General features: G+C 71.5%; 52 protein-coding genes and 3 pseudogenes (1 of these 55 only partly in view). 32 read left to right on the top strand and 23 right to left on the bottom strand.

Annotation, left to right across the window (positions count from 1 at the left end):
* Nucleotides 1–37 precede the first annotated feature (37 nt).
* The gene (locus ACN6LM_RS06530; RefSeq protein WP_445064298.1) at nt 38–211 is read right to left on the bottom strand and encodes a hypothetical protein; all 174 of its coding nucleotides are present in this window, start codon (nt 209–211) and stop codon (nt 38–40) included.
* Between the two features lie 186 nt (nt 212–397).
* On the opposite strand from ACN6LM_RS06530, the gene ACN6LM_RS06535 reads away from it, so the two are divergent.
* From ACN6LM_RS06535 to ACN6LM_RS06550, 4 genes are all read left to right on the top strand, one after another.
* The gene (locus tag ACN6LM_RS06535) at nt 398–1,231 is read left to right on the top strand and encodes an IclR family transcriptional regulator (RefSeq protein WP_445064299.1); all 834 of its coding nucleotides are present in this window, start codon (nt 398–400) and stop codon (nt 1,229–1,231) included.
* 139 nt (nt 1,232–1,370) lie between these two features.
* A complete protein-coding gene (locus ACN6LM_RS06540; RefSeq protein ID WP_445064300.1) occupies nt 1,371–3,038 on the top strand; it encodes an OPT/YSL family transporter in 1,668 nt (555 codons plus the stop codon).
* Between the two features lie 49 nt (nt 3,039–3,087).
* Nucleotides 3,088–4,155 carry a hypothetical protein gene (locus ACN6LM_RS06545; protein ID WP_445064301.1) on the top strand — a complete coding sequence of 356 codons (1,068 nt, stop codon included), beginning with the start codon at nt 3,088–3,090 and terminating at the stop codon, nt 4,153–4,155.
* Nucleotides 4,156–4,204: 49 nt separating this feature from the next.
* Nucleotides 4,205–5,479 carry an alpha/beta fold hydrolase gene (locus ACN6LM_RS06550; protein ID WP_445064302.1) on the top strand — a complete coding sequence of 425 codons (1,275 nt, stop codon included), beginning with the start codon at nt 4,205–4,207 and terminating at the stop codon, nt 5,477–5,479.
* Nucleotides 5,480–5,555: 76 nt separating this feature from the next.
* On the opposite strand, the gene ACN6LM_RS06555 is transcribed toward ACN6LM_RS06550, so the two are convergent.
* The 4 genes from ACN6LM_RS06555 to ACN6LM_RS06570 all read right to left on the bottom strand — a co-directional run bounded on the left by ACN6LM_RS06555 (nt 5,556) and on the right by ACN6LM_RS06570 (nt 7,247).
* Nucleotides 5,556–5,723 (bottom strand): hypothetical protein, encoded by a 168-nt coding sequence (locus tag ACN6LM_RS06555; protein WP_445064303.1) that lies wholly within the window; start codon nt 5,721–5,723, stop codon nt 5,556–5,558.
* Between the two features lie 67 nt (nt 5,724–5,790).
* Nucleotides 5,791–5,958 carry a hydrophobic protein gene (locus tag ACN6LM_RS06560; protein WP_073969255.1) on the bottom strand — a complete coding sequence of 56 codons (168 nt, stop codon included), beginning with the start codon at nt 5,956–5,958 and terminating at the stop codon, nt 5,791–5,793.
* Nucleotides 5,959–6,138: 180 nt separating this feature from the next.
* Entirely contained in the window at nt 6,139–6,522 is a 384-nt protein-coding gene (locus ACN6LM_RS06565; protein ID WP_445064304.1) for a hypothetical protein, read from the bottom strand.
* Complete coding sequence (locus ACN6LM_RS06570; protein WP_445064305.1) at nt 6,516–7,247, bottom strand: 3-keto-5-aminohexanoate cleavage protein; 732 nt, start codon at nt 7,245–7,247, stop codon at nt 6,516–6,518. Before ACN6LM_RS06570 ends, ACN6LM_RS06565 begins: the two co-directional genes overlap by 7 nt.
* Nucleotides 7,248–7,387: 140 nt before the next feature.
* Between ACN6LM_RS06570 and ACN6LM_RS06575 the strand changes: the two genes are divergently transcribed.
* From ACN6LM_RS06575 to ACN6LM_RS06585, 3 genes are all read left to right on the top strand, one after another.
* Complete coding sequence (locus ACN6LM_RS06575) at nt 7,388–8,332, top strand: sigma-70 family RNA polymerase sigma factor (protein WP_445064306.1); 945 nt, start codon at nt 7,388–7,390, stop codon at nt 8,330–8,332.
* Between the two features lie 55 nt (nt 8,333–8,387).
* Nucleotides 8,388–8,951, top strand: a complete 564-nt coding sequence (locus ACN6LM_RS06580; protein ID WP_445064307.1) for a dihydrofolate reductase family protein — start codon at nt 8,388–8,390, stop codon at nt 8,949–8,951.
* A 114-nt stretch (nt 8,952–9,065) separates the two neighbouring features.
* Nucleotides 9,066–10,250, top strand: coding sequence for a spore photoproduct lyase family protein (locus tag ACN6LM_RS06585; protein WP_445064308.1), 1,185 nt, complete (start codon nt 9,066–9,068; stop codon nt 10,248–10,250).
* On the opposite strand, the gene lepB is transcribed toward ACN6LM_RS06585, so the two are convergent.
* A complete protein-coding gene (lepB, locus tag ACN6LM_RS06590) occupies nt 10,238–10,855 on the bottom strand; it encodes a signal peptidase I (protein ID WP_445064309.1) in 618 nt (205 codons plus the stop codon). The two genes, ACN6LM_RS06585 and lepB, sit on opposite strands and share 13 nt — an antisense overlap.
* A gap of 205 nt (nt 10,856–11,060) precedes the next feature.
* Between lepB and ACN6LM_RS06595 the strand changes: the two genes are divergently transcribed.
* Complete coding sequence (locus ACN6LM_RS06595) at nt 11,061–11,564, top strand: DUF4265 domain-containing protein (protein WP_445064310.1); 504 nt, start codon at nt 11,061–11,063, stop codon at nt 11,562–11,564.
* Between the two features lie 55 nt (nt 11,565–11,619).
* Here the strand turns inward: ACN6LM_RS06595 and ACN6LM_RS06600 are convergent, their stop codons facing one another.
* Nucleotides 11,620–12,264, bottom strand: coding sequence for a hypothetical protein (locus ACN6LM_RS06600; protein WP_445064311.1), 645 nt, complete (start codon nt 12,262–12,264; stop codon nt 11,620–11,622).
* Between the two features lie 360 nt (nt 12,265–12,624).
* On the opposite strand from ACN6LM_RS06600, the gene ACN6LM_RS06605 reads away from it, so the two are divergent.
* Nucleotides 12,625–14,178, top strand: a complete 1,554-nt coding sequence (locus ACN6LM_RS06605; RefSeq protein ID WP_445064312.1) for an alpha/beta hydrolase — start codon at nt 12,625–12,627, stop codon at nt 14,176–14,178.
* Nucleotides 14,179–14,188: 10 nt separating this feature from the next.
* On the opposite strand, the gene ACN6LM_RS06610 is transcribed toward ACN6LM_RS06605, so the two are convergent.
* Together ACN6LM_RS06610 and ACN6LM_RS06615 are read right to left on the bottom strand one after the other, a co-directional pair.
* Nucleotides 14,189–15,946, bottom strand: coding sequence for a protein kinase domain-containing protein (locus ACN6LM_RS06610; protein WP_445064313.1), 1,758 nt, complete (start codon nt 15,944–15,946; stop codon nt 14,189–14,191).
* A 129-nt stretch (nt 15,947–16,075) separates the two neighbouring features.
* A complete protein-coding gene (locus ACN6LM_RS06615) occupies nt 16,076–16,270 on the bottom strand; it encodes a hypothetical protein (RefSeq protein WP_445064314.1) in 195 nt (64 codons plus the stop codon).
* Nucleotides 16,271–16,667: 397 nt separating this feature from the next.
* Here ACN6LM_RS06615 and ACN6LM_RS06620 point away from each other — a divergent pair, with 397 nt between their 5' ends.
* The 4 genes from ACN6LM_RS06620 to ACN6LM_RS06635 are packed head-to-tail and all read left to right on the top strand — an operon-like array spanning nt 16,668 to nt 22,124.
* Nucleotides 16,668–18,530, top strand: a complete 1,863-nt coding sequence (locus ACN6LM_RS06620; RefSeq protein ID WP_445064315.1) for an ABC transporter ATP-binding protein — start codon at nt 16,668–16,670, stop codon at nt 18,528–18,530.
* Between the two features lie 47 nt (nt 18,531–18,577).
* A complete protein-coding gene (locus ACN6LM_RS06625) occupies nt 18,578–20,020 on the top strand; it encodes an NUDIX domain-containing protein (protein ID WP_445064316.1) in 1,443 nt (480 codons plus the stop codon).
* Nucleotides 20,008–21,384, top strand: coding sequence for a phosphotransferase (locus ACN6LM_RS06630; protein ID WP_445064317.1), 1,377 nt, complete (start codon nt 20,008–20,010; stop codon nt 21,382–21,384). The genes ACN6LM_RS06625 and ACN6LM_RS06630 overlap by 13 nt, the downstream gene beginning before the upstream one ends.
* Nucleotides 21,381–22,124 carry a class I SAM-dependent methyltransferase gene (locus ACN6LM_RS06635; protein WP_445064318.1) on the top strand — a complete coding sequence of 248 codons (744 nt, stop codon included), beginning with the start codon at nt 21,381–21,383 and terminating at the stop codon, nt 22,122–22,124. The genes ACN6LM_RS06630 and ACN6LM_RS06635 overlap by 4 nt, the downstream gene beginning before the upstream one ends.
* A 110-nt stretch (nt 22,125–22,234) precedes the next feature.
* Here ACN6LM_RS06635 and ACN6LM_RS06640 read toward each other — a convergent pair whose 3' ends face one another.
* Nucleotides 22,235–22,744, bottom strand: a complete 510-nt coding sequence (locus tag ACN6LM_RS06640) for a MarR family winged helix-turn-helix transcriptional regulator (RefSeq protein ID WP_445064319.1) — start codon at nt 22,742–22,744, stop codon at nt 22,235–22,237.
* Nucleotides 22,745–22,783: 39 nt separating this feature from the next.
* Here ACN6LM_RS06640 and ACN6LM_RS06645 point away from each other — a divergent pair, with 39 nt between their 5' ends.
* Both ACN6LM_RS06645 and ACN6LM_RS06650 read left to right on the top strand, forming a co-directional pair.
* Nucleotides 22,784–23,716 (top strand): EamA family transporter, encoded by a 933-nt coding sequence (locus ACN6LM_RS06645; RefSeq protein ID WP_445064320.1) that lies wholly within the window; start codon nt 22,784–22,786, stop codon nt 23,714–23,716.
* 67 nt (nt 23,717–23,783) lie between these two features.
* Nucleotides 23,784–23,873 (top strand): annotated as a pseudogene (locus tag ACN6LM_RS06650) (DeoR family transcriptional regulator); the annotation flags it as partial.
* Nucleotides 23,874–23,885: 12 nt separating this feature from the next.
* Here ACN6LM_RS06650 and ACN6LM_RS06655 read toward each other — a convergent pair.
* Entirely contained in the window at nt 23,886–24,713 is an 828-nt protein-coding gene (locus ACN6LM_RS06655; protein ID WP_445064321.1) for an alpha/beta fold hydrolase, read from the bottom strand.
* 361 nt (nt 24,714–25,074) lie between these two features.
* On the opposite strand from ACN6LM_RS06655, the gene ACN6LM_RS06660 reads away from it, so the two are divergent.
* The 6 genes and pseudogenes from ACN6LM_RS06660 to ACN6LM_RS06685 all read left to right on the top strand — a co-directional run bounded on the left by ACN6LM_RS06660 (nt 25,075) and on the right by ACN6LM_RS06685 (nt 31,704).
* On the top strand, nt 25,075–25,290 hold the full coding sequence (locus ACN6LM_RS06660) for a hypothetical protein (protein ID WP_445064322.1): 216 nt from the start codon (nt 25,075–25,077) through the stop codon (nt 25,288–25,290).
* A 1,035-nt stretch (nt 25,291–26,325) separates the two neighbouring features.
* A complete protein-coding gene (locus ACN6LM_RS06665; RefSeq protein WP_445064323.1) occupies nt 26,326–29,793 on the top strand; it encodes a CHAT domain-containing protein in 3,468 nt (1,155 codons plus the stop codon).
* A complete protein-coding gene (locus ACN6LM_RS06670; RefSeq protein ID WP_445064324.1) occupies nt 29,790–30,296 on the top strand; it encodes a hypothetical protein in 507 nt (168 codons plus the stop codon). Before ACN6LM_RS06665 ends, ACN6LM_RS06670 begins: the two co-directional genes overlap by 4 nt.
* A gap of 292 nt (nt 30,297–30,588) precedes the next feature.
* A pseudogene (locus ACN6LM_RS06675) lies at nt 30,589–30,705 on the top strand (GFA family protein); the annotation flags it as partial.
* Between the two features lie 17 nt (nt 30,706–30,722).
* Complete coding sequence (locus ACN6LM_RS06680) at nt 30,723–31,028, top strand: GFA family protein (RefSeq protein ID WP_445064325.1); 306 nt, start codon at nt 30,723–30,725, stop codon at nt 31,026–31,028.
* 373 nt (nt 31,029–31,401) lie between these two features.
* Complete coding sequence (locus ACN6LM_RS06685) at nt 31,402–31,704, top strand: GFA family protein (protein ID WP_445064378.1); 303 nt, start codon at nt 31,402–31,404, stop codon at nt 31,702–31,704.
* Nucleotides 31,705–31,944: 240 nt separating this feature from the next.
* On the opposite strand, the gene ACN6LM_RS06690 is transcribed toward ACN6LM_RS06685, so the two are convergent.
* From ACN6LM_RS06690 to ACN6LM_RS06700, 3 genes are all read right to left on the bottom strand, one after another.
* On the bottom strand, nt 31,945–32,499 hold the full coding sequence (locus ACN6LM_RS06690; protein ID WP_445064326.1) for a hypothetical protein: 555 nt from the start codon (nt 32,497–32,499) through the stop codon (nt 31,945–31,947).
* Nucleotides 32,500–33,325: 826 nt separating this feature from the next.
* Complete coding sequence (locus tag ACN6LM_RS06695; RefSeq protein WP_445064327.1) at nt 33,326–34,909, bottom strand: amidase family protein; 1,584 nt, start codon at nt 34,907–34,909, stop codon at nt 33,326–33,328.
* A 66-nt stretch (nt 34,910–34,975) separates the two neighbouring features.
* Nucleotides 34,976–36,100, bottom strand: coding sequence for an NADAR family protein (locus ACN6LM_RS06700; RefSeq protein WP_445064328.1), 1,125 nt, complete (start codon nt 36,098–36,100; stop codon nt 34,976–34,978).
* Nucleotides 36,101–36,264: 164 nt separating this feature from the next.
* Between ACN6LM_RS06700 and ACN6LM_RS06705 the strand changes: the two genes are divergently transcribed.
* The 3 genes from ACN6LM_RS06705 to ACN6LM_RS06715 all read left to right on the top strand — a co-directional run bounded on the left by ACN6LM_RS06705 (nt 36,265) and on the right by ACN6LM_RS06715 (nt 39,278).
* The gene (locus tag ACN6LM_RS06705; protein ID WP_445064329.1) at nt 36,265–36,735 is read left to right on the top strand and encodes a MarR family winged helix-turn-helix transcriptional regulator; all 471 of its coding nucleotides are present in this window, start codon (nt 36,265–36,267) and stop codon (nt 36,733–36,735) included.
* A 141-nt stretch (nt 36,736–36,876) separates the two neighbouring features.
* Entirely contained in the window at nt 36,877–38,487 is a 1,611-nt protein-coding gene (locus ACN6LM_RS06710) for a DHA2 family efflux MFS transporter permease subunit (RefSeq protein ID WP_445064330.1), read from the top strand.
* A gap of 110 nt (nt 38,488–38,597) precedes the next feature.
* Entirely contained in the window at nt 38,598–39,278 is a 681-nt protein-coding gene (locus tag ACN6LM_RS06715; RefSeq protein ID WP_445064379.1) for a LuxR C-terminal-related transcriptional regulator, read from the top strand.
* Here the strand turns inward: ACN6LM_RS06715 and ACN6LM_RS06720 are convergent.
* The 3 genes from ACN6LM_RS06720 to ACN6LM_RS06730 form a co-directional block, all read right to left on the bottom strand.
* A complete protein-coding gene (locus tag ACN6LM_RS06720) occupies nt 39,250–40,473 on the bottom strand; it encodes a sensor histidine kinase (RefSeq protein ID WP_445064331.1) in 1,224 nt (407 codons plus the stop codon). The genes ACN6LM_RS06715 and ACN6LM_RS06720 overlap by 29 nt on opposite strands.
* A gap of 80 nt (nt 40,474–40,553) precedes the next feature.
* Nucleotides 40,554–41,921, bottom strand: coding sequence for an FtsX-like permease family protein (locus ACN6LM_RS06725; protein WP_445064332.1), 1,368 nt, complete (start codon nt 41,919–41,921; stop codon nt 40,554–40,556).
* Nucleotides 41,918–42,679 (bottom strand): ABC transporter ATP-binding protein, encoded by a 762-nt coding sequence (locus ACN6LM_RS06730; RefSeq protein WP_445064333.1) that lies wholly within the window; start codon nt 42,677–42,679, stop codon nt 41,918–41,920. Before ACN6LM_RS06730 ends, ACN6LM_RS06725 begins: the two co-directional genes overlap by 4 nt.
* A 177-nt stretch (nt 42,680–42,856) precedes the next feature.
* Here ACN6LM_RS06730 and ACN6LM_RS06735 point away from each other — a divergent pair, with 177 nt between their 5' ends.
* From ACN6LM_RS06735 to ACN6LM_RS06745, 3 genes are all read left to right on the top strand, one after another.
* Nucleotides 42,857–44,026, top strand: coding sequence for a Rieske 2Fe-2S domain-containing protein (locus ACN6LM_RS06735; RefSeq protein WP_445064334.1), 1,170 nt, complete (start codon nt 42,857–42,859; stop codon nt 44,024–44,026).
* A gap of 135 nt (nt 44,027–44,161) precedes the next feature.
* Nucleotides 44,162–44,473: a hypothetical protein gene (locus ACN6LM_RS06740; protein ID WP_445064335.1), complete on the top strand. Its 312-nt coding sequence runs from the start codon at nt 44,162–44,164 to the stop codon at nt 44,471–44,473.
* Between the two features lie 53 nt (nt 44,474–44,526).
* Nucleotides 44,527–45,195 (top strand): hypothetical protein, encoded by a 669-nt coding sequence (locus tag ACN6LM_RS06745; RefSeq protein ID WP_445064336.1) that lies wholly within the window; start codon nt 44,527–44,529, stop codon nt 45,193–45,195.
* 74 nt (nt 45,196–45,269) lie between these two features.
* Here the strand turns inward: ACN6LM_RS06745 and ACN6LM_RS06750 are convergent, their stop codons facing one another.
* Nucleotides 45,270–46,520, bottom strand: coding sequence for a hypothetical protein (locus ACN6LM_RS06750; RefSeq protein ID WP_445064337.1), 1,251 nt, complete (start codon nt 46,518–46,520; stop codon nt 45,270–45,272).
* A gap of 344 nt (nt 46,521–46,864) precedes the next feature.
* On the opposite strand from ACN6LM_RS06750, the pseudogene ACN6LM_RS06755 reads away from it, so the two are divergent.
* Nucleotides 46,865–47,188: pseudogene (locus ACN6LM_RS06755) on the top strand (IclR family transcriptional regulator domain-containing protein); the annotation flags it as partial.
* A 32-nt stretch (nt 47,189–47,220) separates the two neighbouring features.
* Here the strand turns inward: ACN6LM_RS06755 and ACN6LM_RS06760 are convergent.
* The gene (locus ACN6LM_RS06760; RefSeq protein ID WP_445064338.1) at nt 47,221–48,321 is read right to left on the bottom strand and encodes an SMI1/KNR4 family protein; all 1,101 of its coding nucleotides are present in this window, start codon (nt 48,319–48,321) and stop codon (nt 47,221–47,223) included.
* Nucleotides 48,322–48,511: 190 nt separating this feature from the next.
* On the opposite strand from ACN6LM_RS06760, the gene ACN6LM_RS06765 reads away from it, so the two are divergent.
* The 3 genes from ACN6LM_RS06765 (at nt 48,512) to ACN6LM_RS06775 (ending at nt 51,226) form a co-directional block, all read left to right on the top strand.
* Nucleotides 48,512–48,865 carry a hypothetical protein gene (locus ACN6LM_RS06765; RefSeq protein WP_445064339.1) on the top strand — a complete coding sequence of 118 codons (354 nt, stop codon included), beginning with the start codon at nt 48,512–48,514 and terminating at the stop codon, nt 48,863–48,865.
* A gap of 129 nt (nt 48,866–48,994) precedes the next feature.
* The gene (locus ACN6LM_RS06770; protein ID WP_445064340.1) at nt 48,995–50,107 is read left to right on the top strand and encodes a PP2C family protein-serine/threonine phosphatase; all 1,113 of its coding nucleotides are present in this window, start codon (nt 48,995–48,997) and stop codon (nt 50,105–50,107) included.
* A gap of 102 nt (nt 50,108–50,209) precedes the next feature.
* Nucleotides 50,210–51,226: a right-handed parallel beta-helix repeat-containing protein gene (locus ACN6LM_RS06775; RefSeq protein ID WP_445064341.1), complete on the top strand. Its 1,017-nt coding sequence runs from the start codon at nt 50,210–50,212 to the stop codon at nt 51,224–51,226.
* On the opposite strand, the gene ACN6LM_RS06780 is transcribed toward ACN6LM_RS06775, so the two are convergent.
* The 4 genes from ACN6LM_RS06780 to ACN6LM_RS06795 all read right to left on the bottom strand — a co-directional run bounded on the left by ACN6LM_RS06780 (nt 51,133) and on the right by ACN6LM_RS06795 (nt 55,223).
* Entirely contained in the window at nt 51,133–52,029 is an 897-nt protein-coding gene (locus ACN6LM_RS06780; protein WP_445064342.1) for an ABC transporter ATP-binding protein, read from the bottom strand. The two genes, ACN6LM_RS06775 and ACN6LM_RS06780, sit on opposite strands and share 94 nt — an antisense overlap.
* Nucleotides 52,026–53,099 (bottom strand): FecCD family ABC transporter permease, encoded by a 1,074-nt coding sequence (locus ACN6LM_RS06785; RefSeq protein ID WP_445064343.1) that lies wholly within the window; start codon nt 53,097–53,099, stop codon nt 52,026–52,028. The genes ACN6LM_RS06780 and ACN6LM_RS06785 overlap by 4 nt, the downstream gene beginning before the upstream one ends.
* Complete coding sequence (locus ACN6LM_RS06790) at nt 53,096–54,100, bottom strand: FecCD family ABC transporter permease (protein WP_445064344.1); 1,005 nt, start codon at nt 54,098–54,100, stop codon at nt 53,096–53,098. The genes ACN6LM_RS06785 and ACN6LM_RS06790 overlap by 4 nt, the downstream gene beginning before the upstream one ends.
* 79 nt (nt 54,101–54,179) lie before the next feature.
* Entirely contained in the window at nt 54,180–55,223 is a 1,044-nt protein-coding gene (locus ACN6LM_RS06795) for an ABC transporter substrate-binding protein (protein WP_445064345.1), read from the bottom strand.
* A gap of 412 nt (nt 55,224–55,635) precedes the next feature.
* Here ACN6LM_RS06795 and crtI point away from each other — a divergent pair, with 412 nt between their 5' ends.
* On the top strand, nt 55,636–56,297 hold the 5' portion of the coding sequence (gene crtI / locus ACN6LM_RS06800; protein WP_445064346.1) for a phytoene desaturase family protein. It continues 892 nt past the right edge of the window; the window shows 662 of its 1,554 coding nt (coding positions 1–662); the start codon lies at nt 55,636–55,638; the stop codon falls past the right edge of the window.

Below are 56,297 nucleotides of genomic sequence, written 5' to 3' on the forward strand. Positions count from 1 at the left end.
CCCCCCCCCCCCCCCCCGGGCCGGAGGGCGTGGGCCGTCAGCCGGCCGGCGTCTCCTTCGTAGGGACGACGGCGACGGGGGCGTTGGCGAAGTGGAGCGTCGAGTGGACGACGTGCCCTACGTACCGGCTGCCGGTTCTGCTGCTGCGCCCGAGAACCAGTAGCTGGGCGCCGGCGGCCAGGGAGACCAGCATCTCGGCGGCGAAGCCCACTTCGGTGTGCTCGGCAGCCTGCCGCGAAGGCCGTCGAGGCGGACGACGCCTGGCACCCGGGCCGGGGAAGCCGGCGTGCCGCGGAACACCCTTGACACCACGCTCCCCTGATCACATAGTTCTCACCGCTGAGCGCAACGGCGTTGCGCTCAGCGCACCGGGAACAGCGAGGAAAGGGACGAGGCCATGAACGAGGTGAACGGCGCGTCCGCCGGCGGCACCGCCCACGAGGCCGGCCAAGGCGGCGACGTGGACTTCCTGGCTCCGCCCCAGCCCGGCGTTCTGCAGGGAGCGGATCGCGCCCTGCTCGCCCTGCTGTCGTTCACCGAGCGGCGTCCCGAGTGGGGAGTGAGCGAGATGGCGCGCCGGCACGGCTGGGACAAGGCCGTCGCCCAGCGCATCCTCACCACGCTCGCCTCCCGCTCCTTCCTGACCTGCGACACCACCACCCGCCGCTACCGGCTCGGCCCCGCCGTCTCCCGGCTGGCGCGTGCCGGGGAACACAGCGGTGTGCTGCCGTCGCTGGTCCGGCCGATCCTCGCGGGGCTGCTGCGGGAGACCGGCGAGAGCGTCGTACTGAACGTTCCGCAGGGCGCCGGATACCGGTGCGCCGCGGTTGTCGACGGCACCGGGCCGGTCCGCTACACCGCGATCGTCGGTGCCGTGATGCCCGGCCACGCCGGCGCCTCCGGCCACGCCATCTTCGCCCACTACTCGGAAGCGGAGATCCGCCGCCTGTTCGGGGCCACCCCGCTCCAACGCTTCAACGACCACACCGTCACCGGCCTCGACACCCTCCTGGCCCGGTACGCGGACGTACGCTCCCGGGGGTACAGCGTCAGTCACGGCGAGTACGACGAGGCCGTCGCCGCCGTGGCCGCCCCCGTGTTCCAGGCCGGCAGCATCGCCGCCTCGCTCACCGTCATCGGGCCGGCGCACCGCGTCACCCGTGCCGTCGACCGCATCACCGAACTCGTTCTGGCCGGAGCCGAGGAGGCCACGGCCGCCTTCGGCTCCTGACCCGCCCGGCCCGGCGGCGCCGTCCGGCGGGCCACACATCCGTACGACGTGCGTCGTGCCCGAGTACGCGGATCACCGCAGCCTGCCCGAAAAGTCCCTCCCCGTCCCGGGGCAGGGCCCACCCACCAAGGGGTGTTCCGTGTCGCATCACACCTCGCGGTCGGCCACCGCGCCGCCGCCATCCGACTCCGGCTCCGCCGCCTCATCCTCCGGCGCCGGCCACCCCCGGGTGCGCGAACCCGTCGTGTTCGTCGTCCTCGCCGTGCTGTCCGTCGTCGGCGCCGTCATCGGCGCGGACCTCGTCGCCAAGCTGGGGATCTCCGCCAACACCTCGGTCGTCGGCGCGCTGATCGCCATGCTCATCGGCCGCATCCCGCTCGCAGGACTGCGCTCGATGCGTTCCGTGCATCGGCAGAACCTCGCCCAGAGCGCCATCTCCGCCGCCACCTTCGCCTCCGCCAACGCGCTGCTCACCTCGATCGCGGTGCCGTACGTCTTCGGACGGAAGGACCTGGTGTGGCCGATGCTGGCCGGTTCCTTCGTGGGCCTGCTCATCGACACCTGGGTGCTCTACCGCTCCTTCGGTTCCCGGCTGCTGCCCGCCGACGCGGCCTGGCCGCCCGGGCAGGCGGCCGCCGAGACGATCAAGGCCGGTGACAAGGGCGGGAAGCGGGCCCTGGTGCTCGGCGCGGGCACGCTCGTCGGACTGGGCGGCACCCTGTTCAGCCTGCCGCTGTCCGCCGCCGGTGTCGCCTTCCTCGGAAACGTCTGGGCGCTGCTCATGTTCGGCGTGGGGCTCGGTCTGCGCGAATTCGGCCCCGATCTGTTCCACACCGACCTCGGCGCCGGGTACGTGCCGCACGGTGTGATGGTCGGCGCGGGCGTCGTCGCCCTCGGCCAGGCGGTCGTGCTGCTGGTCCGCCGCCGCTCGGAGCAGCAGCCCGCTGCCGCGGCGACCCTCGCGGGGCACGACGAGACGACCTCGTACACCGTTGACGAGAAGGCGCTGCGGCGCTCGCTCGTACGTGGTTACGCCCTGTTCGTCGCCGGAGCCGTGCTGCTCGCCGTCCTCGGTGGGCTGATCGGTGACATGAGTCCGCTGGGGCTGCTCGGCTGGGTGCTGTTCGCCGCGTTCGCCGCGCTCGTGCACGAACTGATCGTCGGGCTCGCCGCGATGCAGTCCGGCTGGTTCCCGTCGTTCGCCGTCACCCTGATCTTCCTGGTCCTGGGGCTGCTCATCGGCATCCCGTCGGTGCCGCTCGCGCTCCTGGTCGGTTACGTGTCGGCCACCGGCCCCGCGTTCGCCGACATGGGCTACGACCTGAAGGCCGGGTGGCTGCTGCGCCGCGAGCACCGGCCCTGGGACCCGTACGAGCGGGAGGGGCGCCGCGAACAGTTCCGCGCCGCCCTCATCGGCTTCGCCGCGGCCCTCGTCGTGGTGGCCGTCCTGTGGCAGTCGTACTTCAAGCAGGGGCTGATCCCGCCCGTCGCCAAGGTCTACGCCGACACCGTCAAGAACGGCCTGGGCGAGCCGGGTGTGCTGCGCACCCTGCTGCTGTGGGCCATCCCCGGCGCCGCCATCCAGCTGATCGGCGGGACCAGGCGGCAGATGGGGGTCATGCTCGCGACCGGCCTGCTGATCCTCACCCCGAACGCCTGCTGGCTGGTCCTCGCCGCGCTCGCCGTGCGCGTCGGATACCGCAAGTGGCGCGGCCCCGCCGCCGACGAGGAACTGAACCTGGTCGGCGCCGGCCTCATCGCGGGCAGCTCCCTGGGTGACTCCGCCCAGATCATCAAGGCGAGCTAGCCCCCCTCTACCACCTTCGTTCATACGCACCACCGCAAGGAGAAGATCCATGGAGATGTTCAGCCGGCTCGAGCCCCGCCCCGAGTACCTGAGCTACGAACTCGCCCTCGCCGCTCGCAAGCTCGTCGAGCAGGTCATGCTGGTCAAGCCCGGCGAGCACGTCGTCCTCACCGGCGACACCAGCAGCGACCGCCGTGTCGTGGACGCCACCGCCCAGGCCGTCGCGGCTGCCGGGGCGCACCCCGTCGTCGTCTGGTACGAGACGATGCCCAGCTCCTCCATGGAGCCGCCGCGCCCCGTCGCCGGCGCCATAGCCGACGCCGACGTGTGGATCGAGTTCGCCGTCTCGTACGTGATGCACTCCGACGCGTTCCGCCGCGCGATGGCGAACGGCTGCCGCTACACCAACCTCACCGCGATGGACGTGCACATGCTCGTCGCGACGGTCGGCCGCCCCGACTTCGAGGGCGTCATCAAGCTCGGCAAGGCGCTGGTCCGACTCCTGGAGCAGGCGGACGAAGTGCGCATCACCTCCGCCAACGGCACCGACATCACCGGCCGCAACGGCGACCGTCCCATCAATCTGCGGGGCAAGCCCGCCGAGAATCCCGGCGAGACCGTCATGCTCTCGGGCCAGATCTCCTGGAACCCGCTGGAGGAGACCCAGGACGGCGTGCTCGTGTTCGACGGTGCCCTGTGGCCGCCGGACCAGCTCGGTCTGCTGCGCACCCCGGTCCGCTGCACCGTCGAGAAGGGCGTCGTCACGAAGATCGACGGCGAGGGACAGGACGCGGAGATCTTCCGCCGCTGGATGGAGTCCTGGGACGACCCGAACATGTTCCGCGTCGCCCACTGGTCCCTGGGGTTCAACCCGGGCGTGCCCGCGCCGACCGGCCGCATCGTGGAGGACGAGCGCGTCTTCGGCTGCGTGGAGCTCGGCATCGGCACCAAGGGTGCCTGGATCGGCGGCGAGCCGTGGGTGTCCGCCGCCCACACGGACGGCTCGATCCTCGGCCCGTCCCTGTTCCTCGACGGCGAGTGCATCGAGAAGGACGGCGTGTACATACACCCCGAGCTGGTCGAGATCTGCCGCGAGCTGGGCGTCGCCGGCTACTGACCGACGGCCGCGCACCCGCCCCCCGTTCACCCCGCCCCAGGAGCCGGACTTGACCGACGACCAGATCACGTACCGCCACAGCGGCCTCGTCTGCACCGATCACACCCTCGACGTACCGCTCGACCACGCCCGGCCCGACGGGCCCGGCATCTCCGTCTTCGCACGGGAGGTCGTGGCCGAGGGCATGGAGGGCCGTGAGCTGCCGCGGCTGCTCTGGCTCCAGGGCGGGCCGGGCGGGCGCGCGGAACGTCCCCACGCGGCGGGCGCCTGGCTGCGCCGCGCCCTGAAGGAGTTCCGCGTCGTCCTCCTCGACCAGCGCGGCACCGGCCGTTCCACCCCGGCGGACCGCACCACACTGGCCGGCCGGGCCGATGCCGCGCGGTACCTCACCTACTTCCGGGCCGACTCGATCGTCCGTGACGCGGAGCTGCTGCGCCGCCGGATGCAGGGCGACCGGCCCTGGACGGTCCTGGGCCAGAGCTTCGGCGGCTTCGCGACGCTCACCTATCTCGGCCTCGCCCCCGAGGGCCTCGACCGGGCCCTGATCACCGGTGGTCTGCCCACACTCACCGGTCATGCCGACGACGTGTACCGCGCGGCGTACCGGCGTACGCTCGCCGCCAATGCCCGGTACTTCGCGCGCTACCCGCTCGACCGCGCCCTGGCCGAGCGGGTGGCGGCCCACCTGGCGGACCACGATGTCCGGATGCCCTCGGGCGAGCGCCTGTCGGTACGGCGGTTCCAGACGCTGGGGATCACGTTCGGCACGGCGTCGGCCTTCGACTCCCTGCACTACCTGCTGGAGTGCGCCTTCGTCCCCGGGCGGGGCGGGCCGGTCCTCTCCGACACGTTCCTGCGGGGCGTCGACTCCGTCGTCTCCCTCGCGCCGCGTCCGCTGTACGCGGTCCTGCACGAGGCGATCTACGCGCAGGGCGGCCGTCCCACGGCATGGTCCGCCGACCGGGTCCGGGCGGAGTTCCCCGAGTTCGACGCCTCCGCCGGCGGGCCGCTGCATTTCACGGGCGAGATGATGTACCCCTGGATGTTCGAGGAGGACCCGGCCCTCGTCCCCCTGAAGGCGGCCGCGGACGCGCTCGCCCACCGCACGGACTGGCCCGCCCTCTACGACCTCGACCGTCTCGCGGCCAACACGGTGCCCGTCGCCGCGGCGGTGTACCGCCAGGACATGTACGTCGACCACGACCATGCCCTGACCACGGCGTCCCGGGTGCGCGGCCTGCGCACCTGGGTGTCCGAAACCCATCTGCACGACGGTGTGAAGGCCGACCCGGGGGTCCTCGACCGCCTGCTGTCCCTGTCCTGAAGAGACCGCACGCGAAACGAGCCCCCGACTGCGAAGTCGGGGGCTCGTTCACGGCCAGGGGATGCGAGGCGGCACCTCACCGCCTGCGGGCCAAGCCACTTCCTATCCCGGCCACGTGGAGAGCCAGTGCGGTGAGCCCCAGCAGCATCACGTTGGTCGAGGAGAAGACATCGTTGGTGCTGATATCCGCCGCGTTGATCAGGAACGACACGAAGAACAACACCGCGGCGACTATGCCGAGCATGGCAGGCCCCTTCCGTAGAAGCGAAATTCTTTGTGAACCGTTGTCTCAGACCCGGGCAGCAAGGAATTCACCACCGGTACCAGCGGCCCCGCTTACCGTTCGCCGTCGGCCGGATAACGAATCCGAGCAGCCAGACCACCAGCACGATGACGGCGATCCACCACAGCGCCTTGAGTGCGAATCCGGCACCGAAAAGAAGCAGGGCGAGCAGAAGAACAAGAATGACAGGAACCATTTTTATCAACCTCCGAGACGTCCTGTGCCCCGAAGGCGCGGCTTCACTCACATGACCTTACGTAAATCTTATGGGGCGCTTTGGAACGCCCATTCGGCGCCTCCGCCGGGACCGTCCGGGATGGCCCTGCCGTTAGGGGCGATGGCCTCGACTCGTCGCGCCTTCGGCGTGATGGCACACCTACCCGCCCGCCTGGCGGAAGAGCGACCGAAGGGTTCGGGCCGGAGAAGAAGACGGGTCGAAGAATTGCGTGGCCAGAGCAGGGGGCACCACCGTTCCCCGCATACGGACCTCGTGGCACGTGTAGCAGAATGCCGCCTCGAACAGGGCCAGGCCGAGGTCTTCGCCGTAGGCTCGGACACTCCAGCCGGGCGAGAAGCCGCATCGGTGCTGTTCGCTGCCCGGCAGGGCCGCCATCAGCGAGAGGGCCGCGGCGACATCACTTCCGGCCCAGTGGGCGACCACCACACCGGGGTACGGGTGGTCACGCCCGGCAGGCAGGCCGGAGAGCCGTACGACCTCGATCAGCGCGGTGCCGTCAACGGCCTCGGTGGGGATCAGCATGCGCGTAGCCCTTCCTGGTGGATGATCCCCCGCGCCGCGCGGACGAGGGCCGCGTTGCCGGCGGCGGGCCGGCCATCGGGAAGGGCCAGTACGTCTTCCATGCCGATACGGGCGTCCAGGCGGCGGGCGGCCGCGAGTCGCAGGACGGGCCAGGCGGAGGCGCCTTCACCGTGCAGCAGAATCGGGACGGCTGCCGATGAGAGTTCCGCCAGCAGCCTCTCCGCCGCGTGGAGCGCGCCTTGCGAGCCGGTCCCGGCGACCTCGGCCAGAACGCGCAGGACCCGGACGGGGCCGGGCCGGCCGAGGAACCGCTCCGCCGCGGGCGTCCCGGAGTAGATGCCCGCTTCGACGCCGATCCCCCGCTCCAGCAGGGCGGCGGCGACCTCGTCGGCACCGTCTTCGTGCCAGTTCACGGACGCGTGGTCGGGAAGCACGCTCCAGGACCGCACGTGCGCGGCGCGGACGTGCGGATCCGGCACCGCCCATGCGCCGGTGGTGACCCCGACCGGAACGCCAGGCACCGCTGCCCGCACCGCGCTCACCGCGGCGGCGACAGCGTCCGCTTCCAGCGTGTCCCGTGCGTCGCGGTCCTTGGGGTGCAGATGGATGTCCTCGGCACCGGCGGCCACGGCCTCACGGGCCGCCGCCGCCAACTCGGCCGCCGTGACCGGAAGACGGGGACACTCGGCACGGCTTCGAACTCCGTTGAGGCAGACCTGCAGCATGCCGCCATCGTCGCAGACGGGCCCGGAAGGTGACGGGGCCGCGACGAGCCGGCTGTTCCTGGTGGCGCCGCAGCCACCGTTCGGATGGCCGTGCGCGGGAACGCGTGACCGCCGGCGGGGCGGCGTGCGGCATGATGCCCGTGTGGATCTCGAACCGTACGTACCGGGGTGAGTTGACGGCGTACTGCTACCGGATGCTGGGTTCGTTCCATGAGGCCGAGGACCTGGTGCAGGAGACATTGCTGCGGGCGTGGAAGGCCCGGGACCGGTACGATCCGGCGCGCGCCTCGGTGCGGACCTGGTTGTACCGGATCGCGACCAACACGTGCCTGACCGCTCTGGAGGGGCGCGGGCGGCGTCCGCTGCCGTCCGGGCTGGGGGCCCCGAGCGACGATCCGGAAGCTCCGCTCGTACCGGCGTTCGACGTTCCCTGGCTGGAGCCGTTCCCCGACGCGCGATTCGACGTGGAGGTGCGGGCCGATCTGCGGCTGGCCTGGGTGGCGGCGGTGCAGGTGCTTCCGGCCCGGCAGCGGGCGGTGCTGGTGCTGCGCGAGGTGCTGGCGTTCACCGCCGCCGAGGTCGCCGGGCAGTTGGGGACGACGGTCGCGGCGGTCAACAGCGCGCTGCAGCGCGCCCGTTCCGCCATCGCCGAGGTGGGCGACAGCAGTGCCGTCGCCGAGCCGGACGACCCCCGGACACGGGCGGTGATCCAGCGGTATGTGCGGGCGTTCGAGGCGGCTGATGTGCCCGCGCTGGTGCGGCTGCTGGCCGACGACGCGGTGCTGGAGATGCCGCCGGTGCCTCTGTGGTACTCCGGCAGCGGGGACTACGGCCGTTTCCTGGAGCGGGTGTTCGCGATGCGCGGCACCGGCTGGGCCATGCGGGAGATCACCGCCAACGGGCAGCCCGCGCTCGCCGCGTACGCCCCGGAGCGAGGCGGTGGGCACCGTCTGCACACCTTGCAGGTCGTCACCGTCCTCGACGGCCGGGTCGCGCACAACGTCGTCTTCGCCGATCCGCGCGTCTTCGACGCCTTCCGGCTGCCGCGCGAGATTTCCGCGAACGATGTGCGCGGGGAGCGATGAGTCGGGGTGGTGCCGCCGGTAGATACCGGTGAGCACCGAACCGAGAGGAGTCATCGTGAGCGTCGTCGTCATCGAGTTCATCACGCTGGACGGGATCGTGTCCGACCCGGACGGGTCCCAGGCCACCCCGCAGGGCGGCTGGGCGTTCAGGCACGGCCCGGAGGCGGTCGCCGGGGACAAGTTCCGGCTCGGCCGGACCATGGACGACGGAGTGCTGCTGCTCGGGCGCACCACGTGGGAGCTGTTCTCGCGGATCTGGCCGGGCCGCGACGACCCGTTCGCCGCGCGGATGAACGCCGTGCCCAAGCTGGTCGTCTCCCGCTCCCTGGCCCCCGGCGACATGTCGGCGTGGATGAACTCGCGAATCCTCGACGGCGATCCGGCCGATGCCGTCAAGCGTGAGCGGCGGGATGTGGTCGTCGCCGGAAGCCTGGGCGTCGTGCACCGGTTGATGGCCGCCGACCTGGTGGACGAGTACCGGCTGCTGACCTTTCCCACCGTCCTCGGCACCGGGCAGAGGCTGTTCCCCGCCGACGGCCCCCGCACCGACCTGGAATGCCTGGCCGCCGAGCGGGTCGGCGCGGCCGTCCTCACCCGCTACCGCAGGGCCGCCCGCTGACCGCCCCCTCCCCGGCCCCGGCTGCCTCCGTCTCCCTGCCACCCGCGCGGGGAGACCGCCGGGCCGTGCCGTTCCCGTACCGTTGACCGGGCAGCCACTGATCCCGGAGACATCATGCGCAACCCTCCGCCCTCCCGGCGCCCGGAGTACGTCCCGGACGGATTGTTCGAGCTCGACGACCTGCCGGGCGGGCCGGAGGGCTCCAGGGCGCCCGGGGCGCCCTTCCGTGACTCGGAGGAGGCGCGACGCATGCTGGCCGTACGGGAGATCCATGCCGAGGCCGGGGCCGCGGCGTCGTGGCGGGGGAAACGGATCCTCGCCCGCTTCCCGGACGCCGAGGTCGTGCCCGTCGATTCGCACTGGCGCATCCCGGGCCTGCACGGCAACCAGGGGAATGCCGAACGCTGGGTGCGGATCAAGAGCACCGTGCTGGTGCTGGGGGAAAGGAAGACGTTCAGCGTGCGGCCCAACGGCCGCTCCGCCGACTGGATCGCCCCGGGCGGCGCCAACGGGTGCGCGATGGCCTGTGCCTACTGCTACGTCCCGCGGCGCAAGGGCTACGCCAATCCGATCACGGTCTTCACGAACATCGACGGCATCGTCTCCCGGCTGGCCCGCCACGTCGCCGCCCAGGGGGTCAAGGGGCAGCCGAACCAGTGCGACCCCGACGCCTGGGTCTACGACATCGGCGAGAACAACGACTGCTCCGTGGACGCGCTGATCAGCGATAACACCGCCGATCTCGTTGGTGCCTTCGCCCGCTGGCCCACGGCGAAGGCATCCTTCGCGACCAAGTTCGTCAACCCGGACCTCCTGCTGCTCGACCCGCGTGGCCGCACGCGCGTCAGGTTCTCCGTGATGCCTCCGGACGACTCACGGCTGCTGGACATCCGGACCAGCCCGGTCGAGGACCGCATCGCCGCGGCGGCGGACTTCGTCGAGGCCGGCTACGAGGTCCACTTCAACCTGTCGCCCGTCGTCATCAGGGACGGCTGGGAGGAGGCATGGGCCCAGTTGCTGCGGCGGATGGACGATGTCCTGCCCGCCACGGTGAAGCGTCAGGCGGCGGCCGAGGTGATCATGCTGACGCACAACCGTCAGCTGCACGAGGTCAACATGGCCTGGCATCCCCGGGCGGAGGACATCATCTGGCGCCCCGGCCTCCAGCAGACGAAGCGGTCCGAGAACGGCAACCTGAACGTGCGCTACCAAGACGCCACCAAGGCCGCCGCCGTGGAGGCCATCCGCCGTCTGGTGCACACGCACGCCCCTTGGCTGTCGATCCGCTATGCGTTCTGAGTTCCGGGCCACCGAGGCACGGCAGGCGGCGTGACCCGCCCTTTCCCGGCCGCGCGGCGCCCGGCCGCGTACCCGCCGAGGCCGGCCGCGGTCAGTACGAGGCCCAGGATCGCGAACACCGCCGGGCCGGTGGGTACGGTCGCGCCCGGCACCACTCGTCCTCGTACGCCCGAAGCCGCGAAGCCGCCTTCGTGCGCATCGAGGTGGTAGCGGGAGTCGTTGGAGTTCGCGCGATGGTCGCCCAGCACGAAGAGCCGGCCCGCCGGGACCCGGACGTCGTACGGGTCGGCGTGCGGATCACCCTGCTTGTCCGCCACATACGGCTCGTCGAGCATCCTCCCGTTCACCGTGACCCGGCCTCCGTCGCCGGTGACCTGGTCGCCGCCGATGCCGATGACGCGCCGCAGCACCGGCTCGGTCATGTACCGCTCGGGCGGATCGATGAGGACGACGTCTCCCCTGTGTACGCCGTCCGAGCCGATCCGTTCGACCAGCACGTGGGCCCCGGGCGGGAACCCCGGTCGCATGGACTCGCCCCCGACCGTCACCGTGTCGTACCGCCCGATGCCGTGAGCGACCGAGCCGGCCAGCAGCACGAGCCCCACCGGCGTCAGCACCCGGGCCGCGGCCCGCCATCCCCGACCCGTTCCTCGCCGCCCCATGGGCTCCCCACCCGTTGTCCTGATCCTCCGCACACTCCACTCAGCGTGCCCGGCGCGCGAACCGTCACCGCCCGCGTACCGAGGGGATCGATCCGGTCGACCGGGGGGGCAGCCGGAGACGGGGGCGTCGTACGGGATCATCAGGGCCATGACTTCTCCGAGCCCGTCCGAGGCGAACGCCACCGAAGGCGCCCTGATCAAGCTGTGGTACCGGTTCGTGCCGCGCGAGGGCTGGCTCCCCTACGACACCGAAGGGCTCTGGGCCACCCGGCTGGGTGGAGATACGGCCAGGGTGGCGAACGCCCCCTTCCTGCAGGACGGGGTGGCCGAGGGCGAGGTCGTGCGGTTCGTGACGGACGCCGACGGGCTGCACTGGGCGAAGGAACGGGTGGAGGCGTCGGGCAACTGCACGGTCCGGGTCCTGCCCGTTCCCTCCGGTCCCCTGGGGAGAAGTGCTCAGGCCGTCCACGAGCGGCTGTCACCGTTCGGTCTGGCCGGTGAGGTGTTCAGCGAGGATCTCCCGTTGGTCTCCTTCACCGTGCCGGCCGGGGCAGACCTCGGTGGCATCAAGGCGTTGCTCGCCCGGGGCCGGGACGACGGGTGGTGGCACTTCGAAGTCCCCTGCGCCACCGACGCGTGGCGCGACGCGTAGGCCGGGTGCTCCGTCAAGTACGGGGCACCCGGCCCGCGCGGACGGGAACGGGTGGTCAGTTGGTCCAGAGAACCGGGCTGTCGCTGTACGCGTCGCCCTCCTCGAACGACGCGGCCGCGATGGGGCCGGTCTTCGTGGCGCTGAGCGAGCACGTCTCGTACGAGGCGCCCTTCGTGGTGAAGTCGCGGGGGGCCGTCTCGCTGTCGCACTTGCCCGGGAGGTCCCCGATCAGGATGACGCCCGTGGGGGCGCCGCCCGCCAGCTTGCCGCGCAGCCTCAGCGACGAGTAGGAGAGGTCCGTGCCGCCGGCGTTCTCCACCTTCATCCGGATGTAGTAGGGCGTCATGCCCTTCGCCTTGTCACCGAAGGGGGCCATGTCGGCCTCGGCGCCCTTCTCGATCGCCGTGACCGTCACGGCGACCGTACCCTTCTTGGAAGTCCCGTACTTGAACGGCAGGACCGCCCGGTCACCGACCTTGAACTTCGTGCCCGGTGCGGCGACCTCACCACTGGGCGCGGTGGAAGCGTCGTCGCTCGGCTCCGCGGAGGGGCTGTCGCTGCTCGGGGCGGGCGAGGCCGGGGCGGAGGCCGAAGGCGATTCCTGCCCCGTTGCCTCGTCCTCGCCGTCGTTGCAGGCCGTGAGGCCGAGGCCCAGGGTGGTGAGGGCAACTGCGAAGACGATGCGTCCCTTGCGTATCATTTTGACCTAACTCGCGGTAAGGGCTGCGCTGTACGACAGCCGGGGTGTTCAACAACAGGACCGTGCATCCGGGTGTGCCGGGTGTCACGGCGACGGCAGTGCGTCAATGAGGCGCGCCGCGATGCCCCACTCACACTGGGCGAGGAATGACACAGACTCGTCGCAGGGACGGCACAGCCACGCGACGGCTGTTCCCCGTCACTGTCTGTGCACCAGGCGGTATCGCTGCCGCCCTGCGGTTCCCTGCGACGACGCCGCCCGCCCTCCCGGAGGCGGCTTGTACGCTGCACCCATTCGACGGGCATCAGTTCGGGCGCGGGCACGGGGCGGGCGTCCAGGGGCGGGAACGCGGGGTCTTCCATGAGCGGCACACATCCGGTACGAAGCCGCGGACCGGGCTTCTCGGCCGGTGCGCGCATCATCGCGGTCCTCCTCCTCACCGCGATCGGAGCCGTCGGCGCCTGGCTCCAGCGCGACGCCCACCACCGGAACGCGGAGCCGCGTACGGAGTTCACCGCGACCAACCCGCCCACCGGGCTGCCCGCCGCGCTCACCACCGGCCAGCACCTCCGGTGGTCCCGCTGCACCGCGCCGCCCACCGCGCGCGAGGACTACGACTGCGCCGTCATGAAGGCCCCCCTCGACTACCGGAAGCCCGACGGCCGGACGATCGACGTCGCGCTGATACGACGCAAGGCCACCGGGCCGAACAGCCGGCGCATCGGTTCCCTCGTCCTCAACTTCGGCGGGCCCGGCGTGTCCGGCGTGAGCGGGCTCCCCGCGCGCATCCGCCAGTACGGACCGCTGCTCGACCGCTACGACCTCGTCTCCTTCGACCCGCGCGGCGTGGGCGCGACCCTCCCTCTGCGCTGCGGGAAGACCGCGGACGACACCGCGCACAAGGGGTCCGCCGCCTGTGCCGAGCACTCCAAGGCGATCCTTCCGTACATCAGCACGTCGCACACCGCGCGCGACCTCGACCTGATGCGGTACCTCCTCGGCGACAAGCGGCTGCACTACTTCGGCGTCTCGTACGGCACGGCGCTCGGCGCGGCCTACGCCCACCTGTATCCGTCGCACGTCGGGAGGCTCGTCCTGGAAGCGTCGGTCGATCCGACCGAGGACCTCGACGAGGAGCAGGTGTCGCAGGCCAAGGCGGTCCAGGCGGCGTTCGACCGGTTCGCCGTGCACTGCGCGGCCCATGTCCGCGACTGCCCGACCGGCGACGGACCCGAGGAGGCCGCCCGCCGCATGGCGCGTCTCGCCGGCCGCCTGGAGAAGAAGCCCGCCCCGGCCGGAGGCGGCAGGACCCTCGACGCCGACGACTTCGCGTACGCCGTCGGCGACCATCTCGCCCGCGGCACGGACGGCTGGCAGCCACTGGCCGAGGCGCTCACCGCGCTCACCGACCACAACGACGGCCGCCCGCTGGCCAAGGGCTCGGACCGGAGCGGGTCCGCGGACGGCACGGCGGACCCGCTCGACGACGGCCGCTTCGCCCTGACCGCGATCACCTGTGCGGACTCCAGCCTGCGCCCTGACCTGGACCGCCTCGACAGGGACTCGGGGCGCGTCGAGGCCGCGTCGCCCGTGTTCGGCCCGGCCTGGTCCTCGGGCGTCTACCTCTGCTACGACTGGCCGTTCGACGGCGAGCGGGTCACCCCGCGGGTGAACGCCGACGGCGCGGATCCCATTCTGGTGGTCGGCGGAACCGGTGACCCGGTCACCCCCTACGCCGGGGCACGCCGTATGGCCCGCGCTCTGGGCGAGGGCGTGGGCGTGCTCCTGACGGCCGAGGAGGAGGGCCACGGGACGTACCCGCAGAACCGCTGCGTCGTGGAGGCGGTCGACCGATACCTCCGCACGGGGCGCGCTCCGGCCCCGGGGACGGTGTGCCGGGGCAGCATGTCCTAGTAGGGCTTTGTCAGGTGGTGGTGCTGCGCGCCTGCTGCATCGCGGTGAGGCGGGACACGTACAGGGCGGTCGTCACGACCGCGGGGAGCACGAGGATGCGGAGGGCCAGGCCCACCCACGCGCCGTCCGCCATGTCGTACGTGTACCAGTCGTCGTAGCCGTCATACCCGTAGGCCACCCCGTTGTCGTGCTGGGTGAAGTCTCCGTACTCGGCCCACGCGAACCCCGCCCAGTACAGGTACAGGGGCGACGTCACCAAGGTGAAGACCGCGCATCCCCACCAGACATGGAGCCGGGTGGCCGGGGCCATGGCGCCGCCCAGGGACGTCGGACTGGAGGCGTGCCAGACGTCGTTGGCGATCTGCTTGGGCAGGTAGAGGTTGCCCAGCGGGATGAACCACGAGAGGACGGCCAGCCGGGGCGTGTAACGCAGCCGGCCTGGTGCGAACTCCTCGGCGGTGGCACGCGTTCTCGCGCACCAGATCAGCCAGGCGATGATGAAGCCGACCGCCGTCCCGGACTGGATGTAGCCCCAGGGGTAGGCCATTTCCTCGTCCAGTGAGTAGACGGACGAGATCCTGTCGCCGAGGAGGTTCAGCTGGGTGACCGTGGCGCCCAGCGACGCCAGCCCGAACAGGGCGAGGGTCACGTACACGGCCATCGTGGAGGGGGCCGGACCGTTGCGCCCGTTGCGTTCCTCGGCCAGCGTGCGCGGTGACGTCCCGTGCCGGTTCTCCGGTTCCGCCCGCGCGGTGACGGGGGCGGTGGCCGGGACGGCGGGGCGCTGGGCGGGAACCGTCAGGACCTCGTCCTCGGGCGGCTGCGCCGGGGCCAGGCCGTTCTCCCCCGTCAGACCGGTTCCGGGGTCCTCGTGCTCCAGCAGTTGGGCCGCGTCTTGCCCGAGCCTGGCCAGGACCGGGGCGGGAAGCCAGGGGCCGAGATGCCGGAACTGCGTCTCCTCGCGCGCCCGGAGCGTGGCGAGCGACGGTCTCGCCCCCGGGTCCTTGGCAAGGCAGTCGCCGATCAGCGGAATCAGGGCCTCCGGAACGCCGGTGAGGTCGGGTTCCTCGTGCACCACCCGGTACATGAGGGCGTGCGGGCGCCCTTCCGGCGTATCGAAGGGCAGACGTCCGCCGGCGGCGAAGGCGAGGACCGAGCCCAGCGAGAAGATGTCGCAGGCGGTGGTGAGACGTTCCCCGCGCACCTGCTCGGGCGCCATGAAGCCCGGGGAGCCGACGACCACACCGGTGGAGGTCAGCCCGCCGTGGGTCGGTCCGTCCAGGGCACGGACGATGCCGAAGTCGATCACTCTGGGGCCGTCGATGGTGACCATGACGTTGGAGGGTTTCAGGTCACGGTGGACGAGCCCGGCCGCGTGGATGTCGGTCAGTGCGTCGCAGAGGCCGGATGCCAGCCCGCGAACCGAGCGCTCCGGCAGCGGCCCGTGGCGGGACACCACCTCGGCGAGGGTCGGGCCGGGGACGTACGCGGTGGCGACCCAGGGCCGTTCGGCGTGCGGGTCGGCGTCGAGCACGGCCGCCGTCCAGTCGCCGCCCACGCGCTGGGCGATGGCGACTTCCTCGGCGAACCTGAGCCGGAAGTCCGGCAGCGCCGCGAGTTCGAGCCGGATCGACTTGACCGCCACCATGCGGCCGCGCGGGGACCGGGCGAGGTAGACCACGCCCATCCCGCCCTCGCCGAGCCGGCCGAGCAGCCGGTAGTCCGCCACGCGTACTGGGTCGTCCGACCGCAGGGCCCGCACAGGCACGTCCTCCTTCAGCACCATGCGCCCCGGGGCGCACAAACGACTGGCCAGAGTAGAGGAGTCGGCGCACCGGCGGTGCCCGTTTCAGCGAACGCACGCTGTTCCCGCGACGGGCGCATGGGCCCCCGACCGCTACTCGTACCGGTACTTCAGCGCATCCGCGTCCGGCTGCCCGATGGCGGCGATCGTGAGCACGTTGAGTCCGGCGGTCTGCTCGCCCAGCGTCGTTTCCTTCGGGCGTTCGTACGCCCCGCACAGGGCCTCGTGATCGCGTACGGCGTCGGCTCGGAGCGCGTCGAACGCGCCACCGGCTAGGAGTGTCGTCATAGGGACCCTACGGACGTGGCCCGGACGGCCGCGCAAGGGCCGCAATCCCCCGCAGGGGTGAGCCGACCTGATCGAACGAGTTTCAGCGACGACACTCCAGAGGCCCCATGGCCTGAGCCCTCCATGAGAACTTGCGTTCACAGAATGCCCTCCGATCCGGCCGTTACGGGACCGGATCCACCGCGTTTTTAGAGCATCAGTGCCACTTCGACGCCCAGACGGAGGAACGCCATGCACCCCGCCCCTTCCCCCTCGCAGCAGCCTCCTGAAATCGAACAGCGGCACCCGGTGAACGCGAGCGACCATGAGTGAGCCCACCGGAGTACCGGCCGGAAGCGTCCCGGGACCGCGCACCGTCCCCTTAGCGCCCGCGACCGGAGTGGCCCCCGGGACGCAGATGCGTTACGTCGATCTCACCGGCAGCCGCGAGGCGGCCGGCCGGTCGATCCGCATGCGCGACATGGCACGCCGACTGCCGCAGCTGGTGCGCCGCTCACTGGCCCTGGCGTGGCGGGTCGACCGGCGGGCGACCGTGGGCCTCCTGCTGTGCCAGCTGGTGACCGGGGTGATGCAGGCCCTGGGTCTGGTCGCCATCGCGGGCACCCTGACGGCCCTGCTGCGCGAGGGGGACGTCTACCACCGTCTCCTCGACGCATGGCCGTCCGTCGCCCTGCTCGCCGGCGCCGCCGGGGTGCGCGCGCTCCTGGGCATCACCGTCAACTGGCTCTCCGCGCGCCTGGGTCCGCTGATGTCCCGCGAGGCCGAGCAGATGCTGCTCACCGGATGCGCCGAGGTCGAGCTGTGCGCGTACGACGACCCCGACTTCAACCGCGACCGCGAGGCCGCCGACCGCGGCGCCCAGGTCACCGGCGACCTGATCAACGAGGGGCAGGACCTGATCGCCTCGGCGGCCGCCTTCCTCGCCGGGGCCGTCGTGCTCGCCGGTGTGCACTGGGTGCTGCTCCCGCTCCTCGTCGCGGCCAGCCTGCCGCAGGCCGTGGCCCAGGTCAGCGCCGCGCGCGTCCGTTACCTGGCCAACCTCCGCAGCAACGGCGACAACCGGATGCTGTCCGTGCTGCGCTGGCACATCTACACCAAGGACGCCGCCGACCAGATCCGCGCCGGGACCATGGCCGGCTTCCTGTCCGGCCGGTACCGGGACACCGTCGCGCGCATCAACCGCGAGGACCGCGCCGCCGCCGACCAGGGCGCGCGGATGTCCTTGGTCGGCGCGGTGTGCGGTGGCCTGGGGTCGGCGGTGGTGTGGGCGGCGGTCGTGGGGCTGCTCGCGACCGGCCGGATCAGCGTCGGCCGGGCCGGCACGGCCGTCTTCGCCCTGCAGACCGTCGGCATGTCGGTCCGCGGCCTGGTGGCCGTCGGCGCACGGGCCGTACGGACGGGGCTGTACATGGACGACTGGACCGGCTTCCTCGACAAGGCGGGCGGCTTCCGCCTGCGCCGGGGCACGCACCATTCCGCGCCGCCGGAGACGATCGAGCTCAAGTCGGTCACGCACCGCTACGCGGGCAAGGAGCACAACGCCCTGTCCGAGGTGTCCCTCACTCTGCGCCGCGGGGAGGTCACCGCGCTGGTGGGCTTCAACGGCTCCGGCAAGTCGACGCTGTCGAAGCTGGTCAGCGGACTCTACCTGCCCACCGGCGGGCAGGTGCTGTGGGACGGCGTCCCCACCACCGAGGCCGACCCGCAGGCCCTGTGGCGGCAAGTCGCCCTCGTGCCGCAGGACTACGCGCACTGGCCCCTGACCGTGCGCGAGAACGTCACCCAGGGGCAGCCCACCGCGCGCGGCGACGCGGCGGTCCGTGAGGCGTGCGAGGCGGCCGACGCCGACGAGGTGATCGACAAGCTGGGCGCGGGCCTGGACACCCTCCTGGCCCGTGAGTGGCTCAACGGCGAGGAGCTCAGCGGCGGTCAGTGGCAGCGCATCGCCCTGGCGAGGGCGTTCTTCCGCCCGGCCGGCCTGCTGGTCCTCGACGAGCCGACGGCCAACCTGGACCCACGTGCCGAGTTCCGCATCTTCCAGCGGCTGCGGTCCCTGGCCCGGGACCGGGCGGTACTGCTGGTGACCCATCGCATCGCGAACGTGGCCGTCGCCGACCGCGTCGTCGTTCTCGACGCGGGCCGCGTCGTCCAGGAGGGCACATACGCCGAGCTCGCCGAACGGGACGGACTCTTCCGGCAGTTGCTGTCCTATCAGATCACGTCCGAGCCGGACGACGACAAGCACGAGGCCCCCGCGTGAGCCGCCCCGCCGTCCCGTACCCTGCCGCCGTCCCGAGAGGGAATGACATGCCGCTCAACCGCTCCGACATCCGCACCACCACCGAGGCGTATCTGGCACGCCACCCGCACGAGCGGGACTCCCTCGCCGGGCTGCTGTCCCTCCTCGACGGCGTCGAGGACCCGGCCGACCGTGCGACGCTCCCCGCCCACATCACGTGCAGCGCTGTCGTCATCGACCGCCGGTCCCGGGTGCTGCACATCCGGCACCGGGCCTCCGGCGGGCTCCTGCTCACCCCCGGCGGCCACACCGAGTCCGACGACCGCAGCCTGCTCGTCGCCGCGTTGCGCGAGCTCCAGGAGGAGACGGGAATCCCTCCGGACGCCGTGTGCCTGACCCGGCAGTGGCTCGGCTCCCCCGTCGACATCGACGTGCACGACATCGACGCGCGCCCCTCGAAGGGCGAACAGGCCCACCGGCACTACGACTTCCGCTACGTGTTCCACCTGGCCGACGAGGAGCCGCCGGAGGTCACGCTTCAGGACGAGGAGGTGTCCGGCGCGCAGTGGCTTCCCCTGGCGGAGGTCAGGTCCGCGACCCTGCGTACGAAGCTTCTTCAGGCGCAACCGGACGGGCGGCCCGAACCCCTGAACGCCTCGGCGGTCATCCATGACGGCCACGGCCGGTACCTGCTGCACCTCCGGGACGCCAACAAGCCGTGGATCTGGGAGCCGGGGTGCTGGTCGCTGCTCGGCGGTGGCCGGGACCCGCAGGACCGTACGCTGCTCGACACGGTCCGCCGGGAGTTGCGCGAGGAGGCCGGTCTGACGGTCGCCGGCCTGGTGCCGTACGCGGTCGAGCACGTCACCGGCACGGACGGGACCCGGGTGCCGGTCCAGGTGTTCGCCGGCCGCTGGAACGGTGACCCGGCCCGTCTGCCGCTCACCGAGGGTGTGATGGTCACCTGGGTGCGGCCGGAGAAGTTCCCTTACATGACGATGCTGCCGTCGACCCGGGCACTTCTGGAGCGCCACGCCGCCGAGCACGACGCGCCCGCAGACCCGCCACCGGGGACGGTCCTGAACGTCGTCGGCGTCCACCTCTACCTGGAGCGGGACGGCCAGGTCCTGCTGGGGCTGCGACACCCCGATTCGGCGTACGCGGGCGGCTCCTGGCACGCACTCGCCGGCCACTGCGAGGCGGAGTCCGCGACGGCCTGCCTGGTCAGGGAGGCGTATGAGGAAGCGGGGCTGGTGATCGACCCTGCGGATGCCGAACTCGTCCACACCGTGCACATGGTGGACCGGCCGGGCGACAGTCCCAGGATCGGCCTGTTCTTCCGCGCACGGCACTGGGAGGGTACGCCCGAGCCGAAGGAGCCGGACAAGTGCGTCGCCTGGCAGTGGTGGGACGCCAAGGACCTGCCCGAGCCGCTGGTCCCCTACACCCGCGCCGCCATCGAGGGCATCCGGGCCGGCCGCGTCTACACGGAGCTGGGGTGGGCACGTTGACCCGGGCCGACGCGCCGGTGGACGCGCACCTGCTGGCCGTACGCGACGGGGTCCGGGGCCCGGAGGTGCTGCTCTCCCGGCGGACCGGTGGCGGGTACGCGAGCGGCCTGTGGCACGCGCCCTCGGGCCATGTGGAGTGCGAGACCGTGGTCGACGCCGTCGTACGCGAGACCTTGGAGGAGACCGGTCTCGTGGTGGATCCGGCACACGTGCGCGCGGCAGTCACCGTGCACCACCGGCCACCGGTCGGCCGGGCGAGAGTGGGGGTCTTCTTCGAGGTACGCCGTTGGCACGGCACGCCGCGCGTCATGGAGCCGGACAAGTGCGATGCCATGGGGTGGTTCGCGCTGGACGAGCTGCCGGAGCCGATGGTCGCGTACTGCCGGGCGGGACTGGACGCCTACCGGGCGGGAGCACACCTGGGCGTGCACTTCCAGGAGCCCGACGATCCCATCGCGTACGACCCGTCCGCGGACCGGATGCTGCTGATTCCCGGCGCCGCCCCGGAGGGTGCGGTGCGCGCCTTCGCCGAACGGGCGGTGGGGCGGATCACCCGTTGGGCCGACGTCTCCTGGACGAGGGAGGAGAGCCGGGTCTGGCGGGCGTACGGCGCCGAGGGCGGCACCTGGTACGTCAAGATCCACCGGAATGAGCGCTTTCACCGGCGCGAGGTCACGGCGTTACGGGGCTGGGTCACGGGCCTCGGTGAAGCCGCGCCCCGGCTGGTGGCCGCCGACGAGTCCCTGCGGACCGTCGTGCTCACGGCGGTGGGAGGCCGGCCCCTGCACGGTGCCGTGCGGGCGCCCGAGCGGGAGCGCGAGGTCTTCCACCGCATCGGTCGGCTCGCGGCCGCCATCCACAACAGCGCCGCGCCGCGCCGAGCGGGTGGCGGGGTTCCGCCCGTGGGGAAGCTGGAACGGCACCTGGAAGGTGCCCGGCCCCATCTGGTCGACGGCGACGAGGAGTTCGTGCGTACCACGGTCGAAGGCGCCGCTGCCCTGCCCACCGTCCCCACGCACGGCGACTTCCACCTGCGCAACATGCGCTGGGACGAGGACACCGGCACGCTGTACCTGATCGACTTCGAGCGCTCCGAGGACGGGCCTGCCATCAGGGACTTCGTGCGACTGTCCGACAGTTGGCACGGCCGCCCCGACCTCCTGGCAGCCGTGCTGAACGGCTATGGGCGCCCTTTCACCCAGGAGGAGGAGTCCCAACTCGCGGTCCTCGCCGTCCTGGACGCCGTTTCCGGCATCTCCTACGGCGCCTCGCACGGCGACCCCGAACTGGTGGAACGCGGCCGGCGCACCCTGGCCCGGCTCCGCTCCGACCACGGCACCGACCCATCAGGAGCCACACGTTGACGTACATCAGGCGCGACCAGTGGGTGGAGCACTTCCGTGAGGGCCGGGGGTTCCGGGAGGTGGGGAAGCGCGAGCGGGAACTGTTCGCCGAATACACCGGCGGCGGACAGGCGCTCGATGTGGGCTGTGGCACCGGCGAGTTGGCCGCGTATCTCGCATCGCTCGGCCACACCGTGGACGCCGTCGACTTCGCCGACACCGCTGTCGCCCGTGCGCGGGAGGAGCACGCCGACGTCCAGGGTGTGCGGTGGCTGTGCCTGGACATCGAGCGCGACGACCCCGCACCGCTGCACGCGGAAGGGTACGACCTGGTCGTGATGCGCATGGTGTACCCCTTCCTCAAGGACAGGAGCCGCGTCCTGCGCACGCTGGGCGGGCGGCTCCGGCACGGCGGCGCTCTCGTCGTCATCACCCCGGTGGCGCGGACCACGCCCGATGAGCGGCGCGGCATCTCCCTGGACGAGGACGAGATCGCGCTCCTCGCCGCCGACTGGGAGGCCATGGAGCGGCAGGACGCGGAGGGGATGGCCTTCCTCGTCCTGCGCGGCTTCCGCCCGCCCGGCACCCGGGCCGTCGAGAAGGGCCGTCCCACGGCCCACGCCCTGACCGGCGCGCACGTGCCGGCTGAGCCGCCTGGAGCGATGTCATCGAACTGGTGCGGTCCGCGCTCGCGTTCGCCGAGGCCGGTACCGCGGACCCGATGGCGCAGCGCGTCGCGTCTTCGGACGGCGAGGGCCTGATGACATCACGGTCATCAAGCTCATCGGCATCGGCCACCAGGACCTCGCCGCGGCCGCAACGCCCTCGCCCTGCTGGAGGGCGCCAGCGCGTGACCTGCGGCGGACTGTCGTCATTCCCTGCCCTCCATGCGGGAGAGCCAGGTCGTGAGCAGCGATTCGAGCGCCTCTGCCTCGGCAGGGGGCAGCAGATCCAGCAGACGGCGTTCATTGTGCATGTGGTCGGTGAACGCCTGGTCGATCAGTTCGCGTCCGGGGTCGGTGAGGGCCACGATCCGGCCGCGCTGGTCGTCATCCGACCGGCGGCGGGAGACGAGACCGGCCCGTTCCAGGCGGTCGATCCGTTTCGTCATGGCGCCGGTGGTGACCATGGTGTGTGCGGCGAGGTCGCTGGGTACTCGCTCGTACGGCTCGCCGGCGCGCCGCAGGGCGCACAGGACGTCGAATTCCCCTTCGCTGAGGCCGTAGCGGGCGTAGACGCGACAGAGCTCCTTGGTGAGAGCGTCGGCCAGGCGATGCAAACGACCGATCACCCCCTGCGGGGAGACGTCGATGTCGGGCCGCTGCCGACGCCAGTCGGCCTGAATGCGGGCTACATGGTCCTGGGGCTCCCGGTCGTCCATGAACCCATACTATCTTCCCGGGAAGCTATATTAGCTTCCATGGAAGCTAATATACGATGGGTGGCGCTGGCCGGGATCGCGCCGGTGGCCTGGGGAACCAACTACTTCGTCACCCACGCGTTTCTCCCCACCGGCTACCCCCTGTACGGAGCCGCCTGGCGTGCACTGCCTGCCGGCCTCGTCCTGCTGGCCCTGTGCCGACGGCGCCCTCGCGGCGCCTGGTGGTGGCGATCCGCCGTGCTCGGCCTGCTCAACGTGAGCATGTTCTTCACTCTCGTCTACGTCGCCTCCCAGGCCCTGCCGACGAGCCTGGCCTCGACCGTCATGGCGGTATCCCCGCTGGCGATGATGCTCATCGCCTGGCCCTTGGTGTCCGAACGCCCCCGGGCCGCTCACCTGGGCGGAGCCGGGATCGGCCTCGCCGGGGTGTGCCTGATGCTGCTCACCGGCATGGAGGGATCGAACGTGCGGGGCATCCTCGCGTCGACCGCGGCCATGCTTGTCTCGTCCTTCGGTCACATCCTGACCAAGCGCTGGAGTACCGACTCCGGTGCGCTCGACTCGACCGCCTGGCAGCTCACCGCCGGCGGCCTGCTGCTGCTCCCCGTGGCTGCAGTGGCGGAAGGGCCTCCGCCTGCGCTCTCCCCGTCCACGCTCATCGCGTTCGCCTATGCCGCATTGGTCGCCACCGCCCTGGCCTTCACCGTCTGGTTCGCCGGACTACGACACCTGCCCACAGGAACGGTGGGCCTGCTCGGGCTGCTCAATCCGGTCACGGGCGTGCTGCTGGGCATGACGATCGCCGATGAAACGCTGACCGTTCAGCAGTGGGGAGGGCTGGCCCTGGTCCTGGTCGGCGTTCTTCTCGGCCGGCCCGCCGGCTCGGCTGGTCGCCGCATCAGGCGGGCGCCCGGCAGCTCTGCCGTGGGCGATCGGTCCGCGCGAACGCCGTCCGTCCCGGGTTCCTCTTGAGCCCGCCGGTACCTCGCAGTTCGTGTCCGCCTCCGTCAGTGGGCAGCCAGCACGTCGACCCCTCGCGCTCTTCCTCCTCGGAGTCACCGGCGTGCACCCCGAAGCGGGACTCACTACCGGCGACGCCGAGGACGCCGCGGGGGCGCGCCGCCGGGCACGGGGCGGGGTGTCAGCTCTTGAGGAAGTCCAGCAGGTCCTGGTTGAACTTCTCCTTGTCACCGGGCACCAGGGCGATGCCGTGGGAGCCGCCTTCGTACACCTTGAGCGTGGCGTTCGCGATGAGCTTCGCGGACTTGCGGCCGGTCGCGTCGATCGGGACGACCTGGTCGTCGTCACCGTGCACCACCAGGGTCGGCACGTCGAACTTCTTGAGGTCCTCGTGGAAGTCCGTCGACGCGAAGGCGTCCACGCAGTCGACGCCGCCCTCGATGGTCTGGGCCATGGCCATGTACCAGAAGGCGTCCTTGTTGCCCTGGGTGACCTTGTTGCCGTCCCGGTTGGCACCGAAGAAGCCGACCGCGGTGTCCTTCCAGAACTGTGAGCGTTCGGCGAGGATGCCGTCCTTGATGCCGTCGAAGACGGACTGCGGCACGCCCTCGGGGTTGTCGGGCCCCTGGAGCATCAGCGGGGGGACCGCGGAGAGCAGAACGGCGGACTTGATGCGGTCGGTGCCGTGGCGGCCGATGTAGCGGGCCAGTTCGCCACCGCCCATGGAGTGGGCCACCAGGGTCACGTCCCGCAGGTCCAGCTGGGTGATCAGGTCGTTGAGGTCGTCCGCGAAGGTGTCGAAGTCGTACCCGTCGTACACCGGCGTGGAGCGGCCGTGCCCGCGGCGGTCGTGCGCGATGCCGCGGAACCCGGCGTCCGCGACCGCCTTCAGCTGGTCCTGCCAGGCGTCGCCGTTGAGCGGCCAGCCGTGGATGAACACCACGGGGCGGCCCCGGCCCCAGTCCTTGTAGAAGATGTCGACACCGTCACGGGTGGTGATGACCGGCATGTGGATCCCTTTCGTTCCGCGAACAGCCGCCCGCCAGGAAGCGGTCGGGGCGAGGGGTGAAGTCGTCCCAGGCGGCGGGCAGACCTCGGATCGCGAGGGCTGAATCGCGGCACGAACGACCCTTCTCACTCCCGTCCCATCCTCCATACTCTGGGACTTCTCGCACGACAGGAGCTTGTGACCGAGAGTGCCGCCTCGGTCTCCGGCTGCCGGTGGGCCGCTGATCACGCCCGCGGACGGAAGCGCGCGCGGGTTCTCTGACCGAGTGCGGCCGGGTGGTGGTGGTCCTCGGCGAAGGGTTCGCAGGTGCGGGCGCACTGAGTTCGTAACCCTGCCCTACCTCGCGCCGATCGCCCCGCTGATGCCCTGGCTCATCGCCGCCGACGTCACCCACGAGGTCATCGGCCGGGACGTCATGGTCCAAACGCTCCTGGACGGCATTTCGGCCGCCGAGCAGCTCGGTACCTACCCGCGAGCCAGCTGGCCGGGCTTCTTCCGGCAGCTCGCTGAGGTCGCACGGACCGTCCACGCGGTACGCACTTCGGCCCCGTCGCCGACCCCGGCTACAGCACCTTGACCGCCTCCTTCGCCACCATCGCCGCCGACCTCGACGACGCAGGACTGGACGGTACTGACCTGCGCAAGGTCGCAGACCTTGTCGACCAGCACCGAACTACCTTCGACGAGATCACCGAAGCTCGACTCCTATTGGGTGAAGGACAATCAACTGTCTTTTGGGCGCGTCGGCCCCAGTGCCCGCACTCAGCGGGGTGATCGACTACGACCGCACCTTGTGGGGCGATCCGATGGCGGATTGGACCACCCGTATGGCGAAGGCCAAACCGGACGAGCGAGAGGCGTTCTGGAGACGTGTGGCCCCCTGGACCAGTCCGACGCCACGACCTGGCGCTCGAAGATCTACGAAGCCCGGCACCTCGGCGCCCTCTGTCTCGAGCGCCACCGCCTCGGCAATCTGGAGGGGGTACACGCGACCTACGACTCGATGGGGGGACATCCTCATGCCCTTGGGTTGAGGTCTCGTCCCCAAGGCCACGGGCGTGGAGGCTGTGATTCCGTAGGACGGCTCGGAAGCTGGCCTCTTCGGCTGATGGCCCCATGCGGTAGAGGCGGGGTCTCCCCATACGACCTCCGTCCACTCCTCTTCGAAGCGGAAGGAGTTGGTGTAGCCGTGAAGGCCGAGGCGATCAGACCGAGTTGGCCATTCAAGACTGGAAGGAGGTTCCTGATTCCGTTCCCCCCGGCGGGCGGGGCCACGTAGTCTAAGCCGTCGGGAGGAGCCTACTTTTGCGAGTGCTGGCTGCAGCGGGTTCAGGCGGTTCGTATCAGGCTACGACGAATGTGACGCCTTTTGAGTGAATATCTTGACTGGCCTATTTTGTTCGACGAGCCGACGCGTCCCGGTGATTCCATCGCCGTACTGCGGAGCGGCCGTCCCGAGGGTGAGCGGACCGAGGCTCTGCGGTGGCTCGCTTCTGCGGCCAGGAACGGCGATCCCTCGAGTATCAACCGATTCGCCGCTGGTCTGCTGTTGAACGGGGACCCTCACGGCGCGGTGCGGGTCTGGCGTGTTCTGTTGGCCCAGCGACCGGACATGATCATCGCGCGTCTCAATCTGGCCACCTGCCATCTGGTCACCGGTCTGCGCGCTGAGTGCGCACGCGTACTACGGGCCTGCCGCGACAGCGCGAGCCCTGGCACTCCAGAGCGGCACGTCGCTGAGCAGCGCATCGCTGAGCTGGAGGGTGAGGCGGGACAGAAGCGGCTGCTGGAGCTGAGAGCCGCCGCGCTCCAGGAGCGCGCCGAGCGTGGACTGGCGACCCCCTTCGACCACAAGGACCTGGCGCTGACGATGTACGGGCTGGCTCGCCTGCCAGGGGGTGGAGTCACGGGCGGTGATGTGCTCGCCGCGGCACGAACGGCGTGCCGTGAAGCGATCGACGATCCGGCAGCCCTGGAGATCCTGGTACTCGGGCTGCTCGTCGGGGATGGACCGGAGACGGAGCTGAACGACACGCTACGAAAACTCGAAGGCGCGGCCCCTCATTCGAAGGTACTGACGGTTGTCCGCGACATGAGGGCGGTTCCTGGGGCCATAGCCGAAGCACGTGCTCGCGCTGACTGGATGCGACAGTCGGCTCGCGGGGCGTCAGTTGACGACAGCGACGCTGAGTGGGCGCAGTTGGTCTGGAGGAACATCTCGCCCTTGGGTGACGGGCGGCGCCCGTCGGACCATGAGCAGAATACGTCGGACGGTCGCAGCGCAGACAGGGGAACTAGTACCGCACCGAGCCGTGCCCTGCGAGGGCTGGCCGAGGACCTGATGGCCACTGACTCGGTGGAGCGGGCCGAAGGATTGCTCACCCAGGGGGCGGGGCACGTTGATCCGCACGAGCTGCTGAGTGAACTCACGCGCATGCGTGAAGAGCTTCTCGCCCACGGATGTCCTGCGGAGGCCGCGGTCGCGGACTTCCACCACGGGACAGTGGAACGCCTGCGCCTGACGCTGGCCGACCCCCGCAACTCACACAACCATATCGTTGAATCCAGTATCTGGGATTCGGCACCCGATTTCCTGCGCTCATTCGACACGGTCCGTCAGGCAGCGGAGCGCGAGGCATTGGCTCGGATGGAGCGCGGCGATCTCGACACCGCACTGGTCCTCCTGCAAAACGCTGCGGCAATTCCGCCTTTCGCCCCGGAGGAACGCGTACGGTCCGCGGGACTCCGGTTGCACCTGGCTGGCGAGCTTAGGGACGCGGGGCGGGCCGTAGAGGCCCTTGCACTGCTCAACGCTGAGACCCTGGGACCAGATGTGGGCGGTCCTCTGGCGGGCGATTCTCGCACCCAGCTACTGCGCAGCCGGTACCACTTCCTGCGTGGGCTCCTGTGTGACGACTGTGGAGCATACGAGCAGGCCAGGTACTCCTTCCGGCAAGCGATGGACGCGGCTTCCTCCGGTGGATACCGCGAAGGCAAGTACCAGGCGCATTCTGCTCTCGCCTTCTCCTACCTCAAGGCCGGCCGCGCCAGGGAGAGCGTGCGCGAGTTCCGCAGGGTGTTGACCTATGCCGAGGCTAGCGGAGGCCGTCTCGCTCCGGTCCTCAACAACCTCGGCAGCGCTTACCGAGATGCCGGCGAGCTCAGAGCGGCGCGCACTTGCCTCACCCGGGCACGGGAGCTGGCGGAGGAAGAGGGCGCCGAGGGGATCAGCATGGTGACTGCCCTGCTCGGTCTCGGCGACCTGGCTCGGGACGAGGGAAACGAGGAGGAGGCCGGCGAGGAGTACTTCCAGGCCATGATGAAGTGTCTGAGCCCGGACGGCGGAGACCTCGAACTGACCCTGGCCATAGTGGTGACCAGGTTCAAAGACATGGGCGAACTCGGCGACTTGCTCATGGAGACGACGGAGCTACTCCACCGCGCGCGAGGCGGCACGTTCCGTTCATGGGAGGCGCGGGCCATGTTCCGGATGGCGCAGGCATCCCGGAGTCAACGGGCCGGTCGGCATGCAGAGGCAGTTTCAGATCTGCGCGATCTGCACGCCTCGGCCGCGAGACAACCCTCGGGCACACAGATACAGATTGTGACGACCGGATATCTAGCGCGCGCCCTGACACGCTGGGGTGCCGAGCGACCCGAAGCCCTGCAGGAAGCCTTCGACGTGCTGTGGGAGGCCCGCGGCCGATTGCGGACCACCCTGTCGGACGGGGCTGTCCAGGACAGGCCCGCGCTGGTGGCACTGCATCACCCAGTCTACGAGCAGCTGATCGAACTGCTGGTGGACCACGGATCCGCGTTGCGCCTGCCGACCGGCGAGCCCACGCTGGAACTGGCCTTCGACCTGCATGAGGAGTACAAGACGTGGACCAGCGGCGTGGGCCGCCAACTCATCACGCCCGCCCGTTTCGCGGCCCTGAGGAACTGGCTGCGCGCCCACCCTGACGCCGCCGACTGCGCCTTCGTGTCGTATTTCTGCGGCAGTAGTGACATCACCGCATTCTCCTACGTCCCACAGACGGACCGGCTCACAGCCGTCCGCACACCGCTGGACCTTGACGTCTTGCGGCAGGCCGCCGAGCGGCTGCGACGCACCTTCGATGGCGACCCGGATGCTTTCCCGCCGCAGGGGCAGCTCCCGCCGCAGCGGCCTTGGAAGCGCAGCCTCGCCTTCTTCGACGAGTTGGCCCCCGCACTGCTCGCCGTGCTGCCCCACGTAACTGGCCACGAACTCCTGTGCGTCGCGGCCGACGGACCGCTGCACGATCTGCCACTGCATGCTCTGCCCGTACCCGGCGACGATGGCCTTCCCCTCGCCCATCGGCACGCCATCGTCCAAGTCGGCAACGCCACGACCCTGCTCATGCTGGGGGGCCTGCCGCCCGCGCACGGCAGCTCCACGGTGTACGTCGGCGCGGTTGCCGCACACGAGGATGGGGAGTCCGAACGACTGGAGCGGGACGCGGAGATTATCTCTGCCAGCGGTTGGCACGTCACCGGTACGGCCGGAGTCGACGCAACTCCCGACGTGGTGGCGTCGGCGTTGCGTTCCGCGTCCATGGCGCATCTGGCAGCGCACGGTTGGTTCGACACGGCCGAGCCGATGGACTCGGGCGTCCTCCTGTCGTACGGCGGACAGCGGCCGCCCAGGGAGCCGTACACCATCGACATCAGGGCCAGGCTCGACTATCTGTTGACGGCCCGCCGGTTGTCCAGCGAGGGACTGCGCCTGGACCTGATGACGCTGCGGGCCTGTTCGACCGCGCGCCGGGACTCGTATAGCACGGGCCACATGGAGGGCATCGTGCAGGCACTGCTGCACTCCGGGGTGCGCACCGTCGTTGCCACGCTCTGGAACGTCGACGACACCAGTTCGCGCAGGTTTTTCACCGAGTTCTACCACCATCTCCTGGGCGAAGGCGACGCCACGCCCGAGCAACCGCCATGGCGGGCATTCTGGGACACTCAGCGCGCCATGCTGCGGGATCCCGCTGGGCCCTGGGAATCCCACCCCTTCCACTGGGCCGCTGTGGCCCTATTCGGCCTTTGGAGGCATACATGACCACGTCCGCGGTCGCCAGGCTCGACGACAAGTCGCTGATCCTGGCCCTGCAGGAAGTAACCGAGGATCTCACAGCCGACGGCCCGCCCCATGTTTTGCCCATGGACCAGGACGAGGCATGGGAACTGCTGCTGGCCCTGCTCCGAGCCGGCGGATACAGCGGCGCCGAGTTGGGCGAACTCGATCGGCCCGGTCAGTACGCGGCCGCCCGTCGAGTCCTCGCGGAGCTCGTGGAGGACCCCGCCACCTGCGACGCTGCCGGACCGGTGCTCGCGGACCCGCCGTCCGACACCCGGCTGGGCGCCGACCTGGTGGGGCCCGCGCTTGCCGTCGTGGCCGGCACCATTGCCTGGCTGCAGACCAAGGTCGACGTGCGGATTAAACGCAAGGACGGCAAGACGGAGTTCGAGTTCCGCGTGGTGAAGGAGTCCGCACCAGCCGGGCTCCTGAAGGAACTGGCAGCTGCGGTTATGCGGTTGTGGAACGGCCCGCCTCAGCAGTGATTGTGGGTCGCCCACTCCATCAATCGATTTGGTGGCCCCAGGCCAAAGTCCCGAGCCGCGCGTCATCGACGGCCGCGGCACCCTGGATGCTGACACCTGGCGCGATGCCGGATGGACCGTCCGCGCCCTCGGACGCCCCTGAGCCGCAGTTTTGTCGCCCTACCCGTGACGCCGCAGCAATCGGTGCACGCTGCCGGGGTCACGCCAGAGCTGCCAACAGGGTCCTGGCGGTCGTGGAAGCGATGGCACACTGATCTGCCCAACTTGCCCACCACCTCTATGAGATCACCTGATGAACGCCACCCCCACCGCCGACGCCCAGCGATCCGAACCAGCCGAGGATCGCACCGGCGGCTGCCTCTGCGGGCGCGTCCGCTTTACCGCCCAGGGCCCGGCAGTCTTCCCTCACACCTGTGAATGTGATCATTGTCAGAAACTCGGCGGCACCCCCGTGACGCGGCGGTGGGCTTCAAGACGATCACCTGGATCGGCGAGGGTGGCGAGCCGACCTGGTACGAGACCTTCCCCGGTGAGGCGAAGCGTGGCTTCTGCCCGACCTGCGGCAGCCGCGTCGCGGCGATCGACAGCGACATCCCGGAGATCGGCATCAACGTCACGGCCCTCGACGACACCAGCGGCGAAGACCTCGTACCGATCCACGCGTCCTTCCACGACAACGCCGTGCAATGGCTGCCCTCGGTGGCACAAACAAAGCCCAGCGCGACCGGCTGACCTGCGGCAGTTCTGGGACGCTCAAGACACTTGAGGAATACTCGGGGCTATTTCCTCGACGAACTCAGGCTACCTCCCCACAGAGGGATGAGAGCGGAAGTGAGAGCCAGTGCCTTGAGTTCTCGGGCGGTATCGGTTTCGTGGAATCTGGGTGCGCCAAGCATCGGGGAGCCGGTGATGAATGCGCGCCCTCGCGAACGGGCCCTTCAATTTCAGCGAAGCGGCCTCAACGCCCCTCAAAATACGGCAGGATTAGCCATACAGAAACGGTTCATCCCGTCCGTCGGTCGGCCGCCCCACTCCCTCGGCAGCCGCCACGGCGCGCCACCACGAAGAGGGGGCACAAGCGTGAACACAAGCACTTGACAGGGAACTGTGCTCGTGCCCGCACGAGACGCGCATCTCCGGCGCGCCCGCGGTCCTGTGGGTCGGCTTCGACAGGGGCGGGCTGACGTGGACCGGTCCCAGTGGCGAGCCGACGTGGTACGCGACCTGGCCCACGCTCCGCCGGGGCTTCTGCCCGCGCTGCGGGACCCGTCTCGTCTCCGTCGCCGACGGCTCCGACACGGTCATGGTCACCGGCTTCAGCCTCCCCGACCGCAGCGGCACCGACCCGGTCGGGCACTCCTACCGGCAGGAGGCGGTTTCCTGGATGACCGTCGCCCTCGCCCGGTAGCCGTTCCGGCAGGCCCGTCCACGTCGTCTCCGAGCGGGCCCGGCCGGTCGCCGGGTACGGCAAGCGGTACCTGTCCCACACGAGGTGCCCTGCCTGTACGCCCCGGGCCGTCACACCGGCGGGGACTCACGCGGTGAGATCCGTACGGCGTTCCGAGGACGCGCTCCTTCCGCTGCGCCGGCGGGGCGAGTGGAGCGGCCCTCCCCCGCCCCGGAAGCGGGGCGGGGAAGGGCGCCCGGGTCAGCAGGGGCGGATGTGGAAGACGGGGGTCCAGGAGGCGGTGCCGGTGCCCTTGGCGACGTGGGACCAGCGTTCGCTGCCGTCGCTGTTGTAGAAGCGGGCACGGGTGCCCGAGGTCTGGTTGTTGTTGAAGGTGCCGTCGCCGACGCCGTTGAAGTCGTAGTAGCCGCAGCGGTAGTAGTCGTAGTTGACGCCGCGCCCGTCCGTGATGCACAGGTGCCCGTTGCCGCAGGCCAGGGCCGTGCGGGGCGAGGTCAGGCCGCGGGTTTCGGTCTGGCCGGGTGCGCGGAGCGTGACGGTGCCGCCGGGGATGGCGAGGGTGTTCGCGGAGGTCTGGCGGGCCTGGGGCTCCTGGGCGCGTACCGCGTCGACCTGTCGCTGCAGTTCCCCGGCCTGCTGGTCGGTGAGGCCGGCGGCCCGCGCCTGCGCGGCGTAGCTCTGCTGACCGCTCGGGGCGGCCGAGGTCGTGGCGTGAGCGGACAGGGCGGGACCGGCGATCAGGGCCGCGGAGGCGGCGATCAGTCCGGCGGAACGGCGGAACGAGAAACGCTTCAAGGTCTTCTCCTCGGGTTGGCCGTGCGCCTCGTTGAGGTGCACGGCCAGCCTTTCCAACTGAGCGCCGCTTCAAGGGACATAGCGGCGATGTTCACCGTTAAGTGGTGCAGATGCCTTTTTTCGCACGCGCAGGAATCCACCGAGCGTCTGTGTCAGTCCCGGCCTGCGCCGGCACCCGTCGGGGCGCGTGACCGGACACCCTCGGGCGGACGAAGACGTGCAGATCGCGGTCCCGGCCGAAGCGGAGCCTCGTGGGTCGCGTGACGGAGACGCTGCCCCGGATCGACGCCTTGCCCTTCAGCAGCGGGTCCCGGTCCTCCAGTGGCGCCCAACTGTGCGAGCCGCCGTCCATCTCACAGCCGTCAGCCGTCAGCCGTCAGCAGGAGCTCCATGGGCACGCCGCAGGGTGCGCAGTTGACGGCCATTGGGCGCGTCGACGCCCAGCACGGGTGGCCGCCGACACGCCGGCCGGGAGGGATCGACAGCTCGTACCGGTAGCTCGGGGCGTCGGATCCGTGCTCCGCCGCCTGCGCGTCGCCCCATGCGTCGATGCGTGCGATCAGGGACGCGGGCAGCGTGTCGTCCTCCGCTCAGGGATACGTGTCCACTTTCTCCGGCCGTGGCGACGCCGAGCAGGGCCGTCGCCACGGCTACGCCGGGCCGCACAGGGAGGGTCGACGGCGCAGGCCGCACGGGGCCGGGGCCCGGGCATGCATGCCGCGACGATCGCCCGCACCCGCCGGGCCCCGCAGAGCCTCGCTGCTCAGCCGCACGCCTGAACGTACTCAGCCCCTCGCTGCGCAACTCGCCCGTGACGCTGTCCGGTTCAGCCGGTCGGCAGCGTCGGCAGGTACCGGGGCGCGCGCCGGCCGTCCAGCCGGTGTTCCACCGCCGCCCCCAGGGAGAGCAGGTCGGCGTCCTGGTGGTTGCCCGCCATGAGGAGCAGCCCGACCGGCAGTTCGCCCACGAAGCCGGCCGGAACCGACAGGGACGGGTATCCGGCGACGGCGGCGGGAGTCGACGACGGGATCACGTCGTTGTCGCCCCGGCCGCAATCGGTGGTCCAGGCGGGCGGGTTCGCCGGGGAGGCGATCGCGTCCAGGCCGTGCTCGGTCATGACCTCGTCGATGGAGCGACGGGACAGGTCCGCCAACTCGGCCCGCATTGCCAGGTGTTCCGGATCGGTGGTGGGCGGTGCGGTGAGGGCCTGCTCGAAGAGTTCCTGTCCGGCGAAGCAGGTCTGCTCCTGCGGGTGGGTCCGGTTGAACTCGATGAGCTCGGCCAGGTCGCGCGGCCCCTTCCTGGTCGCGAGGTACGCGTCGACGTCCCGGTGGAACTCGCTGAGCAGGGCCGGGAATTCGAGTTCGGCCAGGCGGTCCTGGTACGGCAGGTCCACCTCCACGATCTCGGCGCCCGCCGCTCGCAGCCGCTCGGCGGTGCGCGTCATGAGGGCGTCGACCTCGGTGCCGAGCACCGGCAGCCGCCACAGCCCGATCCGCTTGCCGCGCAGTGCGCCGGGGCGGACCGCCGCTTCCGCGAGGCCGGGAGCGGGCTCACCGCCACTGAGGACCGACAGGGTGAGCGCGGTGTCGACCACGTTCCGGGCCATGGGGCCGGCGGTGTCCTGTTCGGCGGAGATCGGGACGACGCCCGACTGGCTCACCACGCCGAGGCTCGGTTTGAGGCCGACGACGGCATTCATCCCGGCGGGGCAGACGATGGAACCGTCCGTCTCGGTGCCGATCGCCACCTGTGCCAGCGAGGCGGCGAGGGCGGCGGCCGATCCGGCGGACGAACCGCAGGGGTTGCGGTCCAGGACGTATGGGTTGCGGGTCTGGCCGCCCACCGCCGACCAGCCCGATGTGGGCTTCGTCGCGCGGAAGTTGGCCCACTCGGACAGATTGGCCTTGCCGAGGATCACCGCGCCGCCCGCCCGCAGCCTCGCGACCAGCTCCGCGTCGGTCGCCGGCGGCTTGCCTGCGAGGGCGAGGGACCCGGCGGTCGTCGGCATGTCACGGGTGTTCACGTTGTCCTTGAGCAGGACGGGGATGCCGTCGAGCGGGCCGCGCGTTCGGCCGAGGCGGTGCCTGATGTCACTGGCCACCGCCTGGCCCAGGGCCGTGGGACTGGTGTGCAGGACCGCGTTGATCCTCGGGTCGACGGCCTTGATCCGCCGCAGATAGGCGAGGGTCAGCCGGACCGAGGACAACGACCCGCGGGCCATGCGGGCCTGCAGTTCGGGGATGGTGACCGTGTCGAGGTCGATGCCGCCGACCAGCGTGGACTCGGCGGATCGCGCCGGGCCGCCGGGGCGGGACTGAGCGACTGCCTGCGGACCGGGCGCCACCGCGATCAACGGGGCCACGACCAGGATCGCGGTCGTCAGGGCCGCCATGCTTCTCGTCTTCATGGCGGCCACCCCACTACACACGGCCGGGCGGCACAAGAGGCCCTCACCTCGCCCTGCGCCAATACCTCAGAACAGCTGCCGGGCGAGCAGTTCGGAGCGGGTCAGCTCCAGCAACCGGCCCATCCAGTTCCGCCCCCGATCGTCGGGGACGTCCCGCCAGAAGGGTGAGTCCGCGAAACCGGTGTAGCTGATCCTGGCGTCCCCGGTGGAGAGGAGGACCTGGGCGAGGCCGGGGTGCTGGGTGAACTTCGCGCGAAGGAGTCCGGCCATGACCGCGAGCCGGACATCGGACCAGTCGCTCCGGCGCGGTGCCCGCCCGCCCAGCTCCTGCGCCTCCCTGCCGGAGGCGGCGTCCCGGATCGTGCTCCGGTCGGAGGCGTCGGCCGCCGACAGGGCCCAGTACCCGTGCTGGACGGAGGCGTAGGAATCGCCGGCGAACTCGATGGGTGCGGGGAAGTCGTTGCGGAGCATGAACAGCCCCGGCTCGTCCGGCCATCCCTGCGGGTAGACGGTTTCATGGGAGACGAGCGGCGGCCGGCCGGGTTCCGCCGGGTCGTCCGCGTACTGGACGGCTCGCCGCTCCTGCTCGTCCTGGACGGCCTTGTTCACGCGGGCGAAGTAGTCCAGGACGCCCTGGTGCATCTCGGCCGTGGCCACCGGGCCGTCGCCGTCGACGGCCTCACCGGTCTCCGTGAACAGGATGCGCAGGGGGCGGTCCTGGCGGTCCATGTCGCCGAGGACGTAGATCCGCAGGTGCCCGGGAACCGCCAGGTAGGCCGCTCGGAGAAGTTCCCGGTTCGGCTCGGACGGCTGCTGCTCGTACCGCCTGATCGCATCCCAGCAGCGCTGCCTGGCAGTCGGCCGCCCATTGAGTGCTTCGATACGGTCGGCGACTTCCAGGAGGAAGCCCTCCGGTGTCAGCGGTTCGCCGGAGCGGGATTCCCACTTCGACGGGGGGTCGGGAAGCGGTGGCGACTCCGGATCGGTCGCCGTCCAGCAGCCCGCGGCCAGCTTCCTCGCGAGGCCGTCCAGATCGGTACGTTCACCGCAGGTGATTCTTCCGTCGGCGAAGACGACCAGGTCGTCGAGGTAGTACCCGCCGCCCCTCTGGTGCCGCCGCCAGATGTGGCACCAGACCCCGTCGATCCTTTCCCCGTCCACCATCCGATACGTCGGTCCCCGCCACGTCATGGACCCACGCTATCGCCTCCGGCGCGATCGTGGATCCGGCGCCGGAGCGCCGGGGCATGCGCTCCCCGCACGGCGATCCGGCCGGCCTCGGCCCGGGCGTGTGCGCCACCGCGCACCATTCAGCTACTTTGACATAGGTATCTCTGGATACCTATGCTCCCGGCGTGAGCCAGAACAGCGCGTCCGCGCAGAGCGTCAGCCAGGTGGCCTCCGGCCTCGTGGCGTGCCTGCCCGCGCTGTCCCGTGCCCTGGACCGGCGCGTCGGGCAGGAATTCGCCGCCCCGAAGCCGCCGGAGGCGCAGCTCGCTCTGTTGCGGCATGTCGCGGCGCACGAGGGTGTCACGGTGCGCAAGGCCGCCGAGTCGTTGCTGATGAAGCCCAACAACGTCAGTGCGCTCGTCACGCAGCTCACCGAGCAGGGGCTCCTGGAACGGCGGCAGGACGCCGCCGACAAGCGGGTCGCACACCTGCATCTCACCGCGAAAGCGCGGCGAGAGCTGGCCGAGGTGCACCGGCTGATGAGCGCGCACCTCGCCGGCGCACTGCGGACCATGACCGACGGCGATCTGAAGGCCCTCGGCGCGGCGCTCGGGACGCTGAACTCACTCGCCGAGCGGCTGCACTCCGACCAGTAGGCCGTCCGTACGGCCGGTTCCCAGGGGTGTGCTGCTTCCTGCACACCCCCTCTTCGCGCTGCCGTCCCCTCCTCGCGGCGGCCGCCCCCGTTTCTCCGCGCGTGCGTACCGGCACGCGCCCCTCCGAAGGACTGAACCGCCTTGCCCTCCGAAGTTCTCAGCTCCCCCGCACCCCTGGCAGGGTCCCCCGCCGAGCCACGTCCGGGTGGCGTGCGCGCCAACCCGTGGCTGACTCTGATCGCCGTCGCCTTCGGGCTGTTCATGGTCGGTCTCGACGGCTCGGTCGTCTCCATCGCCAACCCCGAGATCGGCCGGGACCTCGGTGCCACCACCGCCGATCTGCAATGGGTGACCAACTCCTATCTGCTGGCCCTCGCCGCCGCGCTGATCCTCGGCGGCAAGCTGGGCGACCGGTTCGGACGCCGCACCTTCTACCTGATCGGCGTCGCGGGCTTCACCGCCGCGTCCGTCGCCATCGGGCTGTCGGGCTCCATCGAGGGGGTCATCGCCTTCCGGGCGGTGCAGGGCTTCTTCGGCGCGCTGCTGATGCCCAACACGCTCGGGATGCTGCGCGCCGTCTTCCCGCCGCGGAAGTTCGGCATCGCGGTCGGCATCTGGGCCATGGTCTCCTCCGTCTCCACGGCTCTCGGACCGATCGTGGGCGGCCTGTTGGTCGAGCACGTGAACTGGGAGTCGGTCTTCTACATCAACGCACCGATCGGCGTCGCGGCCCTCGTCTTCAGCGTCGTCGTCCTGCCTCAGACCCGTAACGCAGCCGCCGCGCGTGAGAAGTTCGACCTGCCGGGCGTCGTGCTGCTGGCCATCGGCCTGCTCGCGGTGGTGTTCGGTGTCGTCAAGGGCGAGACGTGGGGATGGACGTCGGGCAGCACTCTCGGGGCCATCGGGGCCGGGGTCGCGGTGCTGCTGCTGTTCGGCCGGTACGAGACGCGGTCGGCGCGCCCGCTGCTTCCGATGCGGCTGTTCCGCAACCCGGCGCTGTCCATCGGAACGGTCATCACCGCGCTGAACTTCTTCATCCTGCTCGGTGTGATCTTCTTCGTCATGCTCTACCTGCAGAACGTGCGCGGCTTCACGCCGGTCCAGGCGGGTGTACGGACCCTGCCGCTCAGCCTCGCCTCGGTCGTCGCCTCTCCCCTGGGCGCCGTGCTCACCCAGCGGTTCGGCCCGCGCCTCACGATGCCGCTCGGCATGGCACTGCAGGCCGCCGCCTGCTTCGTGATGCTCGGCTGGAGCGCCACATCCTCGTACTCCGCGCTGTGGCCGCCGTTCGTCGCACTGGGTCTGGGTGTCGGTATGGTCATGGCCTCCTCCTCCGACGCCATCGTGGGCAACGCGCCGGTCGAGGACGGCGGTGTCGCGGGCGGCCTGCAAGCCACCGCCCTGCAGATCGGCGGCGCCCTGGGGACCTCCGTGCTGGTGTCGCTCATCAGCAGCCGCGTCGGCTCCACCCTCACCGGTGAACTCACCGCGGCCGGCGTACCCGCGCCCGACGCCCAGGGCTTCGCCGCGGCCAAGGACGCGGTCGCCATGGGCGTCGCCCCGGTCTCGGCGCGCATGCCGGAGCAGCTGAGGGACGCGGTGGCCGAGGGCAGCCACCAGGCGTTCATGAACGGAGTGCACACCGCCGCGCTCGTCTCCGCCGTCCTGGCCGTCATCGGCATGCTCCTGGCGGTCACCGGCGTCCGGCGGGCGTCTGAGGCGGGCCGGGACCAGGGAGTGGCCGGTGGATGACCGCATGAGGTAATGGGCTGATGAGCGACGACACGTACGAGGTCACGGGCCGGGCGGCCGGCGCGTCCGGCACGGAGACGGCGGGGCGGGTGATCCGCCGGCGCCTGCGCGTGGTGCTGGCCGAGGACTCCGTCGTTCTCCGGGACGGCATGGCCGAGTTGCTCGGCGCACGCGGGTGCGAGGTGGTGGCCACCGCGGGAACGGCGCCGGGGCTGATCGACGCGGTGGCCGGACACCGGCCCGACGTGGCCGTGGTGGACATCCGGATGCCGCCCACCCAGACCGATGAAGGCATTCGTGCCGCGGTGGAGATCCGCGCCGCCACGCCCGAGGTCGGCATCCTGGTGTTCTCGCAGCACGTCGAGACCGCCTGGGCTTCGCGGTTGCTGGCGGGCGGAGCGGCGGGGGTCGGGTACATGTTGAAGGAGCGGGTCGCCCGTACCTCCGAGTTCGTGGACGCGCTGCACCGGGTCGCGGACGGGGGCACGGCCCTCGACCCGGAGATCGTCACCCAGCTGATGCGGGGCGGGCGGCGCAGCCGGGTGGACGCCCTGACACCTCGTGAGCGCGAGGTGCTGGAGCTGATGGCCCAGGGGCACTCCAACCGTTCGATCGCCGCTCAGCTCGTGGTGTCGGAGCGGGCGGTGGAAAAACATGTCGCCGCCGTCTTCGGCAAGTTCGGTCTGCTGGCGACGGGCACCGACAACCGCCGGGTGAAGGCCGTCCTCGCCTACCTCGCGGAGACCGGGAGCCGGCCGGACGTCACAGACGAGCCGGCAGCTCGGCCGTGACCACGGTCGGTCCACCGGGCGGGCTGTCGATCCGGAGCTCGCCGTCCACCGCCGCGAGCCGCTCGGCCAGGCCCGTCAGCCCCGTCCCGGCACCGAGCGCGGCGCCGCCCCGGCCGTCGTCGCGTACGGACAGGCGGATGCGGTCCCGGGTCCGGCCGGCCGTGAGCTCGGCCGAGTGGGCGCCGCTGTGCTTGGCCACGTTGGTGAGGAGTTCGGCGGCGCAGAAGTAGAGGGCCCGTTCGATCGCGTGGTCCGGGCGTTCCGTCAGGTCGAGGCGGAGGGCGACCGGCACGGGCGAGGTGGCGGCGAGTCCCGGCAGCGCCTCGCCGAGGCCCCCTTCCAACGCCACCGGGTGGATGCCCCGAGTGAGCCGTCGCAGTTCGGACACGGTGTCGTTGGTCTGGTCACGGGCCCGCTCCAGAAGGGTGCGCAGCCGTACGAGCTCCGGGGCGGGGGTGGGCGGGAGCGCGTCCTCGGCCAGCGAGAGGGTGATGGCCAGGGCGACCAGCCGAGCCTGGGTGCCGTCGTGCAGATCGCGCTCCAGGCGGCGCAGTTCGTCGGTGCTCTGGGCCAGCAGGATGGCGCGGGCGGTCTCCAGTTCCCGTACGCGCCGCTGGGTGCGGACCGGGCCGAGGAGGAACCGGGCGAGTCGGCGGTTCGCCCCGCTCAGCGCCCGGATCACTGGGGGCACCGTGCACAGGATCGTCAGGCCCAGCGGCGCGGCCGCGGCGTCCAGCGGGCCGACCGGGTGCGGCCCCGGTTCGATCAGACGGACCCAGAGCGGGAAGCCGATCAGCCAGCCGCAGCCGAGGGGGACGACCATCGCGGCGGCGAACCCGAGCAGCCCGAGTGGCAGCCGCAGCAGCAGATAGAGCAGTGCCTGCCAGGCGGCCGGGTCGGTCAGCGCGACGCGTGTCCGGGCGACCGGGCCCGCCGCGCGGGGCAGCCGGGCCGGCGCCTCGATGTGCTCACCGAGCCACCGGGCGGCCAGTCGCCGGTGCAGCGTGCCGAGCCCGCGGGCGCCCTTCAGCGCGGCGGCGACGAACGGCAGGCCGAACACGGTGAGGGAGAACAGCGTCCCCGCGTAGAGGACGGTCAGTGCGTAGGCGCCGCCGAGCAGGGCCGGCGGCAGCCCCGCGACGGCGAAGGCCCACTCGCCGCCGCGGACCGTCAGGAATCGCCGCTGCTCAGTCACGCGCGGCTCCGCGGCCCCGCATGGGCGGCGCGCTCGGACCGGGTGGCGCCGTGTCCGGGACGGCCGGCCCGTCGCCGTGCTCAGTCACCGTCGGCGCCCGCCAGTTCCGTGGCCGGGCCGCGTACGGCCCAGAAGCCCGTGGCCACGACGGCGGGGGCGGTCAGCGCCACGGCACCCGCGCCGATCCACCAGCAGCCGGCCACCGGGAGGTACGGCATCGGCGACCCGCTCACCGCCGTGCTGAACGCCGACGCGGCGGCGCCCGCGACGGCCGCGCCGAGCAGGAGGCCCACCGCCGTGGTCAGCAGGGCCTCGGCGGTCAGCATGCGCAGCAGTTGCCCGCGGGTGGCTCCGGTCAGCCGCAGCAGCGCGCACTCGCGGCGGCGTTCGGCGGTCACGGCGACCAGGGTGTTGACCGTCGAGACGGCGGCGAAGCAGACGAGCATGGCGAGTTCTGTCCGGCGCAGCCAGACGTCCGTGTCGGCCGTGATGCCGGACGCCGCTGTCCCGGCGGCGTGCTCGGCGGTACTTGTCATGATCAGCATGGTGCCCGACAGGCCCACGAGCAGTGCGACCGGGACCACCGCGGACGACAAGCGCCGGGCGTACCCGCGCAGGTTGGCGTCGGCCAGCCATCCGGCGGCGGGTGCCAGCGCCCGTATCGGTGCGCCCAGCACGGCCGCGAGGACACGCGCCGCGAAGGGTCCCGCCAGCGCGGTCGCGACCAGCAGCACCAGCGCGCCGAGCAGTGCCGCCTGCCCCGCCTTGTCGACCTGCCCGGCCGGCCGTGTCGCGGCCAGCCGCAGCAGGAAGCCGCCGCCCGCCAGTACAGCGGCCGAGGCGAGCAGGCGCGGCGCGCCCGTACGCCCGTGCTCGGTCGAGCTCGCGGTGAGGGCGGCCGCGGGGGCGGTCCGGGTGATGCGCCGCGCCGCCACGGCCGAGGCCGCCAGGCCGACGGCCAGGGTGACGGTCAGGGCCACCAGCATGGGCACCGGGGTGTCCGGCACCCGGACGCCCGGTGCCGCCATCCCCCGCCGGCGCAGCTCGGCGAGCATGCCCCGGCCCGCGGCGGCGCCGGCGGCCCAGGCTGGCAGGGCCGTCGCCAGCGTGGTCACGGCGACCTGGCCACGCACCAGACGCCGCACCTGGCGGGGTGTCGCCGCGATGGTGCGGAGCAGGGCCAGCTCCCGGTGCTGGCGGCGCAGTGCGAAGCCCAGGGCGTTGACCACGACGAAGAACGCGACCAGTACGGCGATCTCGCCGAAGGCACCGGCGATCACCGTCAGACCCGGTCCGCGGGCCGCCTCCCGGCCCGCCGGCGCGGTAGTGTCCGCGGCGAACAGGGAGCCGAACAGCGTGAGGGTGGCGAGGGCGAGGAAGAGCGCGGCAGCCAGTCCGGCGAAGGCGGCGGGCCGGCGGCGCAGCTGCCCGAGCGCGAGCGGGATCACCGCCCTCCCCCGCCCAGCAGGCTCAGACGTTCACCGATCAGGGCGGCCGTGGGGCGGTGGAGTTCCTCCGCCACGACGCCGTCGGCGATCAGCAGCACCCGGTCCGCGTACCCGGCGGCCACCGGATCGTGGGTGACCATCACGCAGGTGGCGGCCTGCTCGTCCACTTGGGCGCGCAGCAGGGCGAGGATCTCGTGCCCGGTGGCCCGGTCGAGCGCGCCGGTCGGCTCGTCGGCGAACAGCATCGCGGGACGGGAGACCAGTGCCCGGGCGATGGCCACCCGCTGCTGCTGTCCGCCCGAGAGCTGTCCGGGCCGGTGCCGCTCGCGGCCGGCCAGTCCGACGCGGGCGAGCGCGTCCAGTACGAGGCGCCGGTCGGGTCGCTCGCCGGCCAGCCGGCACGGCAGGGCGACGTTCTGCGCGGCGGTCATCGCGGGCATCAGGTTGAACGCCTGGAACACGAACCCGATCCGGCTGCGCCGCAATACCGCCAGCCGCCGCTCGGGCAGCCGTGACACCTCCGTACCGCCCCACCAGACGGTGCCCCGGGTCGGCCGGTCCATCCCCGCCAGGCAGTGCAGCAAGGTGCTCTTCCCCGAGCCGGAGGGCCCCATCACCGCCGTGAACGTACCGGAGTCCACCTCCACCGACACTCCGCGCAGCGCGCGCACGGCGGCGCCGCCGCGTCCGTACTCACGATGCAGGTCTTCCGTCCGGGCGGCCATGCCCGTCCCGGTGTCCGTCGCCGTCTCAGTCATGTCCTCATCCTCGGCGGGTGAGGCGCGGCGTTCGATCGTGCCCGCCCCCGAATCGACGGTTCGGGAAACCACACCCTGCCCGGGCCCGTCACCGGTCCGGACGCGCTTGACGGGGCGGCGGGAGCCGGCGCGGCCATCATGAGGTGGGCGGTGTGACCCCATCTGTGAGGGAGAGGCATGAAGGAGACCGGCGCGGACGTGGTGCGGGAGGATCTCTCCGGGGCTGTGGATCTGCGGCGCGTCGGTGCCGATCCGGATTACTGGTACCCGGTGGCGCTGACCCGGGACGTGCGGGTCGGGAAGGTGGTCGCCGCCGTGTTCGCCGGTGAGCGTCTCGCGCTCTACCGGGGGAAGAGCGGGGCCGTCCACGCGCTGGAGGACCGTTGTGCGCACCGGCAGGTTCCGCTGAGCATGGGGGTCGTGGAGGGTGACGTGCTCCGGTGCCGGTATCACGCGTGGGCCTACCGCGGTGACGGGCGCATCTCGCAGATCCCGTATCTGACGAAGGACGACCGCAGGCCGCCCCGGGGTGTGCGCGGCTATCCCGTGCGCGAGGCGTACGGCCTGGTGTTCGTCTTTCCCGGCGATCCGGACAAGGCGCGGGATTCCGCGCTGCCGCAGTTGCCCGCCTTCTCCTCACCGCGGTACAAGACGCTGACGTACTCCCGGATCGTGCGCTGCCACTACTCGTTCATGCACGAGAACCTGCTGGACATGAACCACCAGTTCCTGCACCAGGGCGTCGTCGGCCGGCTCCGTCCCGAGCTCATCGGACACCGGAGCGACGATCGCTCGGTGGAGGCCAGGTACCTGTTCACGCACGCCGGAGGCAAGCGCAACGCCGGCGCGAGCATGCTCGCCGCCGAGGGCATCGCGGGCGGCTCCCGGGACGTGATGACCATCCGCACGGAGTACCCGTACCAGACCCTCGACCTGGTGCCGGAGGGTGCCGACGAGCCGGTCTTCAGCCTCTGGGCGGTCTACGTGCCCGTGGGCGCCGACCAGCGCGCCTGTCACGTCCATGGGCTGCTCATGATCAGGAAGCCCCGCGTGCCGGCCGTGCTGACCGCGGCCGCGCCCCTGATCAGGCGTTTCACCGAGCGCATCTTCGCGCAGGACCGGATGGCGGTCGAGGCGGAACAGCGGGCGTGGGACGAGCAGGGCGAGGACCGGAACCACGAGGTGTTCTCCCTGATCCTGGACGTGCGCGAAGCGCTGCGGTCCAACGGCGTGCCGCTGTCCGTCTCCGAGGGGCCGCGCGGGGCGGGGCCCTGCGGTGGCGGGGCCGGGCTGTGCGGGGACGGAGACGCGGAGCCTCTGCGGACGGACGCGGCACCCGCGCACTGACCGGCTCGCGGCGTGCGGGCGTCGGGAACCAACTCCTGCTCTCCCTGAGTAGCCGTACTCATGCGCGACGCACTGACGTGCGGGCACGCTGGACCGGGGCCCGCGACGGGCGCGGTGGGGCGGGAGGTGGTGCGTGTGAGGTATGGCGAGCCGTCAAAGGGTTTCCAGGTCGCGGCCGGATGCGTATGGCTCGTCGTCGACGTGGCTCTGATCGGCTGTCTGTTGTTCCGCTACGGAATGACGGGGTGGGCGGACGGCTACGACGACCCCGTGAACCCGCCCGCCGCCCCTGCGGAGGCCCGACGCGCAGCGTGGATCGTCCTGGGCACCGCAGTCGTGAGCGGCGGGTTCCTCCTTCTCCGGCACTACTGGGTGACCGGCGTCCTGCAGCTCCTCCTTCTCGGGGCGGGCGCGGGAGTGTTCGCCTACCTCGCCGCACATGGATAGGCGCGGCGGAAACACGCTCGCGCCCGCCCGACGCCCGTTGCTACAAGTGGGGCATGGGTATATGGACCGACGCCTTCGTGGCACCCCCCGAGCCGGCGCTCCTCCGTCCGGAGGCGTTCGGACGGCTGGCGGTCGAGTTGGCGCGCGAACGTGTGGTGCGGACGCCGTGGACGCTGGTCGCCGGGCGGCTCTGTGTCAACGCGAGTCTCAACTGGGGCGGCGTCAGTGGTCGGGCCAGGTGGGACAGGCCGCCCGTGGGTACGGTGCTGAGGACGGAGGACTTTCCGTGGGACACGACGGAGCCGGACGACGAACCGCCGCCATGGGGCCCCTCGCACGAGGAGGCGCGTCTGCTCGCCTCCGGTGAGAAGCTGCTCGACCTGCCGGTGGCGCTGCGCGCCGCCCCGTACGGGGTCGAGGACGTCGCCGTCGTCTTCGACCACATGGACTTCGGCAACCGGGCGATCACCGACTACTTCTGGTTCGAGGACAGACGCACGACGCTGGCGTGCTTCGCCCTGGCGCGCCCGCAGAACCGGCCGTTGTCCGCGAACGCCCTCGGGGACATGGGCGACGGACCGGTACACCCCGTGCGCACCTGCGTGGTCCATGCCTTCAAGCACGCCAGGGGTTTCGAGGAGGGCGAACCCCTGCCCGCGCTCGCCTCCGTGACCGCCCGCTACTTCGGGCCTGACCAGGTGAGCGGCCGGACCGTGAGCTGAGGCACCCGGTGACACCGGCGGCCCCGCACCGGGCCGAAGGTTCGGGTGCGGGGCGGCGCGGAGTGACGGGGTCCTCAGACTCCGGTCAGGTGGTACGTGCCCGTTCCGTCCTGCCGGCCGCTGGAGTACTGGCGGATGAACTCACCGTCCGCGTAGCGGTCGTGGCCCATCATGGAGCCGGTGTACTTGTTCTGCACCCCGATCGACGTGCTGCCGGGTACGTCGCGGTAGATGTAGAACCGCTGGAGGTCGTCCTCCGCGCAGGAGGCGGTCGTCAGGATCGCTCGTTCGGCGGAGGCGTCCTGCTCGGCGATGGTCGCGCAGCCGCCGTTGCCCCAGTTCCACAGGGTCGCTTCGAGGACGCCGTTGCTCTCCGTCACGTTGCACAGGCGCCAGTTGTCCAGGTGGGCGCTGAAGATGGAGGAGGGCCGCAGCCGAACGCCGTCGTTCGCGAGGAGCGGCGCGCCCCAGGACAGGGGTTTTCCGGGTACTTCGATCTTGTACACGGCGGACTGGCAGTCGAGAGCGGCGGCCCGCGCGGCGGCCCTGGGCCGCTCGGCCGGAGCCGCGGGCTGGGCGAGGCGGTCCTGGCGCTGCTTGGCCGTGGGGGCCACCGCGCCCGCCGGATGCGCGGTCTTCGCGGTGGACGCGCCGCAGTCGAGGAGGGTCTGCGCCTCGGCCATGACGCTCCCCGCGGGAACCTGGTCCTGGCAGCGCACGGCACCTTCCTCAAGGGTGGTGTACGTGGTGAAGCTGCCGCTGCCGGGTCCCTCGGCCCACCGCAGTGCCCAGCTGCCGTCTGTCTGCTGGGCCCGGTTGCAGTTGAGGCTTCCGTAGGTGCCGGTGACCTTCTTGGTGCCCTTGTAGACGCCGTAGTAGCCGGGCTGGTTGAAGTTCCAGGTCACCGCGTTCGACTCGGTGCTGGTGGTGGAGGACTCCATCTTCACGCTCAGGCCCACGCTCACGCCCGCCTTGTTGAGGGCGTCCACGGCGAAGCTCGCTTCGATCTTGTCGTCGAGGCCGACGGTGACCTTGATGGTGGTGGTCGTGGTGGTGGTGACGGCTTGTTCACCGGTGGTGCCCTCGGTGACGTACCAGCCCTTGAAGTGGGTGATCGTCGGGGACACTTCGGTGCTCTTGATGTACGGGTGACGGGTGCCGAGGTCGGCCGTCGTGCAGGCGTCGCCGGGCTGGGGCGACGTCGCTTCGGTGGGTGCCGCGGCGGCCGGCGCGGCGGCGGGGCCGATCGCGGTGACCGCCAGGGCCGCCGCTGTGGCGGTCACCGCGATGAGTAGACCGCCGGAGCGTAAGCGTATGGATCGCATCGTCACGTGTTCCCCCTCAGGTGTACGAGTCCGGGTCGGGGTGAATGTAACGGCCACGGGAGTTGCGGCGTGAGGGCGTAACTGGCCAGAGATGTGCCGTGAGCGGCCGGAACCCCGGGGTCGGACCGCCTCGCTCCGGGGCTCGGGCGCAGGCACCGGCGCCGGCCGCACGGCCGCACCGGGCGTCATCCGGGACATCAGGACCGCCGCGACCAGGCCGACGAGGCTGATTCCGCCGGCGTAGAACCTGACGCCCGGCGACGAGCCGGTGGCGTCCTGGGGCGACGGCGGTCATGGGCGCGAGGCCGCCTCGATGATCGCCCCGGTCGGCATCACCCGCGAGGATCGGGAAGGGCCTGCCGGCGTTCTCGGAGGGCGCCCCGGCCGAGGATGTGCTGGACCGGCCGCTGCCCCGGCTGAGCCCGCACTCGATCACCGACCCGGCCCGGCTGCGCACGGTCATCGAGCAGATCCAGGTCGCCGGGCCGGCCCACGAGGAGCAGGAGGCGGCCCTCGGGGTCAGCTGCATCGCCTCACCGGTGTTCGACGGCCCGACGGCGGTGGCGGCCCTGTCCGTGGCCGTGCCGCGCGCCCGGTCCCGGCCCGCCCAGCCGGCACCGGCCGGGCGCACGGCCGCCCTCGGGCTCTCGCGGGTGATGCGCGGCACTGGGGGGCACACGACCGCGCCTGAGGGACGCGGTCACCGGGCCTTCCGCGGATCGCGGCGGCCGCCCACCACAGCGCGCACGGCCCGGTCGCCGCGGGGGTCGGCCATCAGGCGGGCGATGTCCCACCAGCGCAGCAGCAGTGCCGGGAAGTGGGGCGGGATCGCGTTCAGGAGGTCCTGGCGGAACCGTGCGCGGACGCTCTCGTGGCGCAGGGCGGTCCGGATGTCGTCGAAGGACGGCGGCCTGTGGCGCAGCGCGGACGGCAACGCGGCCTCGTGCTCGGGCGCCAGATCGCGGCCGGGCTGCGCCATGACGTTGCCGCGCAGCGCGGAGGCGATGTCGTCCTCCAACTGCTCCTGGACCTCCACGGCACGCCCCCACCAGTGGTCCAGGAAGGCGGCGACGGCCTCCGGGTCGGCCAGGCCGAGCGCGTCGCGCCGCTCGTCGAACGCGTCGCGCTCGTCGTGGGGCAACGCCTCCCGGATCGCGCCGAGGGTCTTGGCGGGATGGCGCGGCGGGGCCTGGCCGAGGTGGCGTACCCACTGGTCGCCGCCCTCGCCGTCCGGGGGTCCCCACACCAAGGCGCCGTTCAGCATGCCGGGCTTCTCCGGGCCCGCCGCCGTCAAGGGGGCTTCCAGGCTGATGGCCATGAGTTCGAGATAGGCGGGCAGCGACTTGTACTCCCAGTCGCGTTCCCCGTACCTGTTCCAGCGGTACACCCCGCCGGTGCGGCCGTCCAGGTAGAGGCCGGAGACGGTGTCGTCGGGGCGGTAGGAGCAGAACGGGATCCACGAGGGCTCCCAGAACGCCGGGAGGTCCTCGCCTGAGCCGACCTCCTCCTGGACCTCCATCTGCCGCCGGTGGACCTCGGCCACGGCATCGAGTGGCATAAGGGCCCGGTCCCCCAGCATGAGCCCCGCACCGTTCACGCCGTCCTCACCGGCGGAGAGCCGCCACAGCGCTGTCAGCTCGTCCGGGACGTCCGCGCCCAGGGTCGCTTCCAGTGCGGCTATGTCGTCGTCGGATGCGCCTGGCCGGAGGGACGCGTACGAGGGCGGGGTGTAGTCGGCCAGCCATTCCAGGATGTGCGCCCATGCCCGGGTGACCCGGACCGGCGGTGCGTCAGTAGTCATGGCCCCACGCTCGCACCGCCCCCCGGGGCATCGTGCGGCGGGGCGGGCCAACACCCGTCGAGCGATGGGCCATTCGCCCTTGAAGAATCGATTCGACGGCCCTCGATCGGGGGAGAGCGTGTTGGCTCCCCGGCGGCGGGGGCATCTCTGGGACCGACCCGAAGGACAACAAGAAAGAGGTCGATCCCCAGTGTCCCTTCGCTCTCTCACCAGGGCTTTCGGCGCGGCCGCCGGCGCGGCCGTGCTTCTCGTGGCCGTGCCCGGCTCGGCGTCGGCCGCGACCGGCCAGTTCCGGTACTCGTACACCACCGCGGACGGGTACGAGGCCGTCGGCTTCCTCAACAACCCCGAGAGCGGCCGGTGCGTCGACCTGGACGCCCCCGCGTCCCTGCCCGGTGCCCCCTCGCGGGCTCCCAAGAACCTCACGGACGCCACCGCCATCGTCTTCCTGGACGCCGACTGCGAGGGCGACACCTACTACGTCCTGCCGCCCGGCAAGGGCGCGTCCGACCGGCTGCTCCTGCGGTCCGTCGTCTTCTCCTGAGCCATCCGACCGAGGGGGCTGCGTCCGGACGCCACGGCCACGGACGCGGCCCCCTCGGGCGTGGCCCGCCAGGGCGTGGCCCGCGCGTCTGCCGGTGCGGGCCGGGCGGGCTCGGTGTAGAGAGGAGTCATGCCGCAGCACGCCGAAAGACGCCGCCGGCCGCTGCGAGGAGGCCGGGCGCTGCTCGCTGTCCCCATCGGCTGGATCATCGCGGTGTTCCTGGTCGACGTCCTCGCACCGCCCGACATCCATCTGGGCCCGCTGCTCGTGGCGGCCCCGGCGATCACACCCTCGATCGGCGGCCCCCGGGCGGTCGGGTTCGTGGCCGCGCTGGCGGTGATCGCGCAGACGGCGGTCGGGGTGCTGCGCGAACCGGACGAACTGCTCTCGGCCAACCACGAGGCGCAGATCGTCGCTCTGGCGCTGGTCGGGATCTGCCTCGTCGTCTTCTGCGTCCTGCGGGAGCGCCGCGCCCGCGAGCTGGAGCAGGTGCGCTACGTCTCCGAGGCGGTCCAGCGGGTGGTCCTGCCCCCTCTGCCCCGGCGTCTCGGGCCGTTGCGCGCCGCCTCGCTCTACCTCGCGGCGGAGGCGGAGGCGCAGATCGGCGGAGACCTGTACGCGGCGGCGCGCACCGGCACGGGGACCCGGCTGATCATCGGTGACGTACGGGGCAAGGGGGTGGGCGCGGTCAGCGACGCGGCGCTGCTGCTCGGCGCCTTCCACGCCGCGGCCCGGCACCGGGCGGGCCTGGACGAGCTGGTCGCCCATCTGGACGAGAGCGTGTCCCGGGGGCTGCCCGAGTCGGACGGGCGCGGCCCCGGGGAGTCGTTCATCACCGCCACGGTGCTGGACATCCCCGACCGCCACGACCGCGTGCGCATGGTCTCCTGCGGGCATCCCCCGCCGCTCGTCCTGCGCGATGGACGGCCGCTGACGATGGACGCCGTCTCGCCCGCTCCCCCGCTGGGGCTGGGCGGCCTGTCGCAACCGCGCTACCACATCGACAGCTTCCGGTTCGCTCCCGGCGATCTGCTGCTCCTGTACACCGACGGAGTGACCGAGGCCCGTGACGCCTCCCGCGCCTTCTATCCGCTCGCGGAACGGGTCACCGGGTGGGCCGAGGGCGACCCCGACTCCTTCATCGACCGGTTCCGCGACGATCTGCTGCGGTATGCCGGCGGTTCTCTGGACGACGACGCGGCCATGATCGCCATCGGGTACGCCGCCGCTCCCGGGACCTGACTTCGTGGCCCCGGACCGGTCCCCCTTGACGGCTCCCTTGGTCCAGTCCAATCTGGGGCACTCCTATATTGTTGTGCTCCTGCCAAGACGATGAGGTCCGCCATGTTCCGCAGCCCTTCCCCTTCCGGCCGGACCGGGCGCCCGATGCGGCACATCGCCGTCGCCGCGGTGCTCGCCGGCACCGGCCTGCTCGGCACCCCCGGTGCCGCCTCGGCGACGTCCGGGACCGTTGACGCGGCCGTGGTACGGGTGGCGAACGGCAAGGAGCTCAAGGCCGCGCTGGCCGCCGCCGTACCGGGGCAGACGATCGAGCTGGCGGACGGCTCCTACTCGGGCAACTTCAAGATCACACGGGGTGGCACCGCGAGCGCACCGATCACCCTGACCGGCTCGAGGGCCGCGGTCCTCACCACCCCCACGGGCGGCGGGAACGGCATCCAGCTCACCGGTGCGCCGTACTGGATGATCCGGGGCATCACCGTCACCGGCGGCCAGAAGGGCATCATGATCGACTCGTCCGACCATGTCGTCGCCGACTCGGTGGAGATCCACCACACGACCATGGAGGGCATCCACTTCCGGACGTCGAGCGGCTACGGAGTGGTCCGGAACTCCTTCATCCACGACACGGGCCTGTCGGGCGACGGAATGGGCGAGGGGGTGTACGTCGGCACGGCGAACACCCTCACGGACGCCAGTGACCACGTCCGCATCCTCGACAACGTCATCGGCCCCGGCATCGGCGGCGAGAACATCGACATCAAGGAAGGCACCACGGGCGGTCTGATCTCCGGGAACACCTTCGACGGCGACGGTCTCACCGGGGCCAACTACGACGACTCGTGGGTCGACATCAAGGGCAACGGCTACACGGTCGAGAACAACCGGGGCACCCGTACGACCAACGACGGCTTCCAGACCCACACCCAGGCCCCGGGCTGGGGCTGCGGCACGGTCTTCCGCAACAACACCGCGGACCTGACCGGCGCCACGGGCCCCACCCGCTTCGCCGTCGACGTCACCAACTACGCCTCGTCGGGCTGCCCCGCGACGGTGACCTCGGACAACCGGGTGACCGGCGGTGCCGGGCTGGTCAACCCGGGCGTCCCCGTCACCTGACCGCCGTCGGCGGGCCGCCACGGCGCACCGGGCACCACGAGGGGGCTGCCCGTGACCGGGTCGGGGACGACGGTCGCGTCGAGGCCGAAGACCGCGCGGACCAGGTCGGCGGTGACGATGTCCGACGGCGGCCCCTCGGCGACGACACGCCCGTCGCGCATGGCGATGAGGTGGTCGGCGTAGCGCGCGGCCTGGTTGAGGTCGTGGAGCACGGCGACGACGGTGCGACCGCGCTCGTGGTTGAGGCGGCGCACCAGGTCGAGCACCTCCACCTGGTGGGCGATGTCGAGGTACGTGGTCGGCTCGTCCAGCAGGAGGATCTCGGTCTCCTGCGCCAGGGCCATCGCGATCCACACGCGTTGCCGCTGACCTCCCGAGAGCTCGTCCACGGAGCGGTCGGCGAGCGCGGCGGTGCCGGTGTGTTCCAGGGCCTCCGCGACGGCGCGTTCATCGGCCTCGGACCACTGCTGCCACCACTTCTGGTACGGCTGGCGGCCGCGCGCCACGAGGTCCGCGACCGTGATGCCGTCGGGTGGGACGGGGCTCTGCGGAAGAACCCCGACCGTCCGGGCGATCCGGCGTCCGGGCAGCCCGGCGAGCTCCGCGCCGTCGAGCAGCACGGAGCCGCCGCTCGGCTTGAGCAGCCGGCCCAGGGCGCGCAGCAGCGTGGACTTGCCGCACGCGTTGGGGCCGACGATGACCGTGACCTGCCCGTCGGGAACGTCCAGGTCCAGTCCGTCGACGACGGTGCGGTCCTCGTACGCCAGCGTCAGGGACCGGGCGGCGAGTCGGCTGCGGGTCATGAGGTGCCTCCGGAACGGCTGCGGCCACGCGCGATCAGCCACATCAGGTAAGGGGCGCCCACCGCTGCGGTCAGGACGCCGACGGGGAGTTCGACGGGTGAGAACAGGCGCCGGGCCAGCAGGTCCGCGACCACGACCACCAGCGCGCCGGTGAGCGCCGAGGCCAGCAGCGGAGTCTGCGGCGTACGGGAGAGCCGGCGGGCGATCTGCGGTGCGAGCAGGGCGACGAAGTCGACGGGCCCGCACGCTCCGGTGGCCATGGAGGCCAGCACGACGCCGAGGGCGGTCAGACCGAGCCGCACCCGGTCGAGCCGGATGCCCAGCGACGCCGCCGTGTCGTCGTCCAGGGATGCCCCGCGCTGGGCCCTGGCGGCCCACAGCGTCGCGGGAATCGCGAGGAGCAGGACCGTCGCGAGCGGTGCGGCGTCGTCGTAACCCCGGCTGTTGAGCGAACCGGTGAGCCAGACCTTCGCCTGCTGGGCGACGAGGAAGTCGCCCTTCGTGAGGAACAGCTGGGTCAGCGAGCCCAGCGCGACGGAGACGCCGATGCCGATGAGCACGAAGCGGGAGGCGTGCATGCCGCGGCGCCAGGCGAAGACGTACACCAGCAGCGCCGCCGCGAGGCCGCCGGCGACGGACACGTAGGGCAGTGCGGTGTAGCCGACCAGGCCGAAACTCATCGCCGCGACCGTCGCGGCTCCCGCCCCGTGGGTCACCCCGATGATGTCGGGACTGGCCAGGGGGTTGCGGGCCACGGTCTGGATGAGGGCGCCCGCCACCCCGAAGGCGAGTCCGGCCAGCAGTCCGACCGTCAGGCGAGGCAGCCGCAGGGTGCCGACGACGAACGTGTCCGGGCTCGGCCGGCCGAGCAGGACGTCCACCACCGAACCGGGCGGGACGAAGGATTCGCCGACGCACAGGTACGCCACCACGGCGGCCGACAGCAGTACGGCGAGCGCGACGGCCACGAGCGACGCCCTGCGGTGCACGAGGAAGCTGGCGCGTCCCGGGCGCAGCACGGAGTGCCCGGCCGGCCTGACCCGGGGCGGGGCCGGCGCGGTGCGGTTCATGCGGCGACCACCGCCTTGCGCCGTACGAGGGCGATGAGGAACGGGACGCCGAGCAGCGCGGTCATCACGGCGACCGGTACCTCCGAGGGCGGGAACACGATGCGGCCGAGCACGTCGGAGAGCAGGATCATCACCGGGCCGAGCACGGCCGCGACCGGCAGCACCCACCGGTGCGCCGTGCCCACCAGGGCCCGCGCGATGTGCGGGACGGCCAGTCCGGTGAAGGCGATCGGGCCGGCGGCGGCGACCGCGGCGCCGGTCAGCACGGTCGCCGCCGCCGCGCCGCCCACACGCAGCAGGCCCACGTTGTGCCCGAGGCCCTTGGCGGCCTCGTCGCCGAGGGCGAGCGCGTCCAGGCCGCGGGCCAGTACCACGCTCAGCAGCAGCCCGGCCAGGACGAACGGCCAGATCTGGGCGATGACTTCGGGACCCCGGCCGTCGATGGAGCCGACCTGCCAGAACCGGAACTCGTCCAGGGCGCGGGCGTCCGTGGTGACGACCGCGGAGACCACCGCGCCCAGGAGGGCGTTCATCGCGGCGCCGGAGAGCGCGAGCTTCACGGGCGAGGCCCCGCGGTACCCGCCGGCCGCGACGGCGTAGACCGCGACGGCGGCCAGCGCGGCACCGGCGAACGCGAACCAGATGTACCCCGTGAGGGTGTGCACCCCGCAGAAGGTGATGGCGCACACCACGCCGACCGAGGCGCCCTGGCTGACGCCGAGAATGCCGGGTTCGGCGATCGGGTTGCGGGTGATGCCCTGCATCATGGTCCCCGCCACCGCGAGTGCGGCGCCCGCGAGCACCCCGATGACGGTACGCGGGACACGCATGGCCCTGACCACCTGGGCGTTGTCACTGGTGCCGCCGTGCAGGAGCGCCGAGACGGCCTCGCCCGGCGCGACGGCCCGGCTGCCCACCGCGAGGCTCAGCAGTGCGGCGACCAGCAGCAGTGCCAGACACATCGTCAGGTGGAAGAGGCGGCGCCGATCGGTTCGCGCCATGTGCCGCACTCACTTTCCTTCCTCGCGGGTGCTTCTGCGGACGGGAGAGCGCGGGGCCCGGGGCGGGCGCCGCGACGTCTCAGCTGGTGAGGTACTTCTCGAGGTCGTCCAGGACGGTGTCGGCCGCGGTGACACCGAGCCCGAGGTACCAGGTCTCGTCCGGTACGTCGAAGGCGTGCCCCTTCTTGACGGCGTTCAGGTTCTTCCAGAGCGGGTTGCGCTGGACCTCGCTCTTCTGCGTGGCCTTGGGGTTTCCGTACACGCCGGTGAAGATGTAGTCGGCGTCGGCCTGGTCGATGTTCTCGGCGCTGATCTCGGCCGCGAGGTCGGCGATGTCCTGGTTCTTGGGCCGCGGAATGCCGACATCCTTGAGGATGGTGCCGATGAAGGAGTCGTTGGCGTAGAGGCGGATCCGCCCCTCGGCCATGAAGCGCACCATGGACACGGTCGGCTTGTCGGCGCCGAGCCGGGCCGCGAGATCCTTCGTCTTCGCCCTGTACGCGGCGAGCTTCTTCTCGGCCACGGCGGTCTTGTCGAGGGCGGCCGCGTTGAGGAGGTAGTTCTCCTTCCAGGTGAAGCCGGGACGGATGGAGAAGACGGTCGGCGCGATCTGCGACAGCTCGTCGTAGGACTTGGCGGCGCGGAGCTGGCTGCCCAGGATGAGGTCGGGCTTGAGCGCGGCGATGGCCTCCAGGTTGAGGCTGTTGATGGTGCCGACGTTCGCCGGCTTGCCCGCGTCGTCCTTGAGATAGGCGGGCAGTTCGGGCGAGCCCTCGCTCGGGGCGAGGCCGACCGGCTTCAGGCCGAGCGAGACAACGTTATCCAGCTCACCGACGTCGAGGACGACCACGCGTTCGGGGCGGTGCTCGACGACCGTGCTGCCCATGGCGTGGCGGATCGTCCGCGGCCACTGACCGGGCTTGGCGTCCGTGCCCATCGCGGCGGTCTCCGCTGCCGCGTCCCCGAAGTCCTTGCCTCCCTGGGCCACCGACTTCGAATCCTTGGCCGCCCCGGAGGCGGCGGATCCATTCGCCGGGCCGCTGTCGCTGCCGCAGGCCGACAGGGAGGCCAGGGCCACCAGGACGACGGAAGCCGCGGCCAGACCGTGCCTTCGGAAGAGCATGAGGTACTCCAAGAGCGTCGCTTGTTCAGCGTTGAACCATTAGGTAAGGCACACCTTATACGCACCTCACGTACGCGGACCCACGCACCCCGGCCGGCCGGGGAGCACCCAGGAGGCGGAGAGCCCAGGCCGGTCTGACGCCCGAGCACGTCGGCGTCCCGGGTGTCCTCGACGCGGGGCCGGCCGCCCGGCGGCGACGTACGGCCTGCCGGTACGCGCATAGCACGTGACCGGCTCCCCGGCTCCCGGGACGTACGCCGATCGGAGGAAACGCGGGGCGACACGCCGCCCCGAGCCCCGCATTCGGCGACGGCCGGTGTGAGATCGCCCGATACGCGTTCCGGCAGGAGGTCGGCGTGCGCGAGAGCGAGAGGCGGCCGCGCATGCCCGGACCGCCGGACGGGGAGGCCGTGTGAAGGCCGTACCGGGGCCCACCGGCCATGTCGTCGTGGTGGGCGCGGGCCTGTCCGGACTGGCCTGTGCCCTGCATCTGCTGGGGGCGGGCCGCCGGGTCACCGTGGTCGAACGGGACGCGGGCCCCGGAGGCCGGGCGGGCAGGGTGCGGATCGACGGGTTCGAGATCGACACCGGCCCCACGGTGCTGACCATGCCGCACCTGGCCGACGAGGCGTTCGCCGCGGTGGGCGACAGCCTGTACCGCCGGGTCGAGCTGACGGCCCTGCACCCGGCGTACCGGGCCTGCTTCGCGGACGGCTCCTCGCTGGACGTGCACACCGCCGGCGAGGCGATGGAGGCGGAGGTGCGGCGCTTCGCCGGACCGGCGGAGGCGGCGGGCTACCGCGACCTGCGGCGATGGCTGGAGCGCCTGTACCGGGCGCAGATGAGTCGCTTCATCGACACGAACTTCGACTCGCCCTTGGGGCTGCTGCACCCGGATCTGGCCCGGCTCGCGGCGCTGGGCGGGTTCGGGCGGCTGGACGGCCGGATCGGCCGCTTCCTCTCCGACGAACGCCTGCGGCGCGTCTTCTCCTTCCAGGCGCTGTACGCCGGCGTGGCCCCGGCCCGGGCGCTCGCGGCCTACGCCGTGATCGCCTACATGGACACCGTGGCCGG

Source organism: Streptomyces sp. SAS_281 (assembly GCF_052542855.1).

Bases quoted from the DNA above. Each gene is read 5' to 3' on its own strand.
- ACN6LM_RS06600 (WP_445064311.1), bottom strand. From the start codon at position 12,264: ATGATACGCAAGGGACGCATCGTCTTCGCAGTTGCCCTCACCACCCTG.
- ACN6LM_RS06605 (WP_445064312.1), top strand. From the start codon at position 12,625: ATGAGCGGCACACATCCGGTACGAAGCCGCGGACCGGGCTTCTCGGCC.
- ACN6LM_RS06545 (WP_445064301.1), top strand. From the start codon at position 3,088: ATGGAGATGTTCAGCCGGCTCGAGCCCCGCCCCGAGTACCTGAGCTAC.
- ACN6LM_RS06625 (WP_445064316.1), top strand. From the start codon at position 18,578: ATGCCGCTCAACCGCTCCGACATCCGCACCACCACCGAGGCGTATCTG.
- ACN6LM_RS06770 (WP_445064340.1), top strand. From the start codon at position 48,995: ATGCCGCAGCACGCCGAAAGACGCCGCCGGCCGCTGCGAGGAGGCCGG.
- ACN6LM_RS06595 (WP_445064310.1), top strand. From the start codon at position 11,061: ATGACTTCTCCGAGCCCGTCCGAGGCGAACGCCACCGAAGGCGCCCTG.
- ACN6LM_RS06535 (WP_445064299.1), top strand. From the start codon at position 398: ATGAACGAGGTGAACGGCGCGTCCGCCGGCGGCACCGCCCACGAGGCC.
- ACN6LM_RS06585 (WP_445064308.1), top strand. From the start codon at position 9,066: ATGCGCAACCCTCCGCCCTCCCGGCGCCCGGAGTACGTCCCGGACGGA.
- ACN6LM_RS06655 (WP_445064321.1), bottom strand. From the start codon at position 24,713: ATGCCGGTCATCACCACCCGTGACGGTGTCGACATCTTCTACAAGGAC.
- ACN6LM_RS06620 (WP_445064315.1), top strand. From the start codon at position 16,668: ATGCGTTACGTCGATCTCACCGGCAGCCGCGAGGCGGCCGGCCGGTCG.
- ACN6LM_RS06780 (WP_445064342.1), bottom strand. From the start codon at position 52,029: ATGACCCGCAGCCGACTCGCCGCCCGGTCCCTGACGCTGGCGTACGAG.
- ACN6LM_RS06695 (WP_445064327.1), bottom strand. From the start codon at position 34,909: ATGAAGACGAGAAGCATGGCGGCCCTGACGACCGCGATCCTGGTCGTG.
- ACN6LM_RS06555 (WP_445064303.1), bottom strand. From the start codon at position 5,723: ATGCTCGGCATAGTCGCCGCGGTGTTGTTCTTCGTGTCGTTCCTGATC.
- ACN6LM_RS06785 (WP_445064343.1), bottom strand. From the start codon at position 53,099: ATGAACCGCACCGCGCCGGCCCCGCCCCGGGTCAGGCCGGCCGGGCAC.
- ACN6LM_RS06795 (WP_445064345.1), bottom strand. From the start codon at position 55,223: ATGCTCTTCCGAAGGCACGGTCTGGCCGCGGCTTCCGTCGTCCTGGTG.
- ACN6LM_RS06660 (WP_445064322.1), top strand. From the start codon at position 25,075: ATGCCCTGGCTCATCGCCGCCGACGTCACCCACGAGGTCATCGGCCGG.
- ACN6LM_RS06735 (WP_445064334.1), top strand. From the start codon at position 42,857: ATGAAGGAGACCGGCGCGGACGTGGTGCGGGAGGATCTCTCCGGGGCT.
- ACN6LM_RS06700 (WP_445064328.1), bottom strand. From the start codon at position 36,100: ATGACGTGGCGGGGACCGACGTATCGGATGGTGGACGGGGAAAGGATC.
- ACN6LM_RS06750 (WP_445064337.1), bottom strand. From the start codon at position 46,520: ATGCGATCCATACGCTTACGCTCCGGCGGTCTACTCATCGCGGTGACC.
- ACN6LM_RS06645 (WP_445064320.1), top strand. From the start codon at position 22,784: ATGGAAGCTAATATACGATGGGTGGCGCTGGCCGGGATCGCGCCGGTG.
- ACN6LM_RS06790 (WP_445064344.1), bottom strand. From the start codon at position 54,100: ATGGCGCGAACCGATCGGCGCCGCCTCTTCCACCTGACGATGTGTCTG.
- ACN6LM_RS06570 (WP_445064305.1), bottom strand. From the start codon at position 7,247: ATGCTGCAGGTCTGCCTCAACGGAGTTCGAAGCCGTGCCGAGTGTCCC.
- ACN6LM_RS06775 (WP_445064341.1), top strand. From the start codon at position 50,210: ATGTTCCGCAGCCCTTCCCCTTCCGGCCGGACCGGGCGCCCGATGCGG.
- ACN6LM_RS06565 (WP_445064304.1), bottom strand. From the start codon at position 6,522: ATGCTGATCCCCACCGAGGCCGTTGACGGCACCGCGCTGATCGAGGTC.
- ACN6LM_RS06560 (WP_073969255.1), bottom strand. From the start codon at position 5,958: ATGGTTCCTGTCATTCTTGTTCTTCTGCTCGCCCTGCTTCTTTTCGGT.
- ACN6LM_RS06615 (WP_445064314.1), bottom strand. From the start codon at position 16,270: ATGACGACACTCCTAGCCGGTGGCGCGTTCGACGCGCTCCGAGCCGAC.
- ACN6LM_RS06760 (WP_445064338.1), bottom strand. From the start codon at position 48,321: ATGACTACTGACGCACCGCCGGTCCGGGTCACCCGGGCATGGGCGCAC.
- ACN6LM_RS06665 (WP_445064323.1), top strand. From the start codon at position 26,326: ATGATCATCGCGCGTCTCAATCTGGCCACCTGCCATCTGGTCACCGGT.
- ACN6LM_RS06640 (WP_445064319.1), bottom strand. From the start codon at position 22,744: ATGGACGACCGGGAGCCCCAGGACCATGTAGCCCGCATTCAGGCCGAC.
- ACN6LM_RS06670 (WP_445064324.1), top strand. From the start codon at position 29,790: ATGACCACGTCCGCGGTCGCCAGGCTCGACGACAAGTCGCTGATCCTG.
- ACN6LM_RS06730 (WP_445064333.1), bottom strand. From the start codon at position 42,679: ATGACTGAGACGGCGACGGACACCGGGACGGGCATGGCCGCCCGGACG.
- ACN6LM_RS06745 (WP_445064336.1), top strand. From the start codon at position 44,527: ATGGGTATATGGACCGACGCCTTCGTGGCACCCCCCGAGCCGGCGCTC.